Source organism: Paracoccus yeei ATCC BAA-599 (assembly GCF_000622145.1).
Taxonomy (GTDB): domain Bacteria; phylum Pseudomonadota; class Alphaproteobacteria; order Rhodobacterales; family Rhodobacteraceae; genus Paracoccus; species Paracoccus yeei.
This window is the reverse complement of record NZ_JHWH01000002.1, coordinates 124,256-181,926: the sequence shown is the minus strand read 5'-3', so window position 1 is coordinate 181,926 and position 57,671 is coordinate 124,256. Positions and strand designations below refer to the sequence as shown.

At 67.9% G+C, this 57,671-nt stretch carries 45 protein-coding genes and 1 other annotated feature (2 of these 46 running past the window's edge); of the genes, 27 read left to right on the top strand and 18 right to left on the bottom strand.

Annotated elements, in window-relative coordinates; translation table 11 throughout:
• The 4 genes from BU28_RS0103065 to BU28_RS0103050 form a co-directional block, all read left to right on the top strand.
• Positions 1-1,042: the 3' portion of an O-antigen ligase family protein gene (locus BU28_RS0103065; RefSeq protein WP_028718141.1), read on the top strand. Its footprint begins 281 nt before the window's first position; 1,042 of the gene's 1,323 nt are visible here — the last part of the coding sequence; its start codon lies beyond the left edge, outside the window; the stop codon is at positions 1,040-1,042.
• A complete protein-coding gene (locus tag BU28_RS0103060) occupies positions 1,039-1,893 on the top strand; it encodes a sulfotransferase family 2 domain-containing protein (RefSeq protein WP_028718140.1) in 855 nt (284 codons plus the stop codon). The genes BU28_RS0103065 and BU28_RS0103060 overlap by 4 nt, the downstream gene beginning before the upstream one ends.
• Complete coding sequence (locus BU28_RS0103055; RefSeq protein WP_028718139.1) at positions 1,890-4,085, top strand: GumC family protein; 2,196 nt, start codon at positions 1,890-1,892, stop codon at positions 4,083-4,085. The genes BU28_RS0103060 and BU28_RS0103055 overlap by 4 nt, the downstream gene beginning before the upstream one ends.
• Positions 4,086-4,322: 237 nt before the next feature.
• Positions 4,323-7,232, top strand: coding sequence for a PAS domain-containing protein (locus tag BU28_RS0103050; protein ID WP_088239143.1), 2,910 nt, complete (start codon positions 4,323-4,325; stop codon positions 7,230-7,232).
• A gap of 3 nt (positions 7,233-7,235) precedes the next feature.
• Here BU28_RS0103050 and BU28_RS0103045 read toward each other — a convergent pair whose 3' ends face one another.
• The 4 genes from BU28_RS0103045 to BU28_RS0103030 form a co-directional block, all read right to left on the bottom strand.
• Positions 7,236-8,990: a glycosyltransferase family 61 protein gene (locus BU28_RS0103045; RefSeq protein WP_028718137.1), complete on the bottom strand. Its 1,755-nt coding sequence runs from the start codon at positions 8,988-8,990 to the stop codon at positions 7,236-7,238.
• A gap of 229 nt (positions 8,991-9,219) precedes the next feature.
• Positions 9,220-10,743, bottom strand: coding sequence for a malonate--CoA ligase (locus BU28_RS0103040; protein ID WP_028718136.1), 1,524 nt, complete (start codon positions 10,741-10,743; stop codon positions 9,220-9,222).
• Positions 10,744-10,759: 16 nt separating this feature from the next.
• The gene (locus BU28_RS0103035; RefSeq protein WP_036761821.1) at positions 10,760-12,139 is read right to left on the bottom strand and encodes a malonyl-CoA decarboxylase; all 1,380 of its coding nucleotides are present in this window, start codon (positions 12,137-12,139) and stop codon (positions 10,760-10,762) included.
• 34 nt (positions 12,140-12,173) lie between these two features.
• Positions 12,174-13,556 (bottom strand): SLC13 family permease, encoded by a 1,383-nt coding sequence (locus BU28_RS0103030; protein WP_028718134.1) that lies wholly within the window; start codon positions 13,554-13,556, stop codon positions 12,174-12,176.
• A 163-nt stretch (positions 13,557-13,719) separates the two neighbouring features.
• On the opposite strand from BU28_RS0103030, the gene BU28_RS0103025 reads away from it, so the two are divergent.
• A complete protein-coding gene (locus BU28_RS0103025; RefSeq protein ID WP_028718133.1) occupies positions 13,720-14,376 on the top strand; it encodes a GntR family transcriptional regulator in 657 nt (218 codons plus the stop codon).
• A 3-nt stretch (positions 14,377-14,379) separates the two neighbouring features.
• Here BU28_RS0103025 and BU28_RS21890 read toward each other — a convergent pair whose 3' ends face one another.
• On the bottom strand, positions 14,380-15,339 hold the full coding sequence (locus tag BU28_RS21890; RefSeq protein ID WP_051577690.1) for a GntR family transcriptional regulator: 960 nt from the start codon (positions 15,337-15,339) through the stop codon (positions 14,380-14,382).
• A 103-nt stretch (positions 15,340-15,442) separates the two neighbouring features.
• On the opposite strand from BU28_RS21890, the gene BU28_RS0103015 reads away from it, so the two are divergent.
• The 10 genes from BU28_RS0103015 to BU28_RS0102965 all read left to right on the top strand — a co-directional run bounded on the left by BU28_RS0103015 (position 15,443) and on the right by BU28_RS0102965 (position 27,762).
• Positions 15,443-16,498, top strand: a complete 1,056-nt coding sequence (locus BU28_RS0103015; RefSeq protein ID WP_028718132.1) for an Ldh family oxidoreductase — start codon at positions 15,443-15,445, stop codon at positions 16,496-16,498.
• A 122-nt stretch (positions 16,499-16,620) separates the two neighbouring features.
• The gene (locus BU28_RS0103010) at positions 16,621-17,313 is read left to right on the top strand and encodes a FadR/GntR family transcriptional regulator (protein WP_028718131.1); all 693 of its coding nucleotides are present in this window, start codon (positions 16,621-16,623) and stop codon (positions 17,311-17,313) included.
• A 41-nt stretch (positions 17,314-17,354) separates the two neighbouring features.
• Entirely contained in the window at positions 17,355-18,326 is a 972-nt protein-coding gene (locus BU28_RS0103005; RefSeq protein WP_028718130.1) for a sialic acid TRAP transporter substrate-binding protein SiaP, read from the top strand.
• 63 nt (positions 18,327-18,389) lie between these two features.
• Positions 18,390-18,962 carry a TRAP transporter small permease gene (locus BU28_RS0103000; protein WP_028718129.1) on the top strand — a complete coding sequence of 191 codons (573 nt, stop codon included), beginning with the start codon at positions 18,390-18,392 and terminating at the stop codon, positions 18,960-18,962.
• A gap of 3 nt (positions 18,963-18,965) precedes the next feature.
• A complete protein-coding gene (locus tag BU28_RS0102995) occupies positions 18,966-20,372 on the top strand; it encodes a TRAP transporter large permease (RefSeq protein WP_028718128.1) in 1,407 nt (468 codons plus the stop codon).
• 73 nt (positions 20,373-20,445) lie between these two features.
• Positions 20,446-21,507: an L-idonate 5-dehydrogenase gene (locus tag BU28_RS0102990; protein ID WP_028718127.1), complete on the top strand. Its 1,062-nt coding sequence runs from the start codon at positions 20,446-20,448 to the stop codon at positions 21,505-21,507.
• Complete coding sequence (gene uxuA / locus BU28_RS0102985; protein WP_028718126.1) at positions 21,504-22,718, top strand: mannonate dehydratase; 1,215 nt, start codon at positions 21,504-21,506, stop codon at positions 22,716-22,718. Before BU28_RS0102990 ends, uxuA begins: the two co-directional genes overlap by 4 nt.
• Positions 22,715-24,097, top strand: a complete 1,383-nt coding sequence (locus tag BU28_RS0102980; protein WP_028718125.1) for a mannitol dehydrogenase family protein — start codon at positions 22,715-22,717, stop codon at positions 24,095-24,097. Before uxuA ends, BU28_RS0102980 begins: the two co-directional genes overlap by 4 nt.
• A complete protein-coding gene (locus tag BU28_RS26000) occupies positions 24,094-26,190 on the top strand; it encodes an alcohol dehydrogenase catalytic domain-containing protein (protein ID WP_198944916.1) in 2,097 nt (698 codons plus the stop codon). The genes BU28_RS0102980 and BU28_RS26000 overlap by 4 nt, the downstream gene beginning before the upstream one ends.
• A gap of 15 nt (positions 26,191-26,205) precedes the next feature.
• Positions 26,206-27,762 carry a UxaA family hydrolase gene (locus tag BU28_RS0102965; RefSeq protein WP_036761820.1) on the top strand — a complete coding sequence of 519 codons (1,557 nt, stop codon included), beginning with the start codon at positions 26,206-26,208 and terminating at the stop codon, positions 27,760-27,762.
• A gap of 50 nt (positions 27,763-27,812) precedes the next feature.
• On the opposite strand, the gene BU28_RS0102960 is transcribed toward BU28_RS0102965, so the two are convergent.
• On the bottom strand, positions 27,813-28,790 hold the full coding sequence (locus BU28_RS0102960; protein ID WP_028718123.1) for a LacI family DNA-binding transcriptional regulator: 978 nt from the start codon (positions 28,788-28,790) through the stop codon (positions 27,813-27,815).
• A gap of 174 nt (positions 28,791-28,964) precedes the next feature.
• Here BU28_RS0102960 and ptsP point away from each other — a divergent pair, with 174 nt between their 5' ends.
• From ptsP to BU28_RS0102945, 3 genes are all read left to right on the top strand, one after another.
• On the top strand, positions 28,965-31,496 hold the full coding sequence (gene ptsP / locus BU28_RS0102955; RefSeq protein ID WP_028718122.1) for a phosphoenolpyruvate--protein phosphotransferase: 2,532 nt from the start codon (positions 28,965-28,967) through the stop codon (positions 31,494-31,496).
• On the top strand, positions 31,493-32,443 hold the full coding sequence (pfkB, locus tag BU28_RS0102950) for a 1-phosphofructokinase (RefSeq protein ID WP_028718121.1): 951 nt from the start codon (positions 31,493-31,495) through the stop codon (positions 32,441-32,443). The genes ptsP and pfkB overlap by 4 nt, the downstream gene beginning before the upstream one ends.
• Positions 32,444-32,517: 74 nt before the next feature.
• Positions 32,518-34,245 carry a fructose-specific PTS transporter subunit EIIC gene (locus BU28_RS0102945; RefSeq protein WP_028718120.1) on the top strand — a complete coding sequence of 576 codons (1,728 nt, stop codon included), beginning with the start codon at positions 32,518-32,520 and terminating at the stop codon, positions 34,243-34,245.
• Between the two features lie 249 nt (positions 34,246-34,494).
• On the opposite strand, the gene BU28_RS0102940 is transcribed toward BU28_RS0102945, so the two are convergent.
• The gene (locus BU28_RS0102940) at positions 34,495-35,862 is read right to left on the bottom strand and encodes a dicarboxylate/amino acid:cation symporter (RefSeq protein ID WP_028718119.1); all 1,368 of its coding nucleotides are present in this window, start codon (positions 35,860-35,862) and stop codon (positions 34,495-34,497) included.
• Positions 35,863-36,098: 236 nt separating this feature from the next.
• On the opposite strand from BU28_RS0102940, the gene BU28_RS0102935 reads away from it, so the two are divergent.
• The 3 genes from BU28_RS0102935 (at position 36,099) to BU28_RS0102925 (ending at position 41,434) form a co-directional block, all read left to right on the top strand.
• The gene (locus tag BU28_RS0102935; RefSeq protein WP_036761819.1) at positions 36,099-37,730 is read left to right on the top strand and encodes a sensor histidine kinase; all 1,632 of its coding nucleotides are present in this window, start codon (positions 36,099-36,101) and stop codon (positions 37,728-37,730) included.
• Positions 37,727-39,064 (top strand): sigma-54-dependent transcriptional regulator, encoded by a 1,338-nt coding sequence (locus BU28_RS0102930; protein ID WP_028718117.1) that lies wholly within the window; start codon positions 37,727-37,729, stop codon positions 39,062-39,064. The genes BU28_RS0102935 and BU28_RS0102930 overlap by 4 nt, the downstream gene beginning before the upstream one ends.
• 69 nt (positions 39,065-39,133) lie before the next feature.
• Complete coding sequence (locus BU28_RS0102925) at positions 39,134-41,434, top strand: Tex family protein (RefSeq protein WP_028718116.1); 2,301 nt, start codon at positions 39,134-39,136, stop codon at positions 41,432-41,434.
• A gap of 65 nt (positions 41,435-41,499) precedes the next feature.
• Here the strand turns inward: BU28_RS0102925 and pdxY are convergent, their stop codons facing one another.
• From pdxY to nrdH, 6 genes are all read right to left on the bottom strand, one after another.
• The gene (gene pdxY / locus BU28_RS0102920; protein WP_028718115.1) at positions 41,500-42,330 is read right to left on the bottom strand and encodes a pyridoxal kinase; all 831 of its coding nucleotides are present in this window, start codon (positions 42,328-42,330) and stop codon (positions 41,500-41,502) included.
• Positions 42,327-43,007, bottom strand: coding sequence for an MOSC domain-containing protein (locus BU28_RS0102915; RefSeq protein ID WP_028718114.1), 681 nt, complete (start codon positions 43,005-43,007; stop codon positions 42,327-42,329). The genes pdxY and BU28_RS0102915 overlap by 4 nt, the downstream gene beginning before the upstream one ends.
• A 9-nt stretch (positions 43,008-43,016) precedes the next feature.
• On the bottom strand, positions 43,017-43,988 hold the full coding sequence (gene nrdF / locus BU28_RS0102910; RefSeq protein WP_028718113.1) for a class 1b ribonucleoside-diphosphate reductase subunit beta: 972 nt from the start codon (positions 43,986-43,988) through the stop codon (positions 43,017-43,019).
• A gap of 62 nt (positions 43,989-44,050) precedes the next feature.
• Entirely contained in the window at positions 44,051-46,177 is a 2,127-nt protein-coding gene (gene nrdE / locus BU28_RS0102905) for a class 1b ribonucleoside-diphosphate reductase subunit alpha (RefSeq protein WP_028718112.1), read from the bottom strand.
• Positions 46,159-46,590, bottom strand: a complete 432-nt coding sequence (gene nrdI, locus BU28_RS0102900; protein ID WP_028718111.1) for a class Ib ribonucleoside-diphosphate reductase assembly flavoprotein NrdI — start codon at positions 46,588-46,590, stop codon at positions 46,159-46,161. Before nrdI ends, nrdE begins: the two co-directional genes overlap by 19 nt.
• Before the next feature lie 13 nt (positions 46,591-46,603).
• Positions 46,604-46,825, bottom strand: a complete 222-nt coding sequence (gene nrdH, locus BU28_RS0102895) for a glutaredoxin-like protein NrdH (RefSeq protein ID WP_028718110.1) — start codon at positions 46,823-46,825, stop codon at positions 46,604-46,606.
• Positions 46,826-47,276: 451 nt separating this feature from the next.
• Here nrdH and BU28_RS0102890 point away from each other — a divergent pair, with 451 nt between their 5' ends.
• Both BU28_RS0102890 and BU28_RS0102885 read left to right on the top strand, forming a co-directional pair.
• Positions 47,277-48,533, top strand: a complete 1,257-nt coding sequence (locus tag BU28_RS0102890; RefSeq protein ID WP_028718109.1) for an NAD(P)/FAD-dependent oxidoreductase — start codon at positions 47,277-47,279, stop codon at positions 48,531-48,533.
• Positions 48,534-48,658: 125 nt separating this feature from the next.
• Positions 48,659-49,087, top strand: a complete 429-nt coding sequence (locus tag BU28_RS0102885; protein ID WP_028718108.1) for a VOC family protein — start codon at positions 48,659-48,661, stop codon at positions 49,085-49,087.
• A gap of 224 nt (positions 49,088-49,311) precedes the next feature.
• Here the strand turns inward: BU28_RS0102885 and BU28_RS0102880 are convergent, their stop codons facing one another.
• Together BU28_RS0102880 and BU28_RS0102875 are read right to left on the bottom strand one after the other, a co-directional pair.
• Entirely contained in the window at positions 49,312-49,833 is a 522-nt protein-coding gene (locus tag BU28_RS0102880) for a MarR family winged helix-turn-helix transcriptional regulator (RefSeq protein ID WP_028718107.1), read from the bottom strand.
• 90 nt (positions 49,834-49,923) lie between these two features.
• Entirely contained in the window at positions 49,924-50,208 is a 285-nt protein-coding gene (locus BU28_RS0102875) for an FAD assembly factor SdhE (protein WP_028718106.1), read from the bottom strand.
• A 76-nt stretch (positions 50,209-50,284) separates the two neighbouring features.
• On the opposite strand from BU28_RS0102875, the gene BU28_RS0102870 reads away from it, so the two are divergent.
• Positions 50,285-51,487 carry a pyridoxal phosphate-dependent aminotransferase gene (locus BU28_RS0102870; protein ID WP_028718105.1) on the top strand — a complete coding sequence of 401 codons (1,203 nt, stop codon included), beginning with the start codon at positions 50,285-50,287 and terminating at the stop codon, positions 51,485-51,487.
• Positions 51,488-51,491: 4 nt separating this feature from the next.
• On the opposite strand, the gene BU28_RS26195 is transcribed toward BU28_RS0102870, so the two are convergent.
• Positions 51,492-51,632 (bottom strand): DUF1127 domain-containing protein, encoded by a 141-nt coding sequence (locus BU28_RS26195; RefSeq protein ID WP_233144941.1) that lies wholly within the window; start codon positions 51,630-51,632, stop codon positions 51,492-51,494.
• 210 nt (positions 51,633-51,842) lie between these two features.
• Here BU28_RS26195 and BU28_RS0102860 point away from each other — a divergent pair, with 210 nt between their 5' ends.
• Positions 51,843-52,727: a LysR substrate-binding domain-containing protein gene (locus BU28_RS0102860; RefSeq protein ID WP_028718103.1), complete on the top strand. Its 885-nt coding sequence runs from the start codon at positions 51,843-51,845 to the stop codon at positions 52,725-52,727.
• A gap of 23 nt (positions 52,728-52,750) precedes the next feature.
• Here the strand turns inward: BU28_RS0102860 and aspA are convergent, their stop codons facing one another.
• Together aspA and BU28_RS0102850 are read right to left on the bottom strand one after the other, a co-directional pair.
• Positions 52,751-54,157 carry an aspartate ammonia-lyase gene (gene aspA / locus BU28_RS0102855; RefSeq protein ID WP_028718102.1) on the bottom strand — a complete coding sequence of 469 codons (1,407 nt, stop codon included), beginning with the start codon at positions 54,155-54,157 and terminating at the stop codon, positions 52,751-52,753.
• Positions 54,158-54,310: 153 nt separating this feature from the next.
• Complete coding sequence (locus BU28_RS0102850; RefSeq protein WP_028718101.1) at positions 54,311-55,207, bottom strand: LysR family transcriptional regulator; 897 nt, start codon at positions 55,205-55,207, stop codon at positions 54,311-54,313.
• Between the two features lie 115 nt (positions 55,208-55,322).
• Between BU28_RS0102850 and BU28_RS0102845 the strand changes: the two genes are divergently transcribed.
• A complete protein-coding gene (locus BU28_RS0102845) occupies positions 55,323-56,537 on the top strand; it encodes a GTP-binding protein (RefSeq protein ID WP_028718100.1) in 1,215 nt (404 codons plus the stop codon).
• On the top strand, positions 56,534-56,833 hold the full coding sequence (locus BU28_RS21880; RefSeq protein WP_051577689.1) for a DUF6525 family protein: 300 nt from the start codon (positions 56,534-56,536) through the stop codon (positions 56,831-56,833). The genes BU28_RS0102845 and BU28_RS21880 overlap by 4 nt, the downstream gene beginning before the upstream one ends.
• Positions 56,834-57,332: 499 nt before the next feature.
• Positions 57,333-57,671 (top strand) — a sequence feature (16S ribosomal RNA rRNA prediction is too short); it runs 83 nt beyond the window's last position.

Sequence of the window (57,671 nt, the reverse complement as noted above, 5' to 3'; positions counted from 1 at the left end):
GGTGATCTGGTCGGGCAGCCCCGTCACCTCGGCCGTGTCCGGGGTGCAGATGACGATGACGGTGCTGATCGCCATGTTCCTGGGCTGGCGCTTCGTGCCCCGGCAGCTTGTGGTCACGATCTGGGCGCTGCTGTCGCTGGCGGCCCTGGCCTCGCTGGGGAACTGGGCGACGGGCGTGTTCCAGCCGGTCTACAGCGACGTGGGCGGCCTCTTGGGGATCTATACCAGCAAGAACATGCTGGGCCATTATTCCCAGTTCGCGGCGCAGATCTCGCTGACGCTGATGCTGATGGGGCAGGGACAGGCGCCGCGGGCCGCGCGCTGGCTGGCGCCGCTGACGCTGGTGCTGTGCGTGCTGGCGGTGGTGCTGTCCAAGTCGATGACCGCGGTGCTGCTGCTGCCGCTTTACGGCGGGCTGACGCTTCTGCTCAACCGCAGGCGCCTGTCGCCGCTTCTGCGCCATGGCGCCATCGCGGCGCTGGTGCTGGCGCTGAGCCTGGGGCCGCTGGCCCTGGCGATGGCCGGCATCGACCCCGTGGCCGAGGTCCTGCGCGCCACCGGCAAGGACGCCACCCTGACCGGCCGGACCGAGCTTTGGTCCATCGCCTATGGGCTGGCGTCCCAGGCACCGCTGACGGGGCTGGGCTTTGGCGCCTTCTGGGCGATGGACCGCTATGACAGCCTGCATTTCGCGGTGATCCAGGCCGGGGCGACAGCGCCGTCGTTTCACAACTTCATCGCCGACGTGTCGGTGGGCACCGGCCTGATGGGCCTGGGCGCGATGTTCGCGCTGCTGGGCACGGTGCTGTCGCGGGCGCTGCGGCATTATCGCGCCTCGGGTTCGGCGCTGTCGGTCGGCTGCCTGATCCTGGTCCTGGTCCCGATGAACGTGGGCCTGCTTGAACCCTATCTGTACCGTCAGCACGAATTCATGCTGATGTGGCTGGTCATGCTGGGCGTCAGCATCCGGTCCCACCTGCCACCCTTTGTTGTGCCGGCGCCCGTGCGCCACGAGTCCCTTGATGTGAACGAGTCCCGATGAGAGAGCTTCCCCCCCTTGCCCGTTTCCGCCAGCGTTCGCGGCTGTATCTTGGCCGGTCGTTGCGCACGGTGGCGGGCCTGCGCCAGCCCTGCGTCTTCATGCACGTGCCCAAATGCGGCGGCACTTCGGTCAGTGAGGCGCTTTACGCGACCGTGCCCCTGCATCGCAAGATCGGGATTCTGGACAGTCCCTCGATCCGCTCGGCGCTGGCGATCCAGCACAGCGGCCAGGACGACCTGTCCTTTCACGACGAAGGCACGCGCGCCGATGACATCGCCGCATTCCGCGAAACGCTGCTGCTGATGCACATGGCGCATCGCGCGACGCTGATCCACGGCCACTTCCTGTTTTCCGAACGCGCCTGGCAGCATTTCGGCGACCGCTACCGCTATGTCACCATCCTGCGCGATCCGGTGGCGCGGACCGTCTCGAATTACCGCATGGACCGCCGGACGGGGACCTTCGCGGGCAGCTTCGACGACTATCTCTCCAGCGACCACGGCAGGCGGCAGGCGCTGCACAAGCTGCGCTATTTCAGTGGCATGGCGACCGTCGCCCCGCAGGACGAGCCCGAGGCGATGGAGCGTGCCCTGCGCAACATGGAGCGCTTCTCGCTGATCGGGTTCCTTGAGGATCTGGACGGGTTTTCGCGCGACTTCGCCGCGCTGTTCGGGGTCCGGCCCTGGATCCCGCATTACAACAGCGCCGGACAGGACAAGCCTTTCGCCATGACGACCGAGCAGCGCGACCGGCTGGCCGCCCTCAGCGCGCCCGACATCGAACTTTATGCCCATGCCCGGCGCATCGCCCCCACGCTGATGCAGCGCGAACCGAAAGGGAAAGCCGCATGATCCAGAACGATCGCCAATGGCGCCGCCTGCCCGAGCCGCAACGCGATGGCGCCGTGCCCAATGTGGACCTGGCCACGACCCTGCGCACCCTGACCAGCGGGCTGCGCCGCCAGTGGAAGCTGATCGCGGCCGTCACGCTGGGCATGGCGCTGCTGGCGCTGGCCTATGTGCTGACCGCGACGCCGCAATATACTGCGCGGGCCGCGCTGGTCGTGGACCCGCGCATCTCGAACTCGGTCAACGGGCCCGAGGCGCCGACGCTGCTGCTGTCGGACGCGCTGGTCGTGGACAGCGAAATCAAGGTGCTGGGCTCGCGCGATGTGACCTGGCGCGTGGCCAAGGCGCTGGGCCTGTTCGATCAGCCGCCCGAGGACGGCGGCCCCAGCCTGCCGCGCCAGGTGCTGAATGCCCTGCAGGGCCTGCTGGGCACCACCCCCGACGCCACCGCCCTGGATGAGACCGCCAGCCGCGTCAGCCGCGAAGAGGCGATCCGCCGCGAGATGATGGAAGGGTTCGAGATCACCCGCGACGGCGGCACCTATGTCATCGACGTGGCCTATACCTCCGAGGACCCGATCTTTGCCACCAATGCGGTGAACGCGCTGATCGAGCAGTATTTCAAGGCGGCCTCGGACGCCTCGCTGTCGGACACGCGGCGCATTCACGACTGGCTGGACCAGCGCGTGCAGGTGCTGGGGCAGGAAGTCAAGACCGCCGATGCCGCCGTCGCCGACTATCGCCAGCAGCACGACCTGTTTCCGATGGCCAGCGGTGCCTTGCCGTCCGAGGTCGAACTGTCGAACACCAACGACCGCCTGATCGCCCTGCGCCAGGACCTGATCGAGGCGCAGACCCGGCAGGACAAGATCAAGGGCATCGTCGCGTCGGATTCGGTGGGGGCGCTGCTGGACGGCACGCTGGGCGGCGATGTCGCCAGCCCCGCGCTGCGCGATTTCCAGACCCGCTATGCGGGCCTCGTGTCCGAGGAACATGACCTTGTGACCCGCTGGGGCGCGGGCAGCGACATGGTGGCGCGCAACCGCACGGACCAGGCGCGGCTGCGCGACGTGATGATGCAGGAGGCGGCGCAGATGGTGGACCGGCTGGGCACCCAGCAGGAAACCATCCGCCGCCAGATCGCCGCGACCGAGATGCAGATCGAGGAACTGCGCGCCCGGGCCAACAGCGACGCGCAGAAATCCATCCAGCTGGACGAGCTGGAGCGCGAGGCCCAGGCCAAGCGCGGGCTTTACCAGTCGATGTTGGCCGAGTTGATCACCTCGGCGCAGCGCGAGACGTTCCAGCGCTCGCCCGCCCGGGTGATCGCCCAGGCCGTGCCCCCGGACGAGGTGGCCTCGCCCAAGGCCACCCGCACGATGATCCTGGCGATCTTCGGCGGGCTGGTCCTGGGTTCGGCCATCGCCTTCCTGCGCGAGATCATGGACGATCGCCTGCTGCGCGGCTCGGACCTGCGCGAAGGGCTGGGGCTGCGCTATCTGGGCCTGCTGCCCGGCGTCCGGGCGGCGCAGGCCGTCAAGCCCAGCACCTTGCTGGTGCCCCAGCCCAGCGACGCGGTGCGGCGCGTGCTGCGGGGGCTGGTCGCCGAATTGCAGCAGCGCCGGCCCGAAAGCGGCGCGCTGGTCACGGGCATCGTCGCCTCGCGCCGGGGCGAGGGGCGGGCCCAGACCGCCGGCTGGCTTGCGGCCGAGCTTGCCGGCCATGACGCGCGCGTGGTGCTGATCTCGGTCGCGCCGGAACATGCGCGGCTGCTGGCGGGTCAGCCGGGGCAGGTGGTGCTGCCGGCGCTGAACGCGATGCCCGACGTCGCCACCATCGCCGGCCGGATCGCGGCCCAGGCCAAGCCCGGCCGCCCGGCCGTCGTCGCCATGCCCGAAGGCACGGCCGCCGACCTGCTGGTGATGGCGCAGTACCAGGCTTTGGCCGATCTGATCGCGGCGCTGCGCGACAAGGTGGACCACATCATCCTGGTCCTGCCCGCGCTGGCCGAAGCCTCCGAGGTGGAAATCGCCGCCGGGCTGGTCGACGGGGCAATCCTGACGCTGCGCTGGGGCGAGGATCGCGGCCCGCAACTGGCCGAGACGCTGGCCTCGAGCCGCGTGCTGCGTCCGCTGCTGCTGGGCGGGCTGTTCACGGCGGGCTCGGCCCGGGGGTTTGCGCGCTACAACGGCTAGGACACGCTGCGCCGGTCAAAGAAACGCCGCCGCGATGGCGCTGCGGGACGGTATTGCCGGCACCGCGGCGGCTGCTAAATATCCCGCAGGGCAGGAACGAATCCGGCCGGGCAGGGTTATTGGGCGCACGATGTCGTCCGGTGCCGGCCGGACCCGGACGACCGATCTTTGGGGGACAGGGTGATCACAGCAGACAGGCCGGCGGCTTGGCCCATCCGAGGCGGCCAGGCGGGCCAGATGATCCGGGACATCGACTGGGCGACGACCCCCCTGGGCGCGATGACGGACTGGCCGCAGACCCTGCGGATCAAGGTCAATTCCATCGTGAACTCGCCCATCCCGCAGGTGCTGATGTGGGGCCCCGAAGCGATCCTGCTGTACAACGACGGCTATATCGAGATCGCGGGCAGCTATCATCCGCGTGCCCTGGGCGGTCGCTGCGCCGATATCTGGCCCGAGATCTGGGACTGGAACAGCCGCATCCTGAAGCAGGGCTTCCAGGGTGAGGTGCAGGCCTTTCGCGAACAATCCCTGACGCTGAACCGCCGCGGGCATCCCGAGGAAGTCGTCTTCGACCTGTTCTATACGCCGATCTACGGCGACGACGGCCAGCAGGTCGAAGGGGTGCTGTGCACCGTGCTCGACATCACCGGCGCGGTCCGGGCGCGCACCGCGCTTGCCGAAAGCCGGGCCGAGCTGAGGACGCTGACCGACTCGCTGCCCATCCTGGTCGGCTTTCTGGACAGGAACCTGGTCTATCAGATGGCGAACAGCCGCTATCTGGACCTGTTCGGCAAGCACCCCGACAAGGTCGTGGGCCGGCATGTGTCCGAGATTGCCAGCGTCGAATACCTGGCCCGCCGAGAGCCCGACCTGCGCCGGGCACTGGCCGGCGAGACGGTGATATCGGATGCGCCGTTGACGCTGCCCGACGGCAGCCGGCGCACCTTCGAGGTGCGCTATATCCCGCGCCGCGATGCCGAAGGCGCGGTCCTGGGCCTTTACGTGATGATGCTGGACATCGAGGACCGCACCCGCACCGAAAACGACCTGCGCGACAGCAACGCCCGCTTTGCCGCCGCGGTCGAGGCGATCCATGGCGTGCTGTGGACCACCGGCCCGGACGGGCGGATGCAGGGCGAACAGCAGGGCTGGGCCTCTCTGACCGGGCAGGGCGCCGAGGAATATCAGGGTCACGGCTGGGCCGAGGCGGTCCATCCCGAGGACCGCGCGGCCACGCTGGAAAGCTGGGCGCAGGCCGTTGCCGCGCAAACGACCTATACCTGGGAACATCGGGTGCGGCGTCACGACGGCACCTGGCGCAACTTCGCGATCCGCGCCGTTCCGATCCGCGATGCCGATGGCCGGCTGCGCGAATGGGTGGGGGTGCACACCGACATCACCGAACAGCGCGTCGCCGAGGGCCAGTTGGTCGAGCGCGCCCGCGACCTGGAGCGGCAGGTTCGCCACCGCGAGCGGGCTGAGGAGCAGCTTCGCCAGCTGAACGAAGGCCTCGAGGCCCGCGTCGAAGCCGAGGTCGCCGAGCGCCGCAAGGCCGAAAGCGCCCTGCGCCAGGCCCAGAAGATGGAGGCGATCGGCCAGTTGACCGGCGGAATCGCGCATGACTTCAACAACCTGCTTCAGGTGGTGGCGGGGAACCTGCAACTTCTGGCGCGCGACGTGGTGGGCAATCCGCGATCCGAGCAGCGCGTCGCCAATGCGCTGGCGGGCGTCGCGCGCGGCTCGAAGCTCGCCAGCCAGCTTCTGGCCTTTGGCCGCCGCCAACCGCTCGAGCCCAGGGTGATCCATCTGGGCCGGCTGGTGGGCGGCATGGACGATCTGCTGCGCCGTTCACTGGGCGAGGGGGTCGAGGTCGAGGTCGTCACCTCGGGCGGGCTGTGGAACACCAGCGTCGATCCGGGGCAGGTGGAGAACGTGCTGCTGAACCTTGCGATCAACGCGCGTGACGCGATGGAGGGCCATGGCCGGCTGACCATCGAGGTCGCCAACGCCCATCTGGATCAGGCCTATGCCGATTGCCATGCCGAGGTCTCGGCCGGGCAGTATGTCATGCTGGCCGTGACCGACACCGGCAGCGGCATGGCGCCCGAGGTGCTGGAAAAGGCCTTCGACCCGTTCTTCTCGACCAAGCCCGAGGGCAAGGGCACGGGGCTGGGCCTGTCGATGGTCTATGGGTTCATCAAGCAGTCGGGTGGCCATGTCGCCATCTACAGCGAACCCGGGCAGGGGACGACGGTGCGGGTCTATCTGCCGCGCTCGATGGCAAGCGAGGACCGCGAAATCGCCGTCACCTCGGGCCCGGTCGAGGGCGGCACCGAAACCGTGCTGGTGGTCGAGGATGACGACGACGTGCGTCACACCGTCGTCGATCTGCTGACCGACCTGGGATATCGTGTCCTGACCGCCCGTGACCCGCAGGCGGGGCTGAACGTCATCGAAAGCGGCATGGCCATCGACGTGCTGTTCACCGACGTGGTGATGCCTGGTCCCGTCACCAGCCGGGAAATGGCGCGCCGGGCGCAGGAACGGATGCCCGGCATCGCGGTCCTGTTCACCTCGGGCTATACCGAAAACTCGATCGTGCATGGAGGACGGCTGGACCTGGGGGTCGAGCTTCTGTCGAAGCCCTACACGCGCGAGGCGCTGGCCCGGCGCTTGCGCCAGGTCCTGGCCAATGCCCGTCAGGCCCAGGCCGACCGGCGGGACGAGGCCCCTGCGCCCCTGTCCCTTGTCACGCCAGCCCCTGCGCCGTCTTCGTCCGAACGCCCCCTGCGCATCCTGCTGGTCGAGGACAATGTGCTGATCTGCGCCGACACCGCCATGATGCTTGAGGAAATGGGCCATGCCGTCATGCAGGCGGGCAGCGCCGGCAAGGCCCTGGCCCTGGCCGAGGGGCAGCCGCTTGACCTGCTGCTGACCGACCTCGGCCTGCCCGACATGCAGGGCGACGCGCTGGCGGCCCTTGTCCTGGAGCGGCACCCCGGCATCGCCCTGGTCTATGCCACCGGGGAAATGAGCATCCCGCCCGGCAGCCCCGCGCGCGCCGTCCTGCTGGCGAAACCCTATACCGAAGGCGACCTGCGCCGCGCCGTGGCCCAGGCGCTTCGGCGCCGGGACGAGACCTGAGCCCTAGTCGCGGGCCTGAAGGATCGTCGCGCCGCTGACCGCGCGGTGCCAGCGCATCCAGCGATAACGGCCGAACTGTTCATGCAGCGCACGGGCAGCTCCAGCACCCGCGCCGTCGCCCGCAGCCTCGCACAGGGCGATCAGCCGGCGGTGAAAATCGGCGCGGAATGGGGCAAGTGCGACCGCATCGCGCAGCAGGGCGATGGCCTGGGCCGTGTCGCCCGCGATCTCGGCCCCCTGGGCCGCGGCGGCGCAGGTTCTGGCGCAGCCGCGCAGATACAGCGGATGCTCCCGCGCCAGGGCCACGGCGGCCGCGCCTTCGCCCCGGCGCACCAGGTCGGCCAGCCTGGAAAAGAACTCCTGATAGGCCGGCACATCGGTCACGATGGCCACCAGCCCCTCCAGCCGGTCGATCGAGGCGGGCGACATCGCCACCCCGGTATGGCCGTCGCGGTCGATGTCGGGCACCGCGTCGTCGTCGCCGTTGTAATCGTGGTCGACGAAGAAATGCAGGTGATGCGCCCCCGAGGCGGCGGCGTGCATGTTGAAATCGCCAAGGCGATGGCGCGCGGTCTGAAGATGGCTCAGTTCGATGAAATGGCTGCCCGGCCGGGCATACAGCATGTTCGCAAAGCCCGCCCCGTGGGCCGAGACCAGCACCTCGGCCCGGTTGGCGATGCCGGCCTGCTCCCGGGGGCTCAGGTCCTCGAAATAGACGGTCTCGAAGCCGTGGCGCGACAGCATCGCCACCAGCTCGGCCTCGCCGGCCAGGCCGCGGTCCTTCGAGGCGCCCGGCTTGCGGCCGACATAGAACCGCGTCGCCGTGCTGCGGGTCGCGGCCAGGGTCAGGGCCGCCTCGCGGTGGCGGACGACATATTCGTCCAGGCTGTTGTTATACAGCGTCTTGTAATTCGCCAGCGTCGGCTCGCGCAGGTGCCCGGGCTGGTCGGGACTGCCCAGGCCGGCCTGGGGTTCGACATCGGGCATCATGGCCGGGGTCGACAGGTGATACAGATGGTTGGTGTTGAAGGGCAGGATGGCGCGGTCGAACTGCGTCCGGCGGGTTTCATATTCCACCCGGTCGGCAAGCTCGGGATAGAAATCCTCGACCAGCCTGCGGATGAAGGGCTTGAGGGGCCGGTTGCTGCCCGACAGCAGCAGGATCGGCCCCCGCAGACCATAGTCGCGATACATCTGCAGATAGATCAGCGTCTCGGTCGTGAAATGGTAGAAGTTGAAAAAGTTCCGCGCCTCGACCAGAAAGGGCAGGTCCTTGGCCGCCTCCCACCGGGCGGGGGACAGGACGGGCACCGATTTCTTGCGCGCCTTGCCGGCCAGCAGCCAGGCCTCGTGGGCGGGTTCGGTCACCTTGCGGCCCGCGATGCGCTTGATCGTGCGGGTCCGCATCCGCAGGGCCGAGGCGCCCGACAGCAGCACCCGGCCGCCGACAGTGGGGGTGCGACGCGAAAACTCGAACTGTTCGACAACGGCGGGGAAGGACTTGAAGCGCAGATAGCATTTCGCCCCGCGCGTGGCGCGATAGGTCGCGATGAACTGGTAAAGCTGAAGCCGCTGGTCGGGATGGTCGGATGCCACGACCGCCGACAGACTGGCCGCCGGCACCAGGTCGGGGGCGAGGTCATGGGGGGCGCCCTCGGAACCGGGCGCCAGGCGGAAGCCGCCGTCCAGCCCCGGGATCAGCACCGGCAGCAGGGGTCGGTCCTCGTCCGTCGTCGCGGTGGCGTGCTGGGGTGCCATCAAGGCCCTCCGTCCTGTCGCTTGCCCTGCCAGGGTGCCCCGGGGTGCCCCGGCGGCCTTGGCAACCGTTAACTAACATGACGGCGTCCGACGCGCCAGATTGCCGCCGGAACATTCGCAGGCCGTCGCGGCCAAGCCCTTGCAGGGCCAAGCCTTTGGCCGAAAAATCGAATTGGATGCAGGGCCGGGAAAAGGGGCCGGTGCGGACGCCCGGCCCTCCGATGCCGGCTCAGGCGTCCTGCGGGTCGTAAAGCCCGGCAAAGCGGTCGCGCAGCAGGTTCTTTTGCACCTTACCCATGGTGTTGCGGGGCAGTTCATCGACGAACATCACCCGCTTGGGCAGCTTGAAGCGGGCAAGCCGCGTCTCGAGCGGGTGCAGCACGTCCGCCTCGGTCAGGGGCAGGGTGCCGCTCGGGACGACAACCGCCGTCACGCCTTCGCCGAAATCGCGATGCGGCAGTCCGATCACCGCGCTTTCGGTGACGCCGGGCAGGGCGTCGATCTCGGTCTCGATTTCCTTGGGATAGACGTTGTAGCCGCCGGTGATGATGAGGTCCTTGCCGCGCCCCACGATGTGCAGATAGCCGCGTTCGTCGAACTTGCCCAGATCGCCGGTGATGAAGAAGCCGTTCTCGCGCAGTTCGGCGGCGGTCTTTTCCGGCATCTGCCAATAGCCCTTGAAGACGTTCGGGCCGCGCACCTCGATCATGCCGATTTCGCCCTGCGGCAGCTCAGTGCCGGTTTCGGGATCGGTCACGATGATCTGAACCCCCGGCAGGGGCATGCCCACGGTCCCTGCGACCCGGTCGCCGTCATAGGGGTTCGAGGCGTTCATGTTGGTTTCCGTCATCCCATAGCGTTCCAGGATGGCGTGGCCGGTGCGGGCCTGCCATTCGCGATGGGTTTCCGCCAGCAGGGGGGCCGAACCCGACACGAACAGCCGCATGTGCCGGGTGTTTTCCGCCGTCAGCATGTCGTCTTGCAGCAGCCGGACGTAAAAGGTCGGAACGCCCATCAGCACCGTGGCCCGGCCCATCAGTTCAAAGATGCGGTCCACGTCGAATTTCGGCAGGAAGATCATGCTGGCGCCGGAAAACAGCGTCACATTGGTCGCGACGAACAGCCCGTGCGTGTGAAAGATCGGCAGTGCGTGGATCAGCACGTCATCGGCCGAATAGCGCCAGGCCTGTTGCAGCGCGCGGGTGTTCGACACCAGGTTGCCATGCGTCAGCATCGCGCCCTTGCTGCGCCCGGTGGTGCCCGAGGTGTAAAGCAGCGCGGCCAGGTCGTTGGCCTGGCGCGGAACGGTGGCGAAATCGGGGCTTGCGGCATCCGCCGCGTCGGCCAGCGTACCCTTGCCGTCCGCACCCAGCGTGACCAGCGCCGCGCCCGCCTTTTCGGCGACCGGCGCCAGCACCTCGGCCCGGGACGGGTCGCAGACAAAGACGCGGGGGCGGGCGTCGCCCACGAAATAGTCGATCTCGGTCGGGGTATAGCCGGTGTTCAGCGGCAGGAACACCGCCCCCGCCCGCGCGGTGGCGAGATACAGGATGATCGCCTCGACCGACTTCTCGACCTGCACGGCCACCCGGTCGCCGGGCTGAACGCCAAGGCCGGTCAGCGCATTGGCCCAGCGGCCGGTCCGGGCCACCAGATCGGCGTAGGCGATGCGTTCGCCCGAAAGCGTCTCGATGGCGGTAGCCTGCGGGTCGGAAATGCCGCCTTGCAGGATGTCGAAAAGATTCTCGCTCATGGGGATTGTCCTTTGCTCAGGCGTTCGGTTGGGGAAGGGCGCGTTTCACGCTGTCCGAGGCGGCGACAGCGCCCCGTTCGGCAAAGCCCTCGTGATTGGCCTCGATCCGGCCCAGATCATACAGATAGTTGACCATCAGCCCGTGCGACTGCTTCAGCCCGTTGGCCGAAACGTCGCCGAGGAAGTTCAGGCGTTCCAGCCGGGCGCCATTGCCCAGGTGAAAGCGGGCGACCGGGTCGATCACCCGGCCCTTGGCGTCGCGCGCGGCCAGGAAATAGGTCGCGGCGGCCGCCAGCAGCGGTTCGCGCAGCGCCTCGGCGCGGGCCGGGTCCAGGTGCCAGCCGGGATCGTCCAGCGTCGCAAAGGCGATGCGCTGGTCGGGGCTGACCAGTTCCGAATTCTCGTCCTTGCGCTGGGCGGAAAGCCATGCGGCAAAGCCCGGAACCGGCGACAGGGTGACGAAGGTCTTGATCTCGGGCAGTTCGGCCTTGAGTTCCTCGACCACCTGCTTGATCAGGAAATTGCCGAAGCTGACGCCCGCCAGCCCACGCTGCGTGTTCGAGATGGAATAGAACACCGCCGTATCCGCCGCCTCGGCGGCGATGGGCTTGCGGTCCAGATCCAGCAGGCCCGCCACATTGTCCGGGATCTCGCGGGTCAGCGCGACCTCGACAAAGATCAGCGGCTCGTCGACCAGCTGGGGGTGAAAGAAGCCATAGCAGCGCCGGTCGGTCGGTTGCAGGCGGTTCCTCAGGTCGTCCCAGTTCCGGATGGCGTGCACCGCCTCATAGCGGATGATCTTTTCCAGGATGCTGGCCGGGGTGTTCCAGTCGATGTGGCGCAGCACCAGGAAACCGCGGTTGAACCAGGACGCGAACAGATGGGCGAAATCGCTGTCCACCCGGCGCAGCGCAGGATCGTCCCGCAGGTGGCGCAACAGTTCCTCGCGCATGCGGACCAGCGCGGTGGTGCCGCCGGGGGCCAGGTTCAGGCGGCGCAGCAGCTCCTGCCGGCGCGGCTCGCTGGCCGCGTGCAGCGCCTCGACCGCCTCGACACCTTCCGGGTCGCGTTCGACAGCGGCCAGGGCCCTGGCCACCGACGCGGGATCGGGGCCAAAGCGGTCGGCCAGGTTTTGCAGGAACGCCAGCCGCTGGCCCGGGTCGGCCCGGTCGAACGCGGCCAGCATCTCGCGGGCGATGGCGACGCCCGAGGCCTCGCCCCGCCGCGACAACAGCGCCTCGCCCAGTTCTGACAGGTCGGGCGCCTCGACCGCCGGGCTTTCGGCCCCGCTTCGTCCCCAAAGGCGGCGGGTACGGTCAGTCAGGGATTCGAACAGCTCGGCCAGAAAGGCGGGGCGGGGCGCGCGGCCTGGGTCGCGCTGGGTTTCGGGTTTCATGTCACGAGCCTCCGTTCGGATTGGACTGCCGGGATCAACCCGGCAGCAGGACAAAGATCAGCCACAGCACCACGGGCGCGAGCACCGTGACCAGCGCACCATAGCTCAGCAGCTGGCGGAAGAACGCCTGCCGGTCGACGCCGCGCGAATTGGCCAGCACCAGCGCGCCGTTGGTCGAGAAGGGGCTGACATCCACGATGGTCGATGCGACCGCCATGCCGGCGATGAAGCCGATGGCGCCGACGCCGGTGCCGGCCTGCAGGAAGGGCACCGCCAGCGGGATCAGCGACCCCAGCACCGCCGTGGACGAGGCAAAGGCCGACACCACCGCCCCGATGAAGAACAGCATCAAGGCCGCCAGCATGGGCGAGGCCATGCCCGCCACGCTGTCGCCCACAAAGTCGATGGTGCCCATGTGTTCGAGCACCGCGACATAGGTCGACACGCCGGTGATCAGCATGATCTCGGGCCAGGCGACCTGGGCCATGGCGCGTTTCTGCATGGTTGGCGCCCAGAGCGCCAGCCCAAGGCCGATGGTCAGCGCGACAAAGCCGATGTCCAGGTTGAAGGCCAGCACCAGCACCGCCAGCGCCAAAAGCCCCAGCAGCGTCACGATCTGATAAGGGGTGCCGTCGGGCTGGTCGCCTTCCTCGACCTCGGCGACCAGGCGGTTCGAGGTGCCGCCGCCTTCCTCGCCGATGCGGCGCGACAGGGCCTCGGCCTCGCTGTCGCCAAAGATCTGGGGGCCGGTGGCGGGGCGGGCGATTTCCACATGGGGGACGGCGACCGCCTCGACCGTGTCGCTGCGCATCTGCATCAGGCGCCGCCCGCCCAGCACCATGAACAGGATCAGCGCCACGCCGGCATTGACCAGGAAGCTGGCGGCGAAGGTGGTCATCTCCGACAGAGGCAGGCCGGCCTTCTGGACCACGCCGTTGGTGATGCCGCCATAGATGCTGATCGGCGAAAAGCCCCCGGCCTGCGCGCCATGGACCACCATCAGGCCCATCAGCAGGGGCGAGATGTGATAGCGGAATGCAAAGCCCAGCGCGATGGGCGCGACGATGGCGACAGCGCCGGGGCTGACTGCGCCCACGGCCGTCAGCATGGCGGAAATGCCGAACATGATCCACGGGATCGCGGCGATGCGGCCCTTGACCGCGCGCACCGCCATGCGCACCAGCCAGTCGATGGTGCCGTTGTTCTGGGCCAGGGCGAACAGCCAGGTGATGCCGACCAGGGTCAGGAACAGCCCGCCCGGAAAGCCCGCGATGATCTCCTTGGTGGTCTGGCCGGCCATCAGCGTGCCGACCAGGAAGGCGCCGACAAAGGCCAGCACGCCCATGTTGATGGGCCAGATCGTGGCGACGACGAACATCGCCATCAGGGCATAGATCGAAATCAGGTGTGGGGTCATGCGCGGCTCCTCTCCTTGCAAACCTCAGGGGGTGGGCCGGCCCTCCCAAGCCGGCGAATCCTCTTCTGGCTGTTATACGCTTGGCTTCGCCTGTTGTATATAACAGAGAGTGGCATGGATGAATCATGCGGAGCTGTCTATCTTTGAACCGCAAGGAGGGACCATGGCGACGATTCCGAACACGCTCCGCATCCGAAACGCACTGGAGAATGCCATCGTCCAGGGCATCTACGCCCCCGGCGCGCGCCTGGACCCCGAGGCGCTGGAGCGCGAATTCGACGTATCCCGCACCCCGATCCGCGAGGCGATCCACCAGCTGGAAGCCTCGGGCCTGGTGCGCGTCGTGCCCAAACGGGGCACCTTTGTCACCGAATGGAGCCCCAGCGAACTGGCCGAGCGCTTCGAGGTGATGGCCGAGGTCGAGGCGACCTGCGGCCGGCTGGCAGCACGCCGCATCACCGAGGCCGAACTGGAAGCGTTCGAGGCCGTTCATGCCGAATGCCGCCGCCTGGCCGAGGCGGGCGAGGTCGAGGCCTATTATGCCCGCAATTCCGACTTTCATCACTGCATCTATCGCGCCACCCACAACGCCTTCCTCGAGCAGGAGGCGTCGCGGCTGCATGCGATGCTGCAACCCTATCGCCGGATGCAGCTGCAGGTCAGGAACCGGATGGCCCGGTCCTTTGCCGAACATGACGCGGTGGTGGCGATGATCCGGGCCGGCGATGCCGATGGCGCGGCGCGGGCGCTGCGCGACCATGTCATCGTGCAGGGCGACCGTTTCCACGACCTGATCGCGGCGCTGCGGCCCACGGGCTAGGGCCTAGACGCGATCCAGCCAGGGCAGGGGGTCGGGCTGGATCATGTCCTGCACCGCCTCGATCCGCAGCAGGGCGCGGCGGCGCGAAATGCGCAGATGCGCGACCAGCGCCGCCTTGGCCCCGGCGATGTCGCCGGCCTTCAGCAGGCGCACGATTTCCAGATGCTCGCCCAGAAAGGGCTCGGTCCCGAACAGCTCCAGCGTCAGGGCATAAAGGAAGTGATGCGCGACCAGCAGCGCCTGGGGCAGGCCGATCGCCTGCATCAGAGCGCCGTTGCCGCAGTGGCCCAGCAACTCGACATGCAGCCGCTGTTCAAGCCGGTCCAGCACCGCGCCGTCCAGGGCGGCGCCGCGCTTGATCGCCTGGCGCAACTCGTCCTCCATCACGTCCAGAAAGCCGGGCGGCAGATGGGGCACGGCCTTTTCCATCGCCACCGGCTCGAGCAGCCAGCGCAGTTCGTAAAGCTCGTTCATGTGGTCGGCTGTCAGCGCCGGGGCGAGCCAGCGGCCGCTGTCGTCCTTGCGCACGATGCCGCGCTGCTGCAGGCGGCCCATCACGTCGCGGGCGACAGTGCGGCTGACGCCATGATGGCGGGCCAGCATCGCCTCGTTCACGCGCCAGCTTGCCAGCGAGGCATGCGAAATGATGGCAAGCTCGATCTCGGGGTAAAGCCGCTCCCAGGCGGGCTGCTGGGTCAGGACGGTCGGGGCGGCGGGGCGCGGGGTGGCGGAGGCGGGCGCACCCACCACCTCGAACCGCCCCGAGGGCGCGCGGCGCAGCATGCCTGCCCGGGCCAGTTCCTCAAGCGCGCGGCGGGCGGGGGCACGGCTGATGCCAAAGCGACGGGCGATGCCCAGTTGGGTCAGCGCCTCGCCCGCAGGCAGAAGCCCCTGGGCTATGTCCTGCGCCAGGGCTTCGCTGGCCTGGCGGTAAAGGGGGGGCGCAACAGAGGCTTGGTTCATCGGGCGATCCTTTGGGCCACGATGCCCAAGCGGCCCGACGAAAGCAATTGTGCCATCGGCAATCGATGTCTAGTGTGTGCACGGGACATCAAAGGGGGGCGCCATGTCTGAACAGCCGCGTATCGCATTGCAGGATCTGGAGCGTTTCAGCCGCTCGGCCTTTCTGGCGGCAGGCGCGGACGCGGCGACGGCCGATGCCGCGACGCGGGCGATGATGCACGGCACGACGCTGGGGGTGGATAGTCACGGAATCCGGCTTCTACCCCACTACATCAAGGCCTTGCAGGGCGGCCGGCTGAACCGGAACCCGGCGCTGCGCCAGGTGGGCGGTTTCGGCGCGGTCGAGGTCTGGGACGCCGATCACGCCCAGGGCGCGGTCGGGGCCTATCACGGCATGACCCGCGCGGTCGCCCTGGCGAACCAGTTCGGCCTGGGCGCGGTGTCGATCCGCAACTCCTCGCATTTCGGTCCCGCCGGGGCCTATGCGATCGAGGCGGCGCGGGCAGGGCTGATCGGCCTGACCTTTTGCAACTCGGACAGTTTCGTGCGGCTGCATGACGGTGCGATGCGCTTTCACGGCACCAATCCCATTGCCGTCGCCGTCCCCGCACCGGGGCAGGAGCCGTGGCTTCTGGACATGGCGACCAGTGCCATCCCCTATAACCGCGTTCAGCTTTATCAAAGCCTTGGGATCGAACTGCCCGAGGCGACGGCGTCCGATGCCCAGGGGGTCGATACGCGCGACGCAAGCCTTGCCGACATGCTGGCGCCCTTGGGCGGAGCCTTCGGCTTCAAGGGCGCAGCGCTGGCGGGGGTGGCGGAAATCTTCAGCGCGGTGCTGTCGGGCATGAAGCTCAGCTTCGACATTCCGCCCATGGGGGGCCCGGATTTCGCAACGCCGCGCGGCATGGGCGCCTTCGTCCTGGCCCTGAAGCCCGAGGCGTTCCTGGACCGCGAGGCGTTCGAGGCGGGAATGACGCGTTATCTGGACGTGCTGCGCCAATCCCCCGCGCGCGAGGGATGCCAGGTCATGGCGCCCGGCGACCGCGAATGGCGCGTGGCGGACGAACGGCGGCGGAACGGCGTGGTCCTGGACCCGGCGACGGCGCAGGGGTTCCGCGATCTGGCCGCGCACTACGGGCTGGCGGAACTGGCCTGACCAGATAATCGCCAAAGCGTGAAAATCTGCTTGACCGAATCCCTGCAAGCTTCTTATCGTCGTAATTGGTCAAACCAGTTGACCGCGTGCCGCGAGGAGGCGGCGCGCCCAGGGGGAAAGCCATGCAGACCGAGCCCAGGCCCCGCCGGCAATATCGGCAGGTGGCCGACCAGATCCTTGCGCTTGTCGCCCGGCAGGGCCTGGGCCCCGGCGCCCGGCTGCCGTCCGAACGCGACCTGGCCGAACAGCTCAGCGTGTCGCGCCCGTCGCTGCGCGAGGCGCTGATCGCGCTGGAGGTCGAGGGCCGGGTCGAGATTCGCATGGGCTCGGGCATCTATGTCCGGACCGGCGCTGCGGCCGCGCCCGAGCTTGAGGTCGAGGGGCCGATGGAGCTGCTCAGCGCGCGCTGCATCATCGAATCCGCCATCGCCGAAGAGGCTGCCCGCCATGTCACCCCGGCGGTGATTGCCCGTCTGGACGATCATCTGGCCGGCATGACGGCGGCCGTGCACGACCGGATGCAGGCCATCCGGCTTGATTGCGCCTTTCACGTCGAGATTGCCCAGGCCACGGGCAACGCGCTGCTGGCGAATTTCACCGCCACCACGTTCGAACGCCGCCTGACGCCGATCTTCGCCCGCTTCTCGGCCCATTTCGAGGGGCCGCGCACCTGGCGGCTGGCGATTTCGGAACATGGCGCGATCCGCGACGCCATCGCCGATGCCGATCCGGCCGCCGCGCGCGAGGCGATGCGCCACCATCTGACGGAATCGCAACGCCGATTTACCGAAAGCCTGCTGGTCGAGCCGGACTAGCAGACCACCGAAAGACGAACGATGCTCATGGGAGGATAAGCATGAAGTTCACCATCAAGACCATCCTGGGGGCGGCCGCGCTGATGGCCAGCGCCGCCGTGGCCCAGGCCCAGACCGCCCTGAAATGGGCCCATGTCTATGAGACGTCCGAGCCGTTCCACACCGAATCCGTCTGGGCGGCCGAGGAAATCGCCAAGCGCACCGACGGCCGCTACAAGATCGACGTGTTCCCGGCCTCGCAGCTGGGCAAGGAGGCGGACCTGAACCAGGGCCTGCGGCTTGGGACCGTGGACATCATCATCTCGGGCTCGAGCTTTGCGTCGCGCGACTACAAGCCGATCGGCGTGACCTACTATCCCTATATCTTCCGCGACCCCTCGCACCTGATCGCCTACACCAAAAGCGATGTCTTCAAGCGGCTTGCGCAGGGCTATGAGGAGGCCTCGGGCAACCACATCACCGCCGTGACCTATTACGGCACCCGCCACACCACGGCGAACAAGGAAATCAAGACCTGCGCCGACCTGAACGGCGTCAAGATGCGGGTGCCGGACGTGCCGGCCTATCTGGCGATGCCGCGCGCCTGCGGCGCCAACACCACCCCCATCGCCTTTGCCGAGGTCTATCTGGCCTTGCAGAACGGCACGGTGGACGCGCAGGAAAACCCGCTGACCACCATCGAGGCCAAGAAGTTCTACGAGGTGCAGAAGAACATCGCCCTGACCGGCCATATCGTCGACCACCTGAACACGGTCGTGTCCCAGACCCTGTGGGCCAGCCTGTCGGACGAGGACAAGCAGATCTTCTCGGAGGTGATGCTCGAGGCCGCCGAACGCGCCACCAAGATCGTCGAGGAGCGCGAGGCCGCGCTGGTCGACAAGTTCAAGGGCATGGGCCTGACCGTGACCGAGGTCGACAAGGCCGATTTCGAAAGGACGGTGCTGGAACAGCAGCCGGTCGAATCCTTCGGCTATAACCTCAAGGACTGGGAAGACATCCGCGCGGTGCAGTGATCCGCCGGCCCGGCGCCCCAGGGCGGGCACCGGGCCTTTCCCCGACAATCTGGAGCTAACGCAATGGCCGACCAAGATCACACGCTGCTGAGCGTGGAAGAGATGGCGCATGCCTTCGAGGACGACACCGGCCCGGTCGACCTGTCGCCCTATTCCGTCGAGGACTGGCTGACGCTGGCGGTCTTCTGGGGGATGGCGCTGTGCATCTTCCTGCAGTTCTTCACCCGCTATGCGCTGAACAACAGCCTGGCCTGGACCGAGGAGATCGCCGCGAACTGCCTGGTGGTCGTGGTGTTCCTGGGGGCCGCGATGTGCGTGCGCATGTGCCGCCACATCGCCGTCGACCTGCTTTACAACTTCATGTCCCGCCCTGTCCGCCGCCGCTTCGAGACCGCCGTCGACATCATCAGCATCGGCTTTTTCGGCTATATGGCCTGGCTGATGTGGCGCTATATCGGCATCGTCGGAAGCGAGCGCATGGTCACCGTCGACCTGCCGCGGGGCATCGTCTTCTACACCGTCTTCGTCGCCTTCGTCCTGATGCTGCTGCGCGGTGTGCAGAACTTCATCAAGGACATGCGGGGCGAAAAGACCTGCCGCGAAAACGCCGCCGATCATGGCGCGACCGGAGTCTGACCCATGCTGCTTCTGATCGGATCCTTCCTTCTGCTGATGGTCGTGGGCGTGCCCGTGGCCGTGTCCATGGCGGTGGCCTCGCTGGCCTATCTGCTGACCTACAATGTCGCGCCCGACATCATCGCCGCGCAGCGCATGATCGCGGGGGTCGAGAGCTTTCCGCTGATCGCGGTGCCCTTCTTCATCCTGGCGGGCAACCTGATGAACATCGCGGGCGTCACCGGCCGCATCTATCACTTTGCCCTGTCGCTGGTCGGCTGGATGAAAGGGGGCCTGGCGCAGGTCAACATCATCGGCTCGGTGGTGTTTTCGGGCATGTCGGGCACCGCGCTGGCCGACGCCGCCGGGATCGGCACCATCGAGATCAAGGCGATGAAGGACCACGGCTATCCGGTCGAGGCCGCGGTCGGCGTCACCGCCGCCTCGGCCACGCTGGGGCCGATCTTTCCGCCCTCGCTGCCCTTCGTGATCTACGGGATGATGGCCAATGCCTCGATCGGGGCGCTTTTCATGGCCGGGATCGTGCCCGGCGTGGTGATGACGCTGCTGATGATGGCGACGGTCTATGTCTTTGCCCGCGCCAAGGGCTGGGGCTCGGACACGCCCTTCGACCTGAAGGAACTGCTGGCCGCCACGCTCGAGGTGGTGATCGTGCTGTCCTTTCCGGTGGCGGTCTATATCCTGACGCTGCTGGGCCTGTCGGTCAATATTGCGGTGCTGATCGGGCTGGCCGCGCTGATCGGGCTGGACTGGTATTTCGACTGGCATGCGGTCATGGCGCTGATGGCGCCGGTGCTGCTGATCGGCGGCATGACCATGGGCTGGTTCACGCCGACCGAGGCCGCCGTCGCCGCCGTGCTATGGTCGCTGTTCCTGGGTCTGGTGCGCTATCGCACGATGACGCTGCGCAGCCTGGCCAAGGCCAGCTTCGACACGATCGAGACCACGGCCTCGGTCCTGTTCATCGTCACCGCGGCCTCGATCTTTGCCTGGCTTCTGACGGTCAGCCAGGCGGCGCAGCTGTTCTCGGACGCGATGTTCGCGCTGACCGACAACTGGTGGACCTTCCTGATCATCGTGAACGTCATCCTGCTGATCGTGGGGGCGTTCCTGGACACCATCGCCGCGATCTCGATCCTGGTGCCGATCCTGCTGCCGGTCGCGGCGCGCTATGGCATCGACCCGGTGCACCTGGGCCTGATCGTGACGCTGAACCTGATGATCGGCCTGCTGACGCCGCCGGTGGGGATGGTCCTGTTCGTGCTGTCGCGGATTTCCAGGATGTCGGTCGAGCGCACGGCGCTGGCCATCCTGCCCTGGATGATCCCGCTGTTCATCGCGCTGCTGCTGATCACCTTCATCCCCTCGATCAGCCTGTGGCTGCCGACCAAGCTGGGTCTGATCCGCTAGGGCAAGAAAACCGGCCCATGCGACTGCGGCTGCCGTCGCATGGGTATTTGGGCAACAAGGAAGGCTTTGGGCTATGCGCACGCGTGTGGCGCGTCTTTACGGCGCGCGGGACCTGAGGGTCGAGGAACAGGAGGTTGGCCGCCCCGGCCCGGGCGAGGTGCTGCTGGCGATGGCGGCGGGCGGGATCTGCGGATCGGACCTGCACTATTACCAGGACGGCGGCTTTGGTCCGGTCCGGGTGCGCGAGCCGATCATTTCAGGGCACGAGGCCTCGGGGCATGTGGTCGAGGCGGGTGCAGGGGTGGATCTGGCGCCAGGTACGCTGGTCGCGATCAGCCCGTCCCAGCCCTGCGGGAACTGCGACTATTGCCAAAAGGGCCTGCCGATCCATTGCCTGGACATGCATTTCATCGGCTCGGCCATGCGGCTGCCGCATGAACAGGGTATGTTCCGCGACCTGTTCGTGGTGCCGGCCCGGCAGGTCCATGCCTTTCCGGAGGGGGTAAGCGCCGCAGAGGCGGCCTGCGCCGAGCCGCTGGCGGTCTGCCTGCATGCCGTCGCGCAGGCCACCGAACTGCGGCCCGATCTGTCGGCATTGCGGGTCATGGTGACGGGGGCTGGACCCATCGGCCTGCTGGTGCTGGCCGCGCTGCGCCATGCCGGGGCGCGGGACGTGATCGTCACCGACCTGACCGATGCCGCGCTGGAACGCGCCCGTGCGATGGGGGCAGGGACCACGATCAACGTCGCCCGCGATGCCGCCGCGCTGGAGCCCTTGCAGGACGGCAAGGGGCAGGTCGATCTGATCTTTGACTGCTCGGCCGCGGGGCCCGCGCTGCGCACCGCCTTTGCCGCGATCCGGCCGCGCGGGCTGATCGTGCAGGTGGGTGTGACGGGCGATGTGACCATTCCGCTGAACGCGCTGGTCGGCAAGGAAATCACCTGGCGCGGCTCGCAACGGTTCCACCAGGAATTCGCCGAGGCCGTCCGCCTGATCGGCAGCCGTGCCATCGACGTGCGCCCGATCATCAGCCACAGCCTGCCGCTGGACCGCGCGCGCGAGGCCTTCGACCTGGCCGGCGACCGCAGCATCGCCTGCAAGGTGCAACTGACATTCGCAGGAGAAGACGCATGAGACACACCTGGCGCTGGTTCGGTCCGGTGGACAAGGTAAGCGTGCAGGACGCGGTGCAGGCCGGGGTGCAGGGCATCGTCACCGCCCTGCATCATGTGCCCACCGGCGCCGCCTGGACGGCCGAGGGCATCCGCCAGCGCCAGGACGAGGTGCGCGCCGGCGGGCTGGAATGGGAGGTGGTCGAAAGCATCCCCGTCAGCGAGGAGATCAAGACCCAGACCGGCGACTGGCGCGCCCATGTCGCCAATTGGCAGGAATCGTTGCGCCGGCTGTCGGACTGCGGCATCCGCACGGTCTGCTACAACTTCATGCCGGTGCTGGACTGGACCCGCACCGACCTGCGCTGGCCGACGCGCCAGGGCGCGCGGGCGATGCGGTTCGACCTGCCGGACTTCGTGGCCTTCGACATCCATATCCTGAAGCGCCCGGGCGCCGCCGAGGATTACCCCGAGGCTTTGGCCGCCGAGGCCGCGCGGCGTTTCGCCGACATGCCCGACAGTCGCATCGCCGAGCTTGGCCGCAACATCGGCGCGGGCCTGCCCGGCTCGGCCGACGGCTATACGCTGGACCAGCTGCTGGAGAAGCTGCGCAGCTATCAGGGCATCGACGCGAACCGGCTGCGCGGCCATCTGGTCGATTTCCTGGAACAGGTGGCGCCGGTGGCCGAGGAGGCGGGAATCAACATCTGCGCCCATCCCGACGACCCGCCGTGGCCGCTGCTGGGGCTGCCGCGCATCCTGTCCACCCGCGACGACTATGCCCATATGCTGGGGCAGGTCGATCTGCGGGCGAACGGGGTGACGCTGTGCTCGGGCTCGCTGGGGGCGCGGGGCGACAACGACCTGCCGGCGATGGCGCAGGAATTCGGACCGCGCATCCATTTCGTCCACCTGCGCAATGTCACGCGCGAGGCCGCGACGACGCCCTGTTCCTTCTATGAGGACGAGCATCTTGAGGGCGGTACCGACATGGTCGAACTGGTCGCCGCGCTTCTGGCCGAGGAGCGCCGCCGCAAGGCCGAAGGCCGCGCCGATCACCAGATCCCCATGCGTCCCGACCACGGGCAGGAAATCCTGGACGATCTGGCGCGGGGGGCGCAGCCGGGCTATCCGGCCATCGGGCGGCTCAAGGGCCTGGCGGAACTGCGCGGCATCGAACGCGCGCTGGGCCACCCCCGGCTGGGGGCCGCGGAGTTGGAGACGCAGGCATGAGGCTGTCGCAGGCGGATTGGCGCGGCTTTGACCGCGCGGCGCTGCGGCCGGGCATCCTGCACCTGGGCCTGGGTGCGTTTCACCGCGCGCATCAGGCGGTCCTGACCCAGGCCGCCGTCGAGGCCGAGCCTGGCCCCTGGGGCATCGTCGCGGTGAACCTGCGCTCGGCCCAGGTGGTGCGGGATCTGGCGGCGCAGGACGGGCTGTTTTCCGTTGTCACGCGGGGGGCGAATGGCGACAGCGCGCTGGTCGTGGGCGTGACCCGCGGCTGGCTGTGCGCGGCCGAAGCGTCCGATGCGGTGCTGGCGCATCTGGCCGACCCGGACATCCGGGTGGTCACGCTGACCGTGACGGAAAAGGCCTATGGCATCGACCCGGCGACGGGGGGGCTGGACCGGACCCACCCCTCGGTCGCGGCCGACCTCGCCCGGCCGGATCGCCCGACCGGTCCGCTGGGCTTCCTCGTCCAGGGCTTGCGGCGGCGGCGCGAGGCCGGCGTCGCGCCATTCACGGTGCTGTGCTGCGACAACCTGCCGGCGAACGGGCGCGTGCTGCGCCGGCTGGTTCTGGAACTGGCCGAGGCGCTGGACCCGGACCTTGCGCTGTGGATCGGCGCGAACGTGGCCTTTCCCAGCAGCATGGTCGACCGCATCGTGCCCGCCGCGACCGACGAAACCCGCGCCCGCGCGAGCGCCCTGATCGGGGCCGAGGATGTCCTGGCGGTCGAGACCGAGCCCTTTATCCAATGGGTGATCGAGGACCGCTTTCCGCAGGGCCGTCCTGCCTGGGACCGCGCCGGCGCGGTCATGGTCCAGGATGTCGAGCCCTACGAGAAGATGAAGCTGCGGCTGCTGAACGGCTCGCACACGCTGATCGCGCATCTGGGCATCCTGCACGGGCTGGATTACGTGCGGGACGTGATGGCGGTGCCCGAACTGGCGGCGCAGGTTCACGATCACATGAAGGCGGCGGCGGCGACGCTGGACCCGGTTCCCGGCATCGACCTTGATGCCTATATGGATCAGCTGATCGCCCGCTTTGCCAACCCGGCCATTGCCCATCGCACGATCCAGATCGCCATGGATTCGACCCAGAAGCTGCCCCAGCGCATCCTTGCCCCCGCCGTTCAGGCGCTGCCCCAAGGCGCTGACGCCTTTGCCCATGCGGTCGGCGTCTGGATCGCGGCGCTGGCGCATCGCGGACAGGCCGACGATCCGCGCGCGGCGGAACTGATGGCGGCGGTCGCGGCGATGCCCCAGGAGGATCCGTCGGCGCCCTTCTTCGCGCTGCCCGGGCTGTTTCCCGCGCCGCTGGTCGAAAGCCGGGCGTGGCGCGACCGGGTGAACGCGGCCATTCATGGTTTTCGAGGTCGGACATGATCCTGCAATTCGGCACCAGCCGCTTTCTGCAAGCCCATGTCGACCTGTTCCTGCACGAGGCGCGCGAGGCCGGGCAGGACGTGCCGCCGGTCACCGTGGTCCAGACCTCGGGCTCGGTCGAGAGGGCGGGCCGGGTGCGCGCCTTTGGGGCGGCCGAAGGCTATCCGGTCGTCATCCGCGGGCTCGAGGACGGCGCCCCGGTCGAACGCCGGGTGCAGGTCAAAAGCGTGACACGCGGCCTGTCGGTCGCTGCGGACTGGCCCGAGATCGTGCGGCTGTTCGTGCACGAGGTGCAGTTCGTCGTCTCGAACACCGGCGATGCGGGCTATGCGCTGGACCCGTCGGACACGGGGCTGGACGCGGCGGCGCCGGCGCGCAGCTTTCCGGCCAAGCTGGCCCAGCTTCTGCACGCCCGCTATGTCGGCAGCGGCGAGGCCCTGACCATCCTGCCCTGCGAGCTGGTGCAGGGGAACGGCCCGATCCTGCGCGGGCTGGTGCGGGACTGCGCGAAGGGCACCGCGCCGGGTTTCCTGGACTGGCTGGACGCGCGGGTGGTGTTTGCCAACACGCTGGTCGACCGCATCGTGTCCGAACCCATCGAGCCGGTGGGCGCGGTGGCCGAGCCCTATGCGTTGTGGGCCATCGAACGGGCGCCGGGGCTGGAACTGCCCTGCACCCATCCCGCCATCGTGCTGGCCGACAGCATCGAGCTGCACGAGCGGCTGAAGCTGCACATCCTGAACCTGGGCCACAGCTGGCTGGCGCAGGTCTGGCAGGATGAACACCGCCCGGCGGACGAGACCGTGCGCGAGATCCTGGCCGATCCCGGTGTGCGCGCGCGGCTGGATGCGCTTTACGAGGGTGAGGTGATCCCCGGCTTTGCCGCGAAGCGCATGGGCGCCGAGGCGCGCGATTATGTCGAAACCACCCTGGCGCGGTTCCTGAACCCCTATCTGGACCACCGCATCGCCGACATTGCCGGCAACCACGCGCTGAAGGTGCAGCGCCGTATGGCGGCCTTTCTGGACTGGACCGGCCAGCCCGCGCCGATGCTGTCGGCCATCATCGAAAAGGAACGCCGCATGAAGGCGCTGATCTGCAACGAACCGGGCAGCCTGTCGCTGATCGAACGGCCCGACCCCGCGCGGGGGGACGATGAGGTGCTGGTCCGCATCCGTCATGTCGGCATCTGCGGCACCGATTTTCACATCTTTGGTGGCAAGCATCCGTTCCTGGACTATCCCCGCGTCATGGGGCACGAGCTTTCGGGGACGGTCGAGGAGGCGCCCGAGGGTTCGGCGCTGAAAGCCGGCGACCCGGTCTATATCGTGCCTTACCTGTCCTGTGGCACCTGCCAGGCCTGCCGCAAGGGGCTGACCAACGCCTGCCGCAATATCAGGGTGCTTGGCGTTCATACGGACGGGGGCATGGCGGAACGGCTCTCGGTTTCCGTGCAGAACGTGATCCCGACGGGCGGCATCGCGCTTGAGGATGCCGCGATGATCGAGTTCCTGGCCATCGGCGCGCATGGCGTCAAACGTGGCGCCATCACCGACCGCGACCGGGTGCTGGTCACGGGCGCCGGCCCCATCGGCATGTCGGCGATCATCTTTGCCAAGGCGCGCGGCGCGCATGTCACGGTCATGGACATGCGCCGCGACCGGCTGGACTTTGCCACCGACCGGCTGGGCGCGGATGCGGGCCTGGTGGCGGGCGAGGGCGCCGGGGCCGAGATCGCCCGCATGACCGGGGGCGACGGGTTCGACGTGGTGATCGACGCGACCGGCCTGCCCGGGCCGATCGAGCAGGGCTTCGGCTTTCTGGCCCATGGCGCGCGCTATGTGCTGCTGTCGGTCGTGCCGCAAAGCATCACCTTTGCGGACCCCGAGTTCCACAAGCGCGAGGCGACGCTGATCGCCAGCCGCAACGCCCAGCCCGACGATTTCGCCGAGGTGGTGGCCCAGATGCGGGCCGGCCGCGTGCCGACGCGGGCGCTGAACACCCATCGCGGCCCGCTGGGCGATGCCGTGCACCTGTTCCAGACCTGGTCGCGCCCCGAGGCGGGCGTGATCAAGGCCATTCTTGATCTTTAGAAAGGAAGCGCAGCCATGTCCGAGACCACAGCCGCGCCCGCCACCACCGCCCCCCGCATCATCCGCCTGCGGCCGCAGGACGATGTGGTGATCGCCACCCGTCCCATCCCCGCCGGCACCCTGCTGGAGGAGGAAGGGATCACCACGCTGACCGACATTCCGCCCGGCCACAAGATCGCGACCCGCGCGATCGCCCAGGGCCAGCCGGTCCGGCGCTATAACCAGATCATCGGCCTTGCCTCGCAGGACATCGCGCCGGGCGACCATATCCATGTCCAGAACCTCGCCATGACCGACGTGCAGATGGACCATGCCATCGGCGCTGATGCCCATCCGACGCCCCGGGTGGAGCAGCCGGCGACGTTCATGGGCTATCGCCGGCCGGACGGGCGGGCGGCGACGCGGAACTATATCGGCATCATCTCATCGGTGAACTGCTCGGCCCGGGTGGTGCGCGCCATCGCCGACCATTTCCGCCGCGACATCCGGCCGGAGTCGCTGGCCGATTTCCCGAACGTGGACGGGGTCGTCGCGCTGACCCACGGGATCGGCTGCGCGGTGGACAGCAAAAGCGAATCCATGCGCATCGTGCGCCGCACCCTGTCGGGCTTTGCCACCCATCCGAACTTTGCCGCCGTGCTGTTCATCGGCTTGGGCTGCGAGACGAACCAGATCGCCGACATCATGCAGTCGCGCGGCCTGACCGAGGGCGCCAAGTTGAAGGCCTTCACCATCCAGGACCAGGGCGGCACGCAAAAGACCATCCAGCACGGCATCGCGCAGATCACCGCCATGCTGCCCGAGGCCAATGCCGTGGCGCGCGAGCCGATCCCGGTCAGCGAACTGGTCGTGGGGCTGCAATGCGGCGGCTCGGACGGCTATTCGGGGATCACCGCGAACCCGGCGCTGGGCCATGCGGTCGATATCCTGGTCAGCCATGGCGGCACGGCGATCCTGTCCGAGACGCCCGAGATCTATGGGGCGGAACACCTGCTGACGCGGCGCGCCGAGACGCGCGAGGTGGGCGAGAAGCTGATCGCCCGCATCGACTGGTGGAAGGAGCACACCGCCCGCAACGGCGCCGAAATGAACAACAACCCCTCGGCCGGAAACAAGGCGGGCGGGCTGACGACGATCCTGGAAAAATCCCTGGGCGCTGTCGCCAAGGCCGGCACCACCAACCTGCGCGGCGTCTATGAATATGCGGAGCCGGTGACGGAACACGGCATGGTCTTCATGGACAGCCCCGGCTATGACCCGGTCTCGGCCACGGGGCAGGTGGCGTCGGGGGCGAACCTGATCTGTTTCACCACCGGGCGCGGATCGGCCTTTGGCTGCGTGCCGGCGCCGTCGCTGAAATTCTCGACCAACACCGCAACCTGGCTGCGCCAGGAAGAGGACATGGACCTGAACTGCGGCAGCATCATCGACGGCGGCGCCACCATCGAGGGGTTGGGCGAGGTCATCTTCCAGATGATGATCGACTGCGCCTCGGGCAAGCCGTCCAAGAGCGAGCAGCACGGCTATGGCCAGGACGAATTCGTGCCCTGGCAGATCGGCGTCGTGACCTGATTGCCGGCCTTGGCATTCGGGTATTTGAAAAACGGTGAAAGGCCCTGGCGTCAGGCCGGCGCGGTCGAGCCGCGGGCGATCAACTCGCCCGACAGGACGACGGTGCGAAAGGGCTGGTCGGGGCGGGCGATGCGCGATTGCAGCATCACCATCGCCTCGCGCCCGAAGGCGTCGACGGGCTGGCGGATGACGGTGATGCCCGGGTCGACCAGCGAGGTCCAGGGTTCGTCGTCGAAGCCTGCGATGGCCAGATCGCGGGGGACACTGATCCCGAGGTCTCGGCACAGGCGCAGGGCCGCGCCGACGAACAGCCCGTTCGACAGGACCAGCGCATCGGGGCGTTCGGCGGCGATCAGGTCGGCCAGCGCCTTGCGCCCGGCCTCGGGGCTGGGGGCGGCGGTGGCGACGATGGGTTGCAGCCCGTGGTCCTGCATCCGGGCGCGAAACCCGTCGCGGCGTTCAAGCCCGGTGGCCGAGGTCGCGCCGAAGAGCCCCGCGATCCGCCGCCGGCCGGTCGCGACCAGATGGTCGACCAGCTGTCCGGTGGCGCCGATATTGTCCAGCACCACCGCATCGCGCCGTCCCCCGGCCAGCGCCCGGTCGACCAGGACCACGGGCACCTGAAACCCGGCGAGCGCCTTGGGTCCCAGGGCCCGCGTGGGCGCCAGGATCAGGCCGGCCACGCGTTCCTCGGCCATCAGGTCCAGATACATCGCCTCGCGCGCGGGGTCTTCGTCGGTGTTGCACAGAAAGACCCGCATCCCGGCGCGATAGGCTTCGTCCTCGACCGCGCGGGACAGCTGGGTGAAGAAGGGGTTGCGGATGTCGGCGACGACCAGACCCACGGTCATCGACTGCTGCGAGCGCAGCTGGCGCGCGGCCAGGTTCGGGCGATAGCCGGTGGCGGCCACCGCCGCCTCGACCTTGCGGCGCACCTCGGGGCTGACGGGCCCCTTGCCCAGGGCGCGCGACACCGTCGAGGGCGCCACCCCCGCGGCCCGGGCCACATCCTTGATCCCAACAGTCATTTTAGTGGAAACGTTGCTAGTCCTACCTGCGTGGAACCATTGCCCATCCCTGCGCTTATTGCAAGAAGTTTGGGCGAGTGCCGACATGATCGGCGCGTTTTTCGGCAAAATTTAGTGGAAACGTTTCCACTTTTCGGTTACGAATCGTCAACCTTAGGAGATTGGGAGGAACCAGTGTCCCTGATTCAGGAAGCGGGCCTTTTGCCCCGCGAACTTGTGCGCCTGGATGCCCGCGTCGCGGACAAGGCCGATGCGATTGCCCAGGCTGCCGCGCTGCTGGTGGCCGATGGCTGCGTCAAGCCCGGCTTCGGCGCCAGCATGGAGCGGCGCGAGGCCGCCTCGAACACCTATCTGGGCAAGGGGATCGCCATCCCCCATGGCATGGTCGAGGATCGCGACCTGATCCTGCGCGACGGCATCGCGGTCCTGCAGGTGCGGGACGGCGTCGAATGGAACGCAGGCCAGCGCGCGACGCTGATCGTGGCCATCGCCGCACGGTCGGACGCGCATATCGGCATCCTGCGCCGCCTGACGCGGCTGTTGCAGGACGATGCGCGGATCGCGGACCTTACTTCGACCGACGACGCGGGCCTGGTGGTCGCCGCCCTGTCGGGGGCCGAGGCCACGGCCCCGGCGGCCGAGCCGCAGGGCGATTTCGCCCAGGGCTTCGAGTGGACCTGCGATTACCCCAGCGGCCTGCACGCACGCCCCGCCACCGAATGGGCCGAGACGGCGCGCCGCTTTGCCGCCCGCATCCGGGTGCGCAACGGCGACGAGGCGGCGGATGCCCGCAACATGATCTCGCTGCTGCAGCTGGGGCTGAAGCCGGGCGACACCGTCACGGTTTCCGCCGAGGGCGCGGACGCGGCGGATGCGCTGTCGACCTTGCGCATCGTCATCACCGGCCTCAGCGCGCGCGAGAAAGCCGATGCGCAGAAGGCCGAGGAAAAGCGCCGCGCGACCGCGCAGGCCGGCGGCTGGACCGCGCCCGAGGGCGCCGATGTGGTCGAGGGGGTTGCCGCCTCGCCCGGGCTGGCCATCGGCCGGCTGCATCATCTTGAGGCGGGGCCCGTGCAGGTCCCGGACGAACCCATTGCGCTGGCGCCGGCCGCCGACCGGCTGCACGAGGCGCTGGCCCGCGCCCGCGAGCAGCTTGGTGCCCTGGCCGACGATACCGCCCGCCGCCTGGGCGAGGCCGACAGCGCCATCTTTCTGGCGCAGGCGGAATTGCTGAACGACCCGCAGCTGGTGACGCTGGCCTCGCAGAAGCTGGTCGAGGGGCATGGGCTTGCCTGGTCCTGGCACCAGGCGGTGCAGGAAACCGCGCAGGCGCTGCTGAAGGTCGGGAATCCGGTGCTGGCGGGGCGGGCGGTGGACCTGCGCGACGTGGGCAGCCGCGTGCTGGCCCTGATCGACCCGAGCCTGGCGAAACCCGCCCCGGCCGAGGTGCCGCAGGACGCGATCCTGGTGGCCGACGACCTGACGCCCACCGACACCGCCACGATGGACGCCGAGCGGGTCGCCGGGCTGGTGACGGCGCAGGGCGGGCCGACCTCGCACACGGCGATCCTGGCGCGCACGCTTGGCCTGCCCGCCGTGGTGGGGGCGGGTGCGGCGCTGTCGCGGCTGACCTCGGGTGCGCCTGCGATCATCGATGGCAGCGGTGGCCGGCTTTACCTGAACCCGTCCGAGGCGGACCTGGCCTCGGCCAGGGCCTGGATCGCGGAGGAGGAGGCCAAGCGCGCCCGTGCGGCCGAGGCCCGCGCGCTGCCCGCCCGTACCCGCGACGGGCACGAGGTCCAGATCGGCGCCAACATCAACCTGGCCGAGCAGGCGGCCTTCGCCATCGAGCAGGGCGCCGAGGGCGTCGGCCTGATGCGCACCGAGTTCCTGTTCCTCGAGCGCGGCGACAGCCCGACCGAGGAAGACCAGTATCGCGCCTATTCCGACATGGCGCGCGCCATGGGCGACCGCCCCCTGGTCATCCGCGCGCTGGACATCGGCGGGGACAAGCAAGTCAGCTATCTGGACCTCCCGCGCGAGGAGAACCCCTTCCTGGGCGTCCGGGGCGCGCGGCTGCTGCTGCGCCGGCCCGAGTTGCTGGTGCCGCAGGTGCGCGCGCTTTACTGCGCGGCCAGGGACGGCGCGCAGATTTCGGTCATGTTCCCGATGATCACCTCGGTCGCGGAACTGCTGGCGCTGCGCGAGACCTGCGACCGCATCCGGGCCGAGCTTGAGGCCCCGGCGATCCCCCTGGGGATCATGATCGAGGTGCCTTCGGCGGCGCTGCTGGCCGACCAGCTGGCGCAGCACGCCGACTTCTTCTCGATCGGGACCAACGACCTGACGCAATACGCGCTGGCGATCGACCGCCAGAACCCGGTGCTGGCGCCCGAAGCCGACAGCCTGCACCCGGCGGTGCTGAAGCTGATCGACCTGACGGTCAGGGGCGCCCATGCCCATGGCCGCTGGGTCGGCGTCTGCGGCGGCATCGCAGGCGACGCCTTTGGCGCCGCGTTGCTGGCGGGGCTGGGGGTGGACGAGCTGTCGATGACCCCGCGCGACATTCCGGCGGTCAAGGAGCGCATCCGCCAGTCGGACCTGTCGGACCTGCAGGGACTGGCGCAGCAGGCGCTGGCCGCGCGCGATGCCGTCGCGGTCCGGGCGCTGGCCCTTCCCCCCGTGCGCGAGGAGGATGCGGCATGATGATCCGCACCGTCGCGCTGAACCCCGCCATCGACCAGACCGTGATGGTCCCCCGGCTTGAGCCGGGCGAGGTCATCCGCGCCAGCGCCACCCGGCAGGACCCGGGCGGCAAGGCGGTCAACGTCGCCTCGTGCCTGGCCGACTGGGGCGTCAAGGTCGTGGTCACGGGCCTGCTGGGCCGGGACAATGCCGCAAGCTTCGAGCAGCTTTTCGCCGCCAAGGGCATCGCCGACCGGATGATCCGGGTGGCGGGCTCGACCCGGACCAACATCAAGATCCTGGAAGACGGCGGGCGCACCACCGACGTGAACCTGCCCGGCTTTGCCGCGCGGCCCGAGGATACCAAGGCCGTGTTCAACCAGTTGGACACCGTGGCGACCGGAGACCTGGTCGTCGTCTCGGGCAGCCAGCCCCGGGGCCTTGCGCCCGACACCACGGCGCGGCTGGTCGCGGATCTGGCGGGGCGGGGCGCGCGGGTGGTGCTGGACGTCTCGGGCGAGCCGCTGGCGCAGGCGCTTGCCGGTGCGGTCATGCCCCATGCCGTCAAGCCCAACCGGCACGAGCTTGAGGCGCTGGTCGGCCGCAGCCTGGCCGAGCCCACAGCCTTGCTGGCCGCGGCGCGGGACCTGCTGGACCGGGGCATCGCGCTGGTCACTGTTTCAATGGGGGCCGAAGGCGCGCTGTTCGTCACCCGCGCGGGGGCGCTGGTCGCCCGGCCGGCCGAGGTTGCGACCGGCAGTTCCGTCGGCGCGGGCGACGCGATGGTCGCGGGCCTGACGGCGGGGCTTGCCGAGGGGCTGGCCTTGCCCGACCTGGCGCGCCAGGCCACCGCATTCGCCGGGGCCAAGCTGCGCAACCCGGGCGCCCACCTGCCGCCGCAGGCCGAGGTGCGCGCCCTGGCCGCCCGGATCGCGACCGCGCCCGCCGCCGAATACGCGGCCGGCTGAAGAACACGGGCCCGCGCCAGTCCGCGGGCCGGGGGATCGTCGAGGCGCCCGGCGCGCCGGACAGGAGGAATGACATGCAAAAGATCATCGCCATCGTCGGCGGGGGCGAACGCGCCACCCATGCCGTGCTGGCACGCGAGGCCCTGAAGAAGGCGGCGCGGGCGCAGGGGACCGAGATCCTGGTCGAACTGCGGACCTCGGACGGGGTGCAGGACCCGCTGGATCCCGCCGCCGTCCAGCGCGCCGACCGGCTGCTGCTGGTGGGTGATGTGGCAGAGGACGCGGTGCCCGGCGGGTTGCCCCAGGTACGGGCCAGCATCGCCGAGGTGCTTGAGGATGCGGCCGCGGTGCTGGCCCGCGGCGCCGGCGCGACGGCGGCGGCCCCGGCGGCGGCGGCGGCCGGGCCGCTGAAGATCGTGGCGATCACCTCGTGCCCCACGGGCATCGCGCATACCTTCATGGCCGCCGAAGGCCTGCAAGAGGGCGCCAAGGCCCTGGGCCACCAGATCCGGGTCGAGACCCAGGGCTCGGTCGGCTCGCAGGATGCGCTGACCCCGGACGAGATCGCGGCGGCCGACCTGGTCATCATCGCCGCCGACCGGCAGGTGGAACTGTCGCGCTTTGCGGGCAAGAGGGTGTTCAATTCGCCCACCAAGCCCGCCATCAACGACGGTGCGGCGCTGATCCGCAAGGCCCAGGCCGAGGCGCGGGTCCAGGGCGGCACGGCCGGCCCGGCCGAGGAAAGCGCCCCCGCCCACAAGACCGGCGTCTACAAGCACCTGATGACCGGCGTCAGCTTCATGCTGCCCTTCGTGGTCGCGGGCGGGCTGCTGATCGCGCTGGCCTTCGCCCTGGGCGGGATCTACGTCTATGAGGACCAGTATGCCGGGACGCTGGGCTATACCCTGTTCCAGATCGGCGCCAAGGGGGCCTTTACCCTGATGGTACCGGCGTTGGCCGGCTATATCGCCTATTCCATCGCCGACCGGCCCGGCATCGCGCCCGGCATGACCGGGGGCGTCATCGCCGGCACCATCGGCGCGGGCTTTCTGGGCGGCATCCTGGCGGGCTTCATCGCGGGCTATGGCGTGCTGGCGCTGACCCGGATCATCAAGCTGCCGCGCACGCTGCAGGGGCTGATGCCGGTGCTGATCCTGCCGCTGCTGGGCACCGCGCTGACCGGCCTTCTGATGTTCTACGTCGTGGGCGCGCCCACCGCCCGGGTGCTGGCGGCGCTGACCGCCTGGCTGCAGGACATGCAGGGCAGTTCGGCGGCGATCCTGGGTCTGATCCTGGGCGGCATGATGGCCGTCGACATGGGCGGGCCGATCAACAAGGCGGCCTATGTCTTTGGCACCACGCTGATCGCCTCGAACGTGACCGAGCCTATGGCTGCGGTGATGTGCGCGGGCATGACGCCGCCCCTGGCGCTGGCCATCGCGAGCCGGCTGTTCCCCGCCCGCTTCACCGTCGAGGAGCGCGAGGCCGGCAACGCCGCCTTTGTCCTGGGCCTGGCCTTCGTCACCGAGGGCGCGATCCCCTTTGCCGCGCGCGATCCCCTTCGGGTTATTCCGTCGCTGATCGCGGGCTCGGCCGTGGCGGGCGCGGTCTGCATGGTCCTTGGCGTGCAACTCAAGGTGCCGCATGGCGGGATCTTCGTCCTGCCGATCCCCAATGCGGTGGTGAACCTGCCGGGCTTCTTCATCGCCATGGTGATCGGGACGGCCGTGTCGGTCGCGGCGCTGGCCGTGCTCAAGCGCCGGATCGAGGCGCCGGCAGCGGGCGTTCCGCAGCCCGCCTGAGCCGACCTGCCCGTCATGAGTATCGCCGCCCCTGGGACCGTCCCGGGGGCGGCTTTTTCTTGGCATCGGGGACGCCTGCGGTCGCCGTTGGCGGGGTATTTGGAGAACGGAGAAAGCGGCAGGCCGCGTGTCCTGCGTCCCGGGTGGGCGCGGGGCTTTGGAGGCTGTGCCATGAAAAGGCCGCGGCCCTTGGGGGTCGCGGCCTGATGTCGGGCGGCGGGGAGGAGCCGCCCGGACGACGCCGGGGCGTCAGTCGGCGCTGGCTTCGCCCAGGCGCAGGCCGGCGGGGGCGGGCTCCAGCGTGGTGACGGGGCGGACGGTGCCGGTCGCCTCGCCGTTCAGGGCGCGGTCCAGCTGCTCTCGGTCCAGCGCGCCGTGCCAGCGGCTGACGACGATGGTGGCGACCGCGTTGCCGATGAAGTTCGTCAGCGAGCGGCATTCCGACATGAAGCGGTCCACGCCCAGGATCAGCGCCATGCCGGCGACCGGGACGGTGGGAACGACCGACAGCGTCGCCGCCAGCGTGATGAAGCCCGCCCCGGTGACGCCCGCCGCGCCCTTGGAGGACAGCATGGCGACCAGCAGCAGCAGCACCTGCTGTTGCAGCGACAGGTCGGTGTTCGTTGCCTGGGCGATGAACAGTGCCGCCAGCGTCATGTAGATGTTGGTGCCGTCCAGGTTGAAGCTGTAGCCGGTCGGCACGACCAGGCCCACGACCGAGCGCTTGCAGCCGGCCTTCTCCATCTTCTCGATCAGCGAGGGCAGGGCGGATTCCGAGGATGAGGTGCCCAGCACCAGCAGCAGCTCTGCCTTGAGATAGGCGATCAGCTTGAAGATCGAGAACCCGTTGAGCATGCAGACGGTGCCCAGGATCACGACGACGAACAGCGCCGAGGTCAGGTAGAAGGTGCCGACCAGCGTGGCCAGGTTCACCACCGAGGCGATGCCGTACTTGCCGATGGTGAAGGCGAAGGCCCCGAAGGCGCCGATGGGCGCGGCCTTCATCAGGATGTCGACCATGCGGAAGACGACATGGCTGATCGCCTCGAACAGCGCGAGAACGGGCTTGCCCTTGTCGCCGATCAGGATCAGGCCGACGCCGAACAGGATGGCGACGAACAGGACCTGCAGGATGTTGCCCTCGACGAAGGCCGAGGTGATCGTGGACGGAATGATGTCCATGACGAAACCGATCAGCGAGGTCTCATGCGCCTTTTCGGTGTAGGTCGCGACCTTGCTGGCATCCAGGCTGGCCGGGTCGATGTTCATGCCCGAGCCAGGGTGGACGACGTTTGCGACGACCAGTCCGACGATCAGCGCCAGCGTCGAGAAGGTCAGGAAATAGGCAAAGGCCTTGCCCACGACCGAGCCCACGCCCTTGAGCGTGCCCATGCCCGCAAGGCCAGTGACGATGGTCAGGAAGATGACCGGGGCGATGATCATCTTGACCAGCTTGATGAAGGCGTCGCCCAGGGGCTTCAGCGCCTCGCCGGTCTGGGGATAGAGATGCCCGATCAGCGCGCCGGCCACGATGGCGACCAGCACCTGAAAGTAGAGATGGCGATAGAATGGACGGGATGCGTGCGCAGACGGCTGCGCCGACGTGTCGATATGCATGGAAGGCCTCCTCCGACCTCTGGTGTCAATTCCGTGACCGCCATGTTACGGCGTGGGCAGGTGCGGACCAAAAACCGGGCGCATAGCAGCAATGCGCTGTTTTCATGGGAAAAGCGGGGGCTACAGGGCACAGAATTGTGTGGTTTTCCGCACAGGCCCGGTCTGCTAGTGTGACATTCCACACAGGGGGCTGGGGCGACGCGGTGCAGCGCGGGGGCAGGAGCGAATCGCGACGGATGGGGGCCTGGCTGGCGCTGGCGACCTTGCTGTCGCTTGCGCTGCTGGCGGGGGTCTTTGCCCTGGCGCGCCGCAATGCCCTGGCCGACATGGCCCAGTCCCGCCAGGGCGAACTGCAGACCCGCGTTCAGGCGCTGGAAAGCGTGCTGTCGCGCCAGCGCGCCGTCGCCACGGTGCTGGCGGACGATGCGCTGGTGCGGACCGCCCTGGAACAGCCCATCGGTCCCTACCGGGACCGCGTCTCGGCCAAGCTGGACCGGCTGCGGGATGAAACCGACAGCGCCGTGATCTATCTGCTGGACCGCGCGGGCATCGCCATTGCCGCCTCGAACTGGGACGAGGCGCAAAGCTTTGTCGGCCAGGACTACAGCTTTCGCGACTATTTCAGCCAGGCGCTGCGCCAGGGCCAGGCGACGCAGTTCGCCCTGGGCACGGTCAGCAACCGTCCGGGCCTTTATCTGTCCCATGATGTCGTCTCGGGCGACCGCGACCTGGGCGTGGTCGTGGTCAAGGTCGAGTTCGACGCGCTCGAGGCCAACTGGGCGGCGGGCCCGGGCCTGACGTTGGTCCTGGACGCCCATGGGCAGATCATCCTGTCCGGTCGGCCGGCCCTGCGCTTTTCCCGCCCGGTGCCCGATCCGCGGACCGTGTCCAGCAGCGCGCCGGTTCCCGGGACCGACTGGACCATGACCATCGCCGAGCCCGTCGCGCCGGCGAATTTCGCGGCGGCGCTGGCTGCGGGCACGGCGGGCTTTGGGCTGATGCTGCTTTATGCGGGGGCGGGGCTTGCGCTGCGGGCGCGCCTGCGGGTGCGGGCCCGGGCCGAGGCCGAGCGCCGCTATCGCGCCGATCTGGAGCGCGCGGTGCAGGACCGCACCCGCGCGCTGATGGACGAGGCGCGCGAACGCCGCGCTGCCGAAATGCGGCTGGACCGGCTGCAGGCCGAGATGGTGCAGGCCAACAAGCTGGCCGCCCTGGGCCAGATCACCGCCGGCGTCGCGCATGAGGTGAACCAGCCCCTGGCGGCGATCCGGCTGATGGCGGAAAACGGCGCGGCGCTGTTGCCCCGCGACGCGGCGCCCGAGGTGGCGGGGAACCTGTCCAGCATCCTGCGCATGACCGACCGGATCGCCCGCATCACCGACCAGCTGCGCGGCTTTGCCCGCAAGGCCACCGGGCAGGTCGGGCCGGTCAGCCTGAAGGAGGCGGTCGATGCCGCGCTGCTGTTGACCGCCAGCCGCCGCACGGCCCAGCGCATTGCCCTGGACTTGCCTGCCATCGACCCCGGATTGCGCGTCATGGCCGAGACCGTGCGGCTGGAACAGATCCTGGTCAACCTGCTGCAAAACGCGCAGGAGGCGCTGGCCGACACGCCCGACCCCCGCATCGCCCTGTCGGTCGAACCGGGACCGAACAGCGTGCGCATCACCCTGTCCGACAACGGCCCCGGCATCGCGCCCGAGGCGCGGGCGCAGCTGTTCACGCCCTTTGCCACCTCGAAACCCAAGGGCCTGGGCCTGGGACTGGTCATCTCGCAGGAGATCGCGCGGGACTTCGGCGGCAGCCTGCGGGCGGGGCCGGCGACGGGCCAGGGCGCGAGCTTTGTTCTGGAATTGCCGAGGGCCGCATGACCGACACCCCCCGCCTTGTCCGCCTGGTCGATGACGACGAGGATCTGCGTCTGGCCCAGGTCCAGACCCTTCGGATCGCGGGTTTCGCGGTCGAGCCCTTTGCCAGCGCCGCCGAGGCGCTGGAGGGGATGACCGCCGACTATCCCGGCGTGGTGCTGAGCGATGTGCGCATGCCGGGGATGGACGGGCTGGAGCTGTTCGACCGGCTGCACGGCATCGATCCCGAACTGCCGGTGATCCTGCTGACCGGGCATGCGGACGTGCCGATGGCCGTCTCGGCGTTGAAGCAGGGGACCTATGACTTCCTGTCCAAGCCCATCGGCGCGGACGCCCTGCTGGCGGCCGTCGGCCGGGCCTGTCAGTCGCGCGCCCTGGTCATGGAAAACCGCGCGCTGCGGCGGCAGGCCCGGGACGAGGCCGCGCAAGACAGCCCGCTGATCGGGCAAAGCGCGGTCATGGCCCATCTGCGCGACAGCATCGACCGGCTGGCCCAGGCCGGGGGCGATCTGTGGCTGACAGGGCCGGGGGGCTCGGGCAAGACGACGGTGGCGCGGCTGATCCACCGTCAAAGCCCGCGCCGCGCCCGCGCCTTCGTCCATGTGCCCTGCGCCACGCTCGACGAGGCGCGGTTCGAGGCCGAGTTCCTGGGCACCGAGGCGCAGGGCCGCGCGCCGCGCAGTGCCGGGCTGCTGGAAAAGGCGCATCGCGGCACGCTTTATCTGGACGAGATCGACAGCCTGAACCCGGCGCTTCAGGCCCGCATCCTGGCGGTGATCGAGGCGGGCGAACTCTGGCCCGCAGGGGCGGCCGCGCCCCGCGCGCTGGATCTGCGGGTCATCGCCTCGACCCGCGACGACCCGGAACGGCTGGTGCGCGACGGGCGGCTGCGGGGCGATCTTTACTATCGCCTGTCCGGTGTGGTGCTGGCCCTGCCGCCCCTGGTCGAGCGGCGCGAGGATATTCCCGAACTGTTCCGCCATTTCCTGCTGGACGCCTGCCGGCGGCTGGACCTGCCGGCCCAGCCCGTGACGCCGCTGGTCAAGGCGCGGCTGGCCGGGCACGACTGGCCGGGCAACCTGCGCGAGTTGCGCCAGTTCGCAGAAAGCCATGCGCTGGGGCTGTCGCCCTTTGACGGCGCAGACGAGGCCGCGCCCGAACGGGGCCTGGCCGATCTGGTCGCGGAATACGAGGCCGGCCTGATCCGCGAGGCGCTGCGCCTGTCCGGCGGCCATGCCGGGCGCGCGATGGAACGGCTGCGCCTGCCGCGCAAGACCTTCTATGACAAGCTGACGCGCCACGGCATCAAGCCCGCCGAGTTCCGCGACGACGGCTGACGCGGTCGGGCTTGGCGTGGGCCCTTGCCCGCGCTAAACCGGATCTCCCCGAGGCAAGGAGCTTTCCGAATGGACGCCAACGACCGCATCGCCCGCACCATCGCCAGCGAGATCGGCGCCTCGGCCGCCCAGGTCACGGCGGCCGCGGCGCTGCTGGACGGGGGCGCGACCGTGCCCTTTGTCGCGCGCTATCGCAAGGAGGTGACGGGCGGCCTGGACGACACGCAGCTGCGCAGCCTGGCGGACCGTCTGTCCTATCTGCGCGACCTGGAATCGCGCCGCGCGGCAATCCTGGAATCCATCAAGGCGCAGGACAAGCTGACGCCCGAACTTGCCCGCGCCGTCGCGGGGGCGGAAACCAAGGCGGCGCTGGAGGACATCTATCTGCCCTTCAAGCCCAAGCGCCGCACCAAGGCGATGATCGCGCGCGAAAACGGGCTGGAGCCCCTGCTGCGGGCGATCCAGGAAAACTGCGCCGCCCAGCCCGAGACCCTGGCCGCCGGCTATCTGTCCGAGGCGGTGCCGGATGTTAAGGCCGCGCTGGATGGTGCCCGCGACATCCTGGTCGAGGAGCTTTCCGAGAACGCCGCCCTGCTGGGCCGGCTGCGCGACTTCATGCAGGCCCAGGCGGTGATCCGCGCCAAGGTTGTGCCGGGCAAGGAACAGGCCGGGGCCAAGTTCAGCGACTATTTCGACCACGCCGAGCCTTGGGCGAAAATTCCCGCGCACCGGGCGCTGGCGATCCTGCGCGGCGCCAAGGAGGAGGTGCTGACCGTCGAGATCGCGCCGCCGCCCGAAACCGGCGCCGCCCGGGCCGAGGGCATCGTCGCCGCCGCCCTGGGCAGGCTGGGCGAGGGGCCGGGCGATGCCTGGCTGCGCAAGGTGGCGGGCTGGTGCTGGCGTGTGCGCCTGTCGAACACGATGTATATCGACCTGATGACCGCGCTGCGCAGCCGCGCCCATGCCGAAGCGATCCGCGTCTTTGGCCGCAACCTCAAGGACCTGCTGCTGGCTTCGCCCGCCGGGCCGCGCCCGACCATCGGGCTGGACCCGGGCATCCGCACCGGGGTCAAGCTGGCGGCTGTGGATGCGACCGGCAAGCTGCTTGAAACGACGACGCTTTATCCCTTTCCGCCGAAATCCGACCTGCGCGGGGCCGAGGCAGCCTTGGCCGCGGTGATCCTCCGCCACAAGATCGAACTGATCGCCATCGGCAACGGCACCGCCAGCCGGGAAACCGAGCGCATGGTGGCCGATGTCCTGAAACGCCTGCCGCAGGGCGTCAAGGCGCCTGTCAAGGTGATCGTCAGCGAGGCGGGGGCCTCGGTCTATTCCGCCTCGGAACTGGCGGCGCGGGAATTCCCCGACCTGGACGTCAGCTTGCGCGGGGCGGTGTCCATCGCCCGGCGCCTGCAGGATCCGCTGGCCGAGCTGGTCAAGGTGCCGCCCGAATCGATCGGGGTCGGCCAATACCAGCACGACGTGGACCAGCGGCAACTGGCCAGGACGCTGGAAGCGGTTGTCGAGGATGCGGTGAACGCGGTGGGCGTGGACCTGAACACCGCCTCGGCCCCGCTGCTTGCGCATGTGGCGGGGCTGGGGCCGTCCCTGGCGCAGAACATCGTGGCCCATCGCGACGCGCAGGGGGCCTTCCCCTCGCGCGCAGCGCTGAAGAAGGTGGCGGGCCTTGGTCCCCGTGCCTTCGAGCAATGTGCGGGCTTTCTGCGCATCCAGGGCGGCAAGGAGCCGCTCGATGCCTCGGCAGTCCACCCCGAGGCGTATGGCGTCGCCCGCAAGATCGTGGCCGCCTGCGGGCGCGACATCCGCCAGATCATGGGCAACGGGGCCGCGTTGAAGGGCATCCGGCCCGAGGCTTTCGTGGACGAGTCGTTCGGCCTGCCCACCATCCGCGACATCCTGGCGGAACTGGAAAAGCCGGGCCGCGACCCGCGCCCAAGCTTTGCCACCGCGACCTTCGCCGAAGGGGTCGAGGACATCAAGGATCTGCGCCCCGGCATGGCGCTGGAAGGGACCGTCACCAATGTCGCGGCCTTCGGCGCCTTCGTGGACATCGGCGTGCATCAGGATGGGCTGGTCCATATCAGCCAACTGGCAGACCGTTTCGTGAAGGACCCGAACGAGGTCGTGAAGGTCGGAGATGTGGTCAAGGTCCGTGTGACCGAGGTCGACGTGGCGCGCAAGCGCATCGGCCTGACCATGCGCAAGGATGGCGGCGCGAGCGCCCGGGATGCGCAGGCCGAGCGTGGTCCCAAGGCGGCGCCGGCGCGGGGGCCGAAGTCGGCGGGGCCGGCAGGCGATCACCCTGGCGCGCTGGGGGCTGCGCTGATGAATGCGTTGCGCAAAGGATAGGGGGCTCTGCCCCCGCCGCGCGTGCCGCGCGACTCCCCCGGGGGTATTTGGGAAACGGTGAAAGCCTAAAGGGTCAGAAGGGCTGCGCAGAAGTCGGGATCGGTCAGGACGACTTCCCTGGTGCCGAGCTTGGCGGCGCGCTTCAGGGCGCGGGCGGTCTGGGCTTGGGCGAAGTCGACGGCTTGGGGCAGGGTGCGGCCGCGGCCGAGCCCGGCGGTGACGAGGCCCGCGAACAGGTCGCCCGTGCCGGCCATCGCCACCGGCAGGTGCGGCGTCGGGTGGCGGCTGAGTCCGGAGGAGTCATGGATGACGCTTTCCAGCATGCCCGGCCTTGTTTCGCGCAGGCGGCAGCCGGTCACGATCAGCCGCGCGCCGGACGCCATGCGCAGGGCCTGCGCCACGCGGGGGATATCGGCCAGTTCGGTGACCGGCTGGTCGGTCAGATAGGCGACCTCGAACGGATTGGGCGAGGCGATGTCGGCCAGCGGCAGCAGGCGGTCGCGGAAGATGTCGGCGATCTCGCGCGGGACATAGAGGCCCGGCAGTTCGTCCCCCATCACCGGGTCGCAATAATAGCACAGGCGGGGGTTCGCGGCCTTGGCGCGGGCGACGAAATCGGCCAAAAGGCCCGCGACCTCGACCGAACCGATGTAGCCCGAGAGCAGGAAATCGGCGTCCTGGGGCAGGCCGCGGTCCCACAACCCTTGCAGCAGGTCCGCGAAGAAATCGGCCGGCAGCGGCCGGCCGCGCAGGGTCGGGTAATCGGGCGTGTTGGAAAAGATCACCGTCGGCACCGGCGCGACCTCGATCCCCGCGGCGAGCATCGGGAACACGGCCGCCGAATTGCCGACATGGCCCATGACCACCTGGCTTTGGATCGAGATGACCAGCGTCATGGCGTGCCGTCCAGCCGCGGCGACCAATCCTCGACCCGGCCGCTGTCCAGTCGGCGCTGGGCATGGCGGCGCCAGCCCTCGGCCAGGATGTCCAGCGCGGCGATGGCCTGCAACTCGGCGCGATCCAGGCGGCTGATGTAAAGCGCGTGCCACAGCCGCTGCAGGGTCCAGTCGGCGGCCGGGCGGTCGATCAGGACCAATGCATCGCCCGAGGCGACCGGGCCAGGCTCCAGAACCCGGTAATACCAGCCGGTGCGACCCGTATCCTGCACGCGCCGCGCCATGTCGGGAACGCCGAACCGCTGCGACAGCTTCCAGCAGGGCTGGCGCCCCTGGCTGACCTGCACGAGGGCGCCGCCCAGGCGAAAGATGTCGCCCACGGCTACGCCGGCTTCAGTCAGCCCCGTTGCCGAGACGTTCTCGCCGAAGGCGCCCGGCGATTCCAGCAAGGGCAGCGGACCGAGCTCGCCGGTCCAGGTGGCGTAGTGGTCGCGCGGATAGTGGTGGACGGCCTTTTCCGGTCCACCATGCACCCGCCGGTCGGCCTGCTCATCCCCGGGAAAACCCTGGGGGCCCAGGATCAGCGGACCGGCGACCGGGTGCTTCGCGATCCCGCTGAGGCGGTCGCTGCCGGGCAGGGGGGCGGCCTTGCCGGTCAGAAGGGTGATCGTGGTCATGGCGCGGGATCAGAAGTCCCAATCCTCATCCTCAGTCGCGACCGCCTTGCCGATGACATAGCTCGACCCCGACCCCGAGAAGAAGTCGTGGTTTTCGCTGTCGGGCGAAAGCGCGGCCAGGATCGCCGGATTGACCTCGCAGGCCTGGGGCGGGAACAGCGCCTCGTAGCCCAGGTTCTGCAGAGCCTTGTTGGCGTTGTAGTGCAGGAAGGCCTTGACGTCCTCGGTCAGGCCGATGCCGTCGTAAAGCTCGGCGGTGTATTTCGCCTCGATGTCGTAAAGATCGAACATCAGCGCAAAGGCGAAGTCCTTGAGTTCCTGGCGCCGGGCCTCGTCCAGAGCCTCAAGCCCGCGCTGGTATTTGTAGCCGATGTAATAGCCATGCACCGCCTCGTCGCGGATGATCAGACGGATCAGGTCGGCGGTGTTGGTCAGCTTCGCGCGGCTCGACCAGTACATGGGCAGATAGAAGCCCGAATAGAACATGAAGCTTTCCAGGAACACCGAGGCGATCTTGCGCTTCAGCGGATCGGCGCCGGCCTTGTATTTCTCAAGCACCAGCCGCGCCTTGGCTTGCAGATGCGGGTTCTCCTCGGCCCAGCGGAAGGCCTCGTCGATTTCCTTGGTGCTGCACAGCGTCGAAAAGATCGACGAATAGCTGCGCGCGTGCACCGCCTCCATGAAGGCGATGTTCGAAAGCACCGCCTCTTCGTGCGGGGTCACGGCGTCGGGCATCATCGAGGGCGCGCCGACGGTGTTCTGGATCGTGTCAAGCAGCGTCAGCCCGGTAAAGACGCGGATGGTCAGCGTCTGCTCGGCCGGGCGCAGCGTGGCCCAGCTTTGCACGTCATTCGACAGCGGCACCTTTTCGGGCAGCCAGAAGTTCACCGTCAGGCGGTTCCAGACCTCCAGGTCCTTCTCGTCCTCAAGCCGGTTCCAGTTGATCGCCCGCACCGGGGGCCGCGTGATGTGATCCTTCATCCGAAGAACCTTTCTTTCTTGTCCAAATATCCCACGGGGGTCCGGGGGTGTGAAACCCCGGCTTACAGCGTGCAGGACACGCAGCCCTGCACCTCGGTCCCTTCCAGCGCCGTCTGGCGCAGGCGGATGTAGTAGATCGTCTTGATGCCCTGTTTCCAGGCGCGGATCTGGGCGCGGTTGATGTCGCGCGTCGTCGCCTCGGCCGGGAAGAACAGGGTCAGGGACAGGCCCTGGTCGACATGCTCGGTCGCGGCCGCATAGGTGTCGATGATCGCGTCCGGGCCGATCTCATAGGCGTCGCGATAGTACTCGAGGTTCTCGTTCGACATGAAGGGGGCGGGGTAATAGACCCGGCCGATCTTGCCTTCCTTGCGGATCTCGATCTTGGCGACGATGGGGTGGATCGAGCTGGTCGAATTGTTGATGTAGCTGATCGATCCGGTCGGCGGCACCGCCTGAAGGTTGCGGTTGTAAAGACCGTGCGTCATCACGTCGGCCTTCAGCGCGGCCCAGTCGTCGCGCGTGGGCAGGGTCACGTGCTGGAACACGCGCTCGATGTCGGGCAGGGTCGGCAGCCAGTCGCGGGTGGTGTACTTGTCAAAGAAGCTGCCGTCGGCATATTTCGACTTCTCGAAATCCTTGAACACCTGACCCTTTTCCCGCGCCAAGAGGTTCGAGGCGCGGATCGCGTGATAGGCGACCGCCGCGAAATAGACCGATGTGAACTCGACCCCCGCGGGGCTGCCGTAGTGGATATGCTCGCGCGCCAGGAAACCGTGCAGGTTCATCTGGCCAAGGCCCACGGCATGGGCCTCTTCATTGCCGCGCCGGATCGAGGGCACCGAGTCGATCGAGGACATTTCCGACACGGCGGTCAGGGCGCGGATCGCAGCCTCGACCGTCTCGCCGAAATCGGGCCCGTCCATCGTCGCCGCGATGTTGAGCGATCCGAGGTTGCAGGAAATATCCGTGCCCAGATGGGCGTAGGACAGATCCTCGTTATAGGTGCTGGCCTCGTTCACCTGCAGGATCTCGCTGCACAGGTTCGACATGCTGATCCGGCCATGCACGGGGTTGGCGCGGTTCACCGTGTCTTCGAACATGATATAGGGATAGCCGCTTTCGAACTGGATTTCGGCCAGGGTCTGGAAAAAGGCCCGGGCGTTGATCTTGCGCTTCTTGATGCGCTTGTCGTCGACCATCTCCTGGTATTTCTCGGTCACGGAGATTTCCGAGAAGGGCAGGCCATAGACCTTTTCCACGTCATGGGGCGAGAACAGGTACATGTCCTCGTTCCGCTTGGCCAGTTCGAAGGTCACGTCCGGTATGACGACGCCCAGCGACAGCGTCTTGATGCGGATCTTTTCGTCCGCGTTCTCGCGCTTGGTGTCCAGGAAGCGCAGGATGTCGGGATGGTGGGCGTTCAGATAGACCGCGCCCGCCCCCTGCCGCGCGCCCAGCTGGTTGGCATAGCTGAAGCTGTCCTCCAGCAGTTTCATCACCGGGATGACGCCCGAGGACTGGTTCTCGATCCCCTTGATGGGCGCGCCGGCCTCGCGGATGTTGGTCAGCATCAGCGCCACGCCGCCGCCGCGCTTGGACAGTTGCAGCGAAGAGTTGATGGCGCGGCCGATGGACTCCATGTTGTCCTCGACCCGGAGCAGGAAGCAGGAAATCAGTTCGCCGCGCGATTTCTTGCCCGCGTTCAGGAAGGTGGGCGTCGCGGGCTGGAAGCGGCCCGACAGCATCTCCTCCATGAAGCGCATGGCCAGAGCCTCGTCCCCGCGCGCCAGCGTCAGCGCGACCATGACCACCCGGTCCTCGTAGCGTTCCAGGTAGCGCTGCCCGTCGCGGGTCTTCAGCGTATAGCTGGTGTAATACTTGAACGCGCCCAGGAAGGTCGGAAAGCGGAACTTGCGCGCATAGGCGGCATCCCAGATCGCACGCTGGAAGTTGCGCGAATACTGGTCCAGCACCTGCGGCTCGTAATAGCCTTCGTCCACCAGATAGCGCAGCTTTTCGTCCAGGTTGTGGAAGAAGACCGTGTTCTGGTTCACGTGCTGCAGGAAATACTGATGCGCCGCCTTGCGGTCGGCCTCGAACCGGATCTTTCCATCCGAGTCGTAAAGGTTCAGCATCGCGTTCAGCGCGTGATAGTCCAGCTCGGCCTTTACGCCATCGTCAAGCATGTCTTACCCCAGAATTGGTCGAGGCCCACGCGCACGCGGGCTATGTCTTGGTCATTCCCCGCCAGCTCGAATCGATAAAGCAGCGGGACGTTGCATTTGTCGGCGATGATACGCCCGGCCAGGCCATAGGTCTGCCCGAAATTGCGGTTGCCCCCGGCGATGACGCCCCGGATCAGGGCGCGGCGCTCGGGGTTGTTCAGAAAGCGGATCACCTGCTTGGGAACCGCGCCCCGCCCCTCGCCATCGGCGTAGGTCGGGCAGATCAGCACATAAGGTCCGCCCGGCTGCGGCATCGGCTCGGACGGCGAAACGGGGATGCGCTGCGGCTTGCAGGCCGACCCCGGCGGGACCAGGCGCTGGACGAAACGCGCCGTGTTCCCCGACGCCGAGGAATAATAGATCAGCCCGCACATGCCCCGCACATCGTCAGGAAAGCCGCCCGATCATGTCGGGGCGGAACCCGGCCCAGTGCGAATCGCCAGCGACGACCACGGGGGCCTGACGATAACCCAGCGAGGTGACAAGCTGCATGGCCGCGTCATCCTCGGTCAGATCGACGATCTGATAGGCCAGCCCCTTGGCATCCAGCGCCCGCGTGGTCGCGGTGCACTGGACGCAGGCGGGTTTGGAATAGACGGTGATGGTCATGCCTCGGGTCCTTTTGATGCGTCTTCACGATTGCGCCTCCGCCGGCGGCAACCCGCAAGGACCAGGCCAGTCCAGTCGAGTCAACCACTTGCGGTTGCGGATCCGGCTCGTGCGGCCAGGGCCTGCCCGAGTCGGTCCGCATTTGCGTCTTCCTACCATATAATCATTCCGGCGCGGTTGTCACCACTATATCTGGTAGAAAAGAAGTGGAGCGCTTTCCGCTGGATATGGGTTATTCGCCACACGATCCTGCGCTTTTCAGGCTGATTGCGGTGCGGTTCTTATCGTCCGGGTTGTATTTGGCCGGCGGGGCGGGCGGCCTGTCTAGCCTCTTGCCCGGCAGGCGTCCATTGCCAAACGCGCCAGGCGACGCGTCGTTGCAATTCGGTCACCGCTTTCGCATCCTCGCAGCGTTCGGCACGATGCCGGAGGCCACAAGAAGGAGACCGCCGTGAAGCATCGGGTCGTCGTCGTCGGGGCCGGCTTTGCCGGGCTGCAGCTTGTCCAGGACCTGCGCGGCAGCGATTGCCAGATCACGCTGGTCGATCAGCGCAACCATCACCTGTTCCAGCCGCTGCTGTATCAGGTCGCGACCACGCTGCTGGCGACCTCGGAAATCGCGTGGCCGATCCGCCGGGTGCTGCGCGACCGCAAGGAGGTCACGACGCTGCTGGGCACGGTCGATGCCGTGGACCGCGCCCGGCGCGAGGTCCTGCTGCGCACCGGCCAGCGGCTGCCCTTCGACACCCTGGTCGTCGCGACGGGCGCCCGCCACGCCTATTTCGGCAAGGATGAATGGGAGGCGGACGCGCCCGGGCTGAAGACGCTCGAGGACGCGACCACGATCCGGCGCCGCCTGCTGCTGGCGTTCGAGCGCGCGGAACTGGCCCAGACCGAAGCCGAGCGGCAGGCGGAACTGACCTTCGCCGTGATCGGTGCCGGTCCGACCGGGGTCGAATTGGTCGGCATCATCGCCGAACTTGCCCATCGCATCCTGCCGCCCGAGTTCCGCCACATCGACACCCGCAAGGCCCGCGTCATGCTGATCGAGGCCGGGCCCCGCATCCTGCCTGCCTTTGGCGAACGGCTGTCGGACTATGCCCGCAAGGCGCTTGAGGGCCGCGGCGTCGAGGTGCTGACCGGCACGCCGGTGACCGACGTCTCGCCCGCCGGCATCGTGCTGGGCGACCAGCCGATCGCGGCGCGCACCGTCATCTGGGCGGCGGGCGTCCAGGCATCGCGGGCGCAAGGCTGGCTGGAGGCGCCGGCGGATCGCGCGGGCCGCGTCATGGTGACGCCCACGCTGACCTTGCCCGACGACCCGAACATCTTTGTCCTGGGCGATACCGCGCATGTCGAATCGGACGGCAAGCCGGTCCCGGGCGTGGCCCCAGCCGCCAAGCAGCAGGGGCGCCATGCGGCGCGCATCATCCGCGCCCGCCTGCGCGGCACGCCCGAGCCGGGACCCTTCCGCTATCGCCACATGGGCAACCTTGCCACCATCGGGCGCAATGCGGCGGTGATCGAATACGGCCGGTTCCAGCTGACGGGCTGGCTGGCCTGGTGGGTCTGGGGGATCGCACACATCTATTTCCTGATCGGCGCGCGCTCGCGCTTGATGGTGGCGCTGAGTTGGCTGTGGATCTTCCTGTCGGGGCAGAACTCGGCCCGGCTGATCACCCAGCGCGAGGCGGTGAAGGATCCCTGAGCGCCTTTGCGGTGCCATGGGAAATGCGGCCCCCGACCAGACAGGGCCGCGCGGCATCCCGCCGCCCCCGTTGTGATCATCGCCGCGGCGTGCAAATCTGCCCCGGAACGGACAGGAGGCCCGATATGAAAATCCGATATCTTCACACCATGGTTCGTGTGCTGGACCTGGACAAGACCATGGCGTTCTTTCGCCTGCTGGGCCTTGAGGAGACGCGGCGGATCGAGAACGAGAAGGGGCGCTTCACCCTTGTCTTCATGGCGCCGCCCGGCCAGCCCGAATGCCCGGTGGAACTGACGTGGAACTGGGACGGCGACGACGGGCTGCCGTCGGACAGCAGGCATTTCGGCCACCTGGCCTATAGCGTGGGCAATATCTACGACATGTGCCAAAGCCTGATGGATGCCGGGGTGACGATCAACCGTCCGCCGCGCGACGGTCACATGGCCTTTGTCCGCAGCCCCGACAACGTCTCGGTGGAACTGCTGCAGGAAGGCGAGGCCCTGCCGCCGCAGGAGCCTTGGGCCAGCATGGAAAACACCGGCCACTGGTAAGGCGTCCCGCCCCCTTCAGGAGCGCTCGGCGCCCCAAGAACACCCAGCTCGGCCGGCGCCTATGCTCCGGCCAGCGCAGTTCCGCCCGGGTCGCCTCATCCCAAGTCGCTCCCGCGCCCGCGGCTTTCACTGTTTCCAAAATACCCCGGGGTCCGGGGCAGGGCCCCGGCCCGGCCGCGCCACCGGCCCCAGGCGTGTCGGGCAAGAGACCAGCCGGCCGGACTCTAGTAGATGTACCGGATCTGCTCGATCCAGTAGCGCTCCACCCGGCGCCACTGCAGGTTGACCGCCTCGAGCGCAGGGTCGTCCAGAATGCCGGAAAGCTCCAGTTCCTCGGCGTGGCGGGCGAAAAGCTCCGCCACCCGGTCCCGGATCGCCTGGCCTTCGGGCGTCAGCCGCACCCGGACCGAGCGGCGGTCCATCTCGCAGCGCTCGTGGTGCACATAGCCCAGGTCGACCAGTTTCTTGAGATTGTAGCTGACGTTCGAGCCCTGGTACATCCCGCGCGACCGCAGCTCGCCCGCCGTCACCTCGGCCCCGCCCAGGTTATACAGCAGCAGCGCCTGCACGGGGTTCAGGTCCGACTGACCGAGCCGTTCGAATTCGTCCTTGACCAGATCCAGCAGCAGCCGGTGCAGGCGCTCCAGGATCTGCAGGCTTTCCAGATAGGCGTCGGCACGAGAGGAGCCGGGGACCGGTCGCAGGGCGGGCACCGGTCGGACGGGGCTGGGGCTTCGCTGGGGCATGGTCCGTTTCCGTTCAAGGTCTCTTTCCCCGACCATGAGCGAAAATCCCCAAGCTTCGGTTAATCCCCGCCGCAAAATTGCCTAAAAGTTTCAGGACTTGGGGGAAAGCCGGGCCATGGCAAAGCGCGCCACCCGGTCCAGCATCGGCGACAGCGCCTCGGGGCCCGGGCGGGCATCCCGCATCCGCGCGGTGATCCAGGGGTAAAGGTCCTGGTCGTTTTCGGCCAGCAGCGCCTCGTAAAGCGCCAGGTCGGCCGCATTCAGGCCCGCCAGTTCACTGTCGGCAAAGGGGCCCAGGATCAGGTCCATTTCCTTTGTGCCGCGGCGCCAGCTGCGCATCCGCAGCCGCTTCAGCCTTGCCTCGTGTTCGTCCATGCATTCCTCCGGCCCGCTCTCTTGCCTCGCCGTCGGGGCGGGCCTAAGACAAGGGCGCCCCAGCAGGAAGACTTCGATGCGCCTTTTGTCCCAGACGCTCGCCCGCGTCAAACCCTCGCCCACGGTGGCGATCACCGGCCGCGCCCGCGACCTGGCCGCCGAAGGCCGCGACATCATCAGCCTTTCGGCCGGTGAGCCCGACTTCGACACGCCCCTTCATATCCGCGAGGCGGGCAAGGCCGCAATCGACGCGGGCCATACCCGCTATACGGCGGTCGATGGCATTCCCGAACTCAAGCGCGCCATCTGCGCCAAGTTCGCCCGGGAAAACGGGCTCGACTATGGCCCCGCCCAGGTCACGGTCGGTACCGGCGGCAAGCAGATCCTGTACAATGCGCTGATGGCCACGCTGAACCCGGGCGACGAGGTGGTGATCCCGGCGCCCTACTGGGTCAGCTATCCCGACATGGTGCTGCTGGCCGGCGGCACGCCGGTCGTGATCGAAGGGGCGATGGCGAACGGCTATCGCATCACGCCCGAACAGCTCGAGGCCGCGATCACGCCGAAAACCAAATGGGTGATCCTGAACTCGCCGTCCAATCCGACGGGTGCCGGCTATGGCGAAAACCACATGCGCGGGCTGACCGATGTGCTGATGCGCCATCCGCATGTCTGGGTGCTCAGCGACGACATCTATGAACACCTGGTCTTTGACGACTTCCGCTTTGCCACGCCCGTGCAGGTCGAGCCGGGTCTTAAGGACCGCACCCTGACCATGAACGGCGTGTCGAAGGCCTACGCGATGACGGGCTGGCGCATCGGATATGGGGCAGGGCCCGTCGAACTGATCCGGGCCATGGGGACGCTGCAGTCGCAATCGACCTCGAATCCGTGTTCGATCAGCCAATATGCCGCGCTTGCCGCGCTCGAGGGGCCGCAGGACTACATCGCCGAAAGCCGCGCCGTGTTCCAGCGCCGCCGCGATCTGGTGGTTGATGGGCTGAACGCCTGTCCGGGCATCGAATGTCCGGTGCCGCAGGGGGCGTTCTATGTCTATCCCTCGATCAAGGCGCTGATCGGCAAGACTTCGGCTGGCGGCGCGTCGATCACGGATGACGAGGCGTTCGCCACGGCGCTGCTGGACGAAACCGGCGTCGCCGTGGTCTTTGGCGCGGCCTTCGGCCTGTCGCCGCATTTCCGCATTTCCTATGCGACCTCGGACGCGGTGCTGGCGGATGCCTGCGGGCGCATCCGCCGGTTCTGCGAAGGGCTCGGCTAGGCCTTTACCACAGATGCTTGCGCAGGGCCTCGCCCTCGACCCGCAGGTCGGGGGTGTCGATGGCCGTCACGCCGATGTCGCGCAGCAGATGCGAGGGCAGATGCGCCAGGGCCTTTCGGGTGGCGGGGTCATCAAGCGCGGCCATTCGGTCAGTGCATAGGCTGGACTTATCCTTGACCGAAAAGCCAAGGAGAGTCAGGATGCGATCAGCAAGCCCAAGGGGCCGCCGGACGGGTGCGTAATCATATGACATCATTCTCCTCCGCGATGCGCGCGGTTGCCAGATCATGCCACCATGCCCTTGTTCGCGCGGCTTGACCAACAAAGCCTTCGCACCGTTCCATAAGGCCGCCTTATGTCCCTTCCGCCGCTCGCCGCCTTGCGCGCTTTCGAGGCCGTCGCCCGTCACCTGAGCTTTACCCGCGCTGCCGAGGAGCTGGGCATGACCCAGGCCGGGGTCAGCTATCAGATTCGCCTGCTCGAGGAGCGGCTGGGCACCCCCCTGTTCCTGCGCAAGCCGCGCGAGATCGTGCTGACGGAAACCGGGGCGCTGTTTGCGCGGCCTACCATCGACGCCTTCGATCAGCTGCGCGAGGCCTATGCCGATCCGTCGGCGGATGCGGTGTCGACTCTGTCCATCTCGACGGTGCCGACCTTTGCGGGGGCGTGGCTCTCTCCGCGCCTGGGCAAGTTCCAGATGAACCATCCGAACCTGGCGGTGCGGCTTGAAACCAGCGACACCCTGGTCGATTTCGCGCGCGAGGATATCACCGTCGCCATCCGCGCGGGCGCGGGGGTCTGGCCGGGGCTCGAGGCGCATCACCTGATGGCGGTGGAATACACGCCCATGATCTCGCCCGAACTGGCCCGGCGGCATGTGCTGAGCGAGCCTGCCGATCTGCTCAAGCTGCCGCTTCTGGACCCGGGGGACGAGAACTGGGCGCTCTGGATGAAGACGGCGGGGGTCGAGCGCTGGGAGGATTACCGCAAGCCGGGGCTGACCATGTCCACCGACCTGCACGAGGCGCGGGCGGCGCTGGCCGGCTATGGCGTCGCATTGCTGCAACCGGACTTCTTTCGCTATGAACTGGCGACGGGCGGGCTGATCCAGCCCTTTCCCATCATCTCGCGCAGCGGCCGCGGGTTTTATCTGGCCTATCCCAAGGGGCGCCGCAATCGTCCGGCGGTGCGCAAGTTCCGCGCCTTTCTGCTGGACGAAATCGCCAGCGACCCCGGCTGAACCGGGGTCGCGCATTCCGGGGGTCAGGCGACGAAGACCGCCGGACGGGTCAGGGTTTCCGGGCGCAGGATGGCGTCCAGCCGTTCCTTGGGCAGCAGGCCCTTTTCCAGCACCAGTTCATAGACGCCGCGCCCTGTCAGATGCGCCTCGGTCGCGACCTCGGTCGCCGCCGCATAGCCGATGTAGGGGTTCAGTGCCGTGACGATCCCGATCGAGCGGCGCACGGTTTCCTTCAGCACCTCGCGGTTCGCGGTGATGCCGGTCACGCAGTTGTCCCGCAGGGTGGCGCAGCCCGCGACCAGGTGATCGACCGAACGGAACAGGCTGTAGGCGATCACGGGTTCAAAGGCGTTCAGTTGCAGCTGCCCGCCCTCGGCCGCCATGGTGATGGTCATGTCGTTGCCGATGACCTCGAAGCAGATCTGGTTGACGACCTCGGGGATGACCGGATTCACCTTGCCCGGCATGATCGAGGATCCGGCCTGCTTTGCGGGCAGGTTGATCTCGTTGAAGCCGGCGCGGGGGCCCGAGGACAGCAGTCGCAGATCGTTGCAGATCTTGGACAGCTTGACCGCGACCCGTTTGGTGACGCCCGAAACCTGGACGAAGGCCCCGGTATCCGAGGTCGCCTCGACCAGGTCGGGCGCGGTGATGACGGGAATGACGGTGATCTCGGCCAGCCGCGCGCGGACACGTTCGGCATAGTCGGGATGGGCGGTGATGCCGGTGCCGATGGCGGTGGCGCCCAGATTGATTTCGCAGACCAGGGCCGCGGCCTCGGCCAGGCGCAGTTCATCCTCGCCGATGGTGATGGCGAAGGCGTTGAACTCCTGCCCCAGGGTCATCGGGACGGCTTCCTGCAACTGGGTGCGGCCCATCTTGAGGATATCGCGGAACTCGCCGGCCTTGTCCTCGAACGCGCCGCGCAGCGAGGCAAGGGCGCCGATCAGCTTTTGCAGCCCCTTCCAGGCCGCCAGCCGCAGCGCCGTCGGATAGACGTCGTTGGTCGACTGGCTCATGTTCACATGCTCGTTCGGATGCAGGATCTGATACTGCCCCTTCTGATGGCCCATGATTTCAAGCGCGCGGTTGGCGATCACCTCGTTGGCGTTCATGTTGGTCGAGGTGCCGGCGCCGCCCTGGATCTGGTCCACGACGAACTGGTCGTGCAGCTTGCCCGCGCGGATTTCCTCGCAGGCGGCGACGATCGCGTCGCGACGCTCGGGCGACAGCAGGCCCAGATCGGCATTCGCCAGGGCGGCTGCCTGCTTGATCGCGGCAAGCGCACGCACCAGTTCGGGGATCTCGCCCACGGTGCGGCCGGAAATCGGGAAGTTCTCGACCGCGCGCAGGGTGTGAACACCCCAATAGGCATCGGCCGGCACCTCGCGGTCGCCAAGCAGGTCGTGTTCGATGCGGGTCTTCATCATGTCATTACCTCGGGCGCATGACCTGGAAACCCGCTGGCTGCGGGGATCGTTCCGGTCAGGCATGTTTCAGGATCGGATCGGGACGATTTTCATCCCTTGCGCCAGATATTTAGGGTCGGGGCGACATGAATGCCAATGCCGATTGCGGCTTGGTTATTCCGATTCTGCATAACCACCGCCGAGCTCGCGCGCGGCCTGCCAGACGCGGCCGGTGATGCCGCGTCCGCGCGCGGCGTTGCGATACAGGCGGATTTCCATGGGCAGTTCGGGGGCGACGATTTCCAGCCGTCCGTCCTGCAGTTCCGCTTCGACCAGCAGGCGGGGCAGCCAGACGACGCCATGACCGGCGACCGCCATGCTTTTCATCGCCTCGGCCATGCTGGCCTCGTCCGTGTGGGCGACATAGACCTTGGGTGCGCCGGGTTGGGCCAGCGCGATCCGGGCCATCGCGTTCAGGAAACTGCCGCGCGAGTATTTCAGCATGGGCATGCCTTCGGTCAGCCATTCCGCCGGCCAGCCGGGCCGTGCCACGGCCACCAGCGAGTCGCGGCCCACCACCAGATGCGGATAGCCTGAAGGATCCAGCGGGATGTTCACCTGCGGATGGGCATAGGTCAGAAAGAAGTCATAGCCGCCTTCGGTCAGCGCTTCGATGCAGCGGTCGAAGTTCTCGGGCTTGACGCGGCTGGTCATGGGCCCTGCCGCGGATTTCAGCCGCATCAGCCAGCCCGGCAGGAAGGTCACCGTCAGGCTGTGCAGCGCCAGAAAGCTGATCTCGCCCCCACGAGAGCGGGCATGATCGCGGAACTCGGCGCGGCGGGCATTGATCATGCGCACCGCTTCCTCGGCCGTTTCGCGAAACAGCATTCCTTCCGGCGTCAGCCGTACTGGATAGCTTTCGCGCGACAGAAGGTCGGTCCCCAGCCATTCCTCGAGCGCGCGAATGCGACGGGAAAAGGCGCTTTGCGTGACGCCCCGCAGCTCGGCCGAGCGTGAAAAGCTGTGCGTTTCCGCCAGCACCAGAAAGTCCTCGAGCCATTTGAAATCCATGGCACCCCCTGATGCGGCTTTAGCCCAGCCGCGGAGGGTGCGCCACAGAAACACGGTTGCGGCCGGTTTGCCGAGGCGCTATCAGTAATGTTATATTATAACATATGAGGACGCCATGCCCGCCAGCTCCGATCCCCGCCTGCCCGTCACGGTTCTTTCCGGCTTCCTTGGCGCGGGAAAGACGACCCTGCTGAACCATGTGCTGAACAATCGCGAGGGCAGGCGGGTGGCGGTCATCGTCAATGACATGTCCGAGGTGAATATCGACGCCGACCTCGTGCGAAGCGGCGCGGAACTGTCCCGGGCCGAGGAAAAGCTGGTCGAGATGACCAATGGCTGCATCTGCTGCACGCTGCGCGACGACCTGCTGTCAGAGGTTCGGCGGCTGGCCGAGGAGGGGCGCTTCGACTATCTGCTGATCGAGTCGACCGGAATCGCCGAGCCGCTGCCGGTGGCTGCCACCTTCGACTTCCGCGATGCGAATGGTGACAGCCTGTCGGACGTGGCGCGGCTGGACACGATGGTGACGGTGGTCGATGCCGCGAACCTCATGCGCGACTTTGCCAGTCACGATGCCCTGGCCGACCGCGGTGAAAGCCTGGGCGAGGAGGATGGCCGCACCCTGGTCGACCTGTTGACGGACCAGATCGAGTTCGCCGACGTGATCGTGCTGAACAAGGTGACGCAAGCCGGGCCGAAGGGGCTGGACCAAGCGCGCAAGATCGTCCGCGCCCTCAACCCCGACGCCCGGCTGGTCGAAACCGATTTCGCCCGCGTCCCGGCCTCGGCCATCTTTGGCACGGGTCTGTTCGACTTCGACCGGGCGCATCTGCATCCGATGTGGGCCAAGGAGCTTTACGGTTTCGCCGACCATGTCCCGGAAACCGAGGAGTACGGGATCACCTCATTCGTCTATCGCGCCCGCCGGCCGTTTCATCCGCAGCGCCTGCATGCCGTGCTGACGGGCGAATTGGCTGGCGTGATCCGTGCCAAGGGGCATTTCTGGATCGCCACCCGACCGGACTGGGCGGCCGAGTTCAGCCTGTCGGGGGCGCTTTCGAATGTGTCGCCCCTGGGGATCTGGTGGGCGGGACTCCCACGCGAACGCTGGCCCAGCCACCCCGATGCGCTGGCCGAGATGCGGCGCAACTGGGTCGAACCCTGGGGCGATCGCCGGCAGGAACTGGTCTTCATCGGCGCCGGCATGGATGCCGAGGCAATCAGCACCGCGCTGGACGAGGCCTTGGTGATGGCGGCCGACTATACACCGGGGGACTGGGTCGGCTTGCCCGATCCGTTCCCCCAGTGGGGCAATCGCCGGGTGGCATGACGATGCTGGCGAACCTTGCGACATCGCTGCGGCGGCGACGGACCGCGCCGATGGGCCATTACGACAGCCTGCCGGCCGAGCTGCGCCATTGGCTTGCGCAAGCTGCGCTGCCATGGAGCCCCGCCTCGGCCTTGCGCCTGTGGCGCCGGGCGATGCACAGGACAGGCTGCCCCTGCGCGGCCTGCGCCTGCCTTGACGCCGCCGAGGCACGGCTGCTGGCCCGGGACGCAGCCCAGGTCTGGGGTGCGGGCCATCCTGGCCAAGGCCATTTCGACAGCATCGGCAGGGCAGGGTGATTCCGGCCCAGTTTGCGCATCGTCATCTGCGCTTCACATTTTTTCTCATGTTTTTCATTTCAGTTCAGTGAGATATAACTTTCTTCCGAAAAACTGTCATTTTGGGGTTGCGGCGATCCGGCGTGATCCGTAAATACCGCTTCACCGGACGGCGGGAACGCTGGAAGGGGCGGGGAAGCGGGAGCGGAACCGAGACAATCTGGGAATGACTGACCGGGCGGGGCGTCGAGAGAATGGCGCTTCATCTGGGATTTTGTTTCCTCTGCTTTTTGACATTGCGAGATATCTGAAGGGATATGCGGGCGGTCTGGTCGTTTTTCGACTGAGTAGCTTGCATATCGGCCTGGTAGGCGTGAGCCGATGATCCAGGTGTCAGCTTCACTGTTTGTCGGCTCACGCGAGTGAGGACGATGAACAGAAGTATCCCCGCTTACCTGGCGGGGATGACAGATGTGCAAGGTTCGACGTCAAGGATACGGCTAACGCCGTTTCAACTTGAGAGTTTGATCCTGGCTCAGAACGAACGCTGGCGGCAGGCCTAACACATGCAAGTCGAGCGAGGACTTCGGTTCTAGCGGCGGACGGGTGAGTAACGCGTGGGAATGTGCCCTTCTCTACGGAATAGCCCTGGGAAACTGGGAGTAATACCGTATACGCCCTATTGGGGAAAGATTTATCGGAGAAGGATCAGCCCGCGTTGGATTAGGTAGTTGGTGGGGTAATGGCCTACCAAGCCGACGATCCATAGCTGGTTTGAGAGGATGATCAGCCACACTGGGACTGAGACACGGCCCAGACTCCTACGGGAGGCAGCAGTGGGGAATCTTAGACAATGGGG

Coding starts and splice junctions, on each gene's coding strand:
- BU28_RS0103060 (WP_028718140.1), top strand. CDS start 1,039: ATGAGAGAGCTTCCCCCCCTTGCCCGTTTCCGCCAGCGTTCGCGGCTG.
- BU28_RS0103055 (WP_028718139.1), top strand. CDS start 1,890: ATGATCCAGAACGATCGCCAATGGCGCCGCCTGCCCGAGCCGCAACGC.
- BU28_RS0103050 (WP_088239143.1), top strand. CDS start 4,323: ATGATCCGGGACATCGACTGGGCGACGACCCCCCTGGGCGCGATGACG.
- BU28_RS0103045 (WP_028718137.1), bottom strand. CDS start 8,990: ATGGCACCCCAGCACGCCACCGCGACGACGGACGAGGACCGACCCCTG.
- BU28_RS0103040 (WP_028718136.1), bottom strand. CDS start 10,743: ATGAGCGAGAATCTTTTCGACATCCTGCAAGGCGGCATTTCCGACCCG.
- BU28_RS0103035 (WP_036761821.1), bottom strand. CDS start 12,139: ATGAAACCCGAAACCCAGCGCGACCCAGGCCGCGCGCCCCGCCCCGCC.
- BU28_RS0103030 (WP_028718134.1), bottom strand. CDS start 13,556: ATGACCCCACACCTGATTTCGATCTATGCCCTGATGGCGATGTTCGTC.
- BU28_RS0103025 (WP_028718133.1), top strand. CDS start 13,720: ATGGCGACGATTCCGAACACGCTCCGCATCCGAAACGCACTGGAGAAT.
- BU28_RS21890 (WP_051577690.1), bottom strand. CDS start 15,339: ATGAACCAAGCCTCTGTTGCGCCCCCCCTTTACCGCCAGGCCAGCGAA.
- BU28_RS0103015 (WP_028718132.1), top strand. CDS start 15,443: ATGTCTGAACAGCCGCGTATCGCATTGCAGGATCTGGAGCGTTTCAGC.
- BU28_RS0103010 (WP_028718131.1), top strand. CDS start 16,621: ATGCAGACCGAGCCCAGGCCCCGCCGGCAATATCGGCAGGTGGCCGAC.
- BU28_RS0103005 (WP_028718130.1), top strand. CDS start 17,355: ATGAAGTTCACCATCAAGACCATCCTGGGGGCGGCCGCGCTGATGGCC.
- BU28_RS0103000 (WP_028718129.1), top strand. CDS start 18,390: ATGGCCGACCAAGATCACACGCTGCTGAGCGTGGAAGAGATGGCGCAT.
- BU28_RS0102995 (WP_028718128.1), top strand. CDS start 18,966: ATGCTGCTTCTGATCGGATCCTTCCTTCTGCTGATGGTCGTGGGCGTG.
- BU28_RS0102990 (WP_028718127.1), top strand. CDS start 20,446: ATGCGCACGCGTGTGGCGCGTCTTTACGGCGCGCGGGACCTGAGGGTC.
- uxuA (WP_028718126.1), top strand. CDS start 21,504: ATGAGACACACCTGGCGCTGGTTCGGTCCGGTGGACAAGGTAAGCGTG.
- BU28_RS0102980 (WP_028718125.1), top strand. CDS start 22,715: ATGAGGCTGTCGCAGGCGGATTGGCGCGGCTTTGACCGCGCGGCGCTG.
- BU28_RS26000 (WP_198944916.1), top strand. CDS start 24,094: ATGATCCTGCAATTCGGCACCAGCCGCTTTCTGCAAGCCCATGTCGAC.
- BU28_RS0102965 (WP_036761820.1), top strand. CDS start 26,206: ATGTCCGAGACCACAGCCGCGCCCGCCACCACCGCCCCCCGCATCATC.
- BU28_RS0102960 (WP_028718123.1), bottom strand. CDS start 28,790: ATGACTGTTGGGATCAAGGATGTGGCCCGGGCCGCGGGGGTGGCGCCC.
- pfkB (WP_028718121.1), top strand. CDS start 31,493: ATGATGATCCGCACCGTCGCGCTGAACCCCGCCATCGACCAGACCGTG.
- BU28_RS0102945 (WP_028718120.1), top strand. CDS start 32,518: ATGCAAAAGATCATCGCCATCGTCGGCGGGGGCGAACGCGCCACCCAT.
- BU28_RS0102940 (WP_028718119.1), bottom strand. CDS start 35,862: ATGCATATCGACACGTCGGCGCAGCCGTCTGCGCACGCATCCCGTCCA.
- BU28_RS0102935 (WP_036761819.1), top strand. CDS start 36,099: ATGGGGGCCTGGCTGGCGCTGGCGACCTTGCTGTCGCTTGCGCTGCTG.
- BU28_RS0102930 (WP_028718117.1), top strand. CDS start 37,727: ATGACCGACACCCCCCGCCTTGTCCGCCTGGTCGATGACGACGAGGAT.
- BU28_RS0102925 (WP_028718116.1), top strand. CDS start 39,134: ATGGACGCCAACGACCGCATCGCCCGCACCATCGCCAGCGAGATCGGC.
- pdxY (WP_028718115.1), bottom strand. CDS start 42,330: ATGACGCTGGTCATCTCGATCCAAAGCCAGGTGGTCATGGGCCATGTC.
- BU28_RS0102915 (WP_028718114.1), bottom strand. CDS start 43,007: ATGACCACGATCACCCTTCTGACCGGCAAGGCCGCCCCCCTGCCCGGC.
- nrdF (WP_028718113.1), bottom strand. CDS start 43,988: ATGAAGGATCACATCACGCGGCCCCCGGTGCGGGCGATCAACTGGAAC.
- nrdE (WP_028718112.1), bottom strand. CDS start 46,177: ATGCTTGACGATGGCGTAAAGGCCGAGCTGGACTATCACGCGCTGAAC.
- nrdI (WP_028718111.1), bottom strand. CDS start 46,590: ATGTGCGGGCTGATCTATTATTCCTCGGCGTCGGGGAACACGGCGCGT.
- nrdH (WP_028718110.1), bottom strand. CDS start 46,825: ATGACCATCACCGTCTATTCCAAACCCGCCTGCGTCCAGTGCACCGCG.
- BU28_RS0102885 (WP_028718108.1), top strand. CDS start 48,659: ATGAAAATCCGATATCTTCACACCATGGTTCGTGTGCTGGACCTGGAC.
- BU28_RS0102880 (WP_028718107.1), bottom strand. CDS start 49,833: ATGCCCCAGCGAAGCCCCAGCCCCGTCCGACCGGTGCCCGCCCTGCGA.
- BU28_RS0102875 (WP_028718106.1), bottom strand. CDS start 50,208: ATGGACGAACACGAGGCAAGGCTGAAGCGGCTGCGGATGCGCAGCTGG.
- BU28_RS0102870 (WP_028718105.1), top strand. CDS start 50,285: ATGCGCCTTTTGTCCCAGACGCTCGCCCGCGTCAAACCCTCGCCCACG.
- BU28_RS26195 (WP_233144941.1), bottom strand. CDS start 51,632: ATGGCCGCGCTTGATGACCCCGCCACCCGAAAGGCCCTGGCGCATCTG.
- BU28_RS0102860 (WP_028718103.1), top strand. CDS start 51,843: ATGTCCCTTCCGCCGCTCGCCGCCTTGCGCGCTTTCGAGGCCGTCGCC.
- aspA (WP_028718102.1), bottom strand. CDS start 54,157: ATGATGAAGACCCGCATCGAACACGACCTGCTTGGCGACCGCGAGGTG.
- BU28_RS0102850 (WP_028718101.1), bottom strand. CDS start 55,207: ATGGATTTCAAATGGCTCGAGGACTTTCTGGTGCTGGCGGAAACGCAC.
- BU28_RS0102845 (WP_028718100.1), top strand. CDS start 55,323: ATGCCCGCCAGCTCCGATCCCCGCCTGCCCGTCACGGTTCTTTCCGGC.
- BU28_RS21880 (WP_051577689.1), top strand. CDS start 56,534: ATGACGATGCTGGCGAACCTTGCGACATCGCTGCGGCGGCGACGGACC.